This window comes from Burkholderia sp. BDU5, assembly GCF_001522845.1.
In the GTDB taxonomy this organism is placed as follows: domain Bacteria; phylum Pseudomonadota; class Gammaproteobacteria; order Burkholderiales; family Burkholderiaceae; genus Burkholderia; species Burkholderia mayonis.
On record NZ_LOWC01000045.1, the window covers coordinates 55,840 to 113,510 of the forward strand.

A 57,671-nucleotide genomic window follows, 5' to 3' on the forward strand; every position below is an offset into this window, starting at 1 on the left:
CGATTCCGTTCGAATTCCCGATTTATCAATGGGTCGTATCCTGGGTTTCGTGCTCTTTCGGGTTCGATCTGGAACGCGTTGGCCGTCTCGTCAGTTACGCATTTCTCGCGGCCTGCGTTTTTCCGATCGCGCGACTGTCCCGAACCCTCTTCTCGGGCCAGTGGCCAGTTTATTTTATTGCCGCAACGGCCCTATTCTTCTCGGCCCCACTACACATCTTCTTCAGTAATGCATTCTTGATGGAGAGCACGGCGCTCTTCTTCTCGCTCTACTTTGTCTCGTACTCGATCAGTATGATTCAGGGCGTTCGTTCCGTTCGAACAGGTATCTTGACCGGCACCTTCCTCACACTCGCCATTCTGCAAAAATCGACAACGGTGTTGCCGCTTGTGCCAGTGTTCGGCCTCTGGATGCTGTGCGCCGCGGCCCCCGAAATACGCGCTCAAGGCTTGAAGTCCAGAGCACTCTGGCTCGGCATCATCGCGATACTGATCCCCTTTATCATCGGCACCGCGTGGGCCAAATATTCCGACATTGTCAAGGAGTTAAACCTACTCGGTCATCACCTGACGTCGTCGGCGCTCATGAAATGGAATTTCGGCGGTGACAGGCTTGACTGGAAGCTCTGGCTTTGGGTTATCTGGCATCGAAATGTCGTCACGAATATCGGTGGCTGGCTCGGTATCGGGATAATGGTTGCCGGCGTCGTCACACTCGATCGGAAGCATCGCGGCTTGATTGTGCTGAGCGCAGTCTTGTTCCTGATGTACTTCATGATCTTCACGAATCTGCAGTACGTACACGAGTACTATCAGATATCGAACGAAGCATTCCTGCTGTTCGCCGTCGCGGTGGCACTTGCAGGAGCAATGCAGCACTCGAACAAACTGCTGTCTGCTGCTGGCGTTATTGCGCTGATAGCGGTCGTCGCATTGAATATCCAGACATTTCGCACGAGTCAAAATTTCAAGTGGCTCCAGGAAGTGCATGGCCTCAATGATCCTGTCTTGGCCTCCGCTCATTTTGTGCGTGACAATACCAATCGCTCGAAACCAATCATCGTGTTTGGCGACGACTGGAATAGCGAATTCCCGTTTTACAGTGAACGGAAAGCCTTTGTCGTTCCCAAATTCTTTCCCCAATACGACGATGTGTATCAAAACCCGGCCAAGTATGTCGGCATGCAACCTTCTGCCGTTATGGTATGCCGAGAAGACCGGTCGCCCGAATTTGAATCGCGCATAGCTGCCGCCATGAAGCCGAGATCAATCAAGCAGTTGGAGCTATGCGACATTTTTCTGAAATAATATATCGGCGTCCTATATTTTTGGCGCCTCCGGCTCGCGGATTCATTGCTGGCCGGAGGCGGCAACCAACAACTGATTGCGCCACGACAGGCCGCCCCGCCCGTTCTATAGCCAGCCCCTCTCGGTCAGCCTCATCTTCCACACTCCTTTCCAGAACTCCGGGCATCGCAAGCCAACCGTCCGCACTCGACACTCGGCATTCGAAATGCCGCGAGTGCTTGACTACCCCGGCGAGGTTGTGAAATAGGCAATGGGATAGTAAAGTAGCGCGGCTTTCCACACAGCTCGTGAGGCCTGAGTCACGCATGCGAACGTACTGCCGGGGTTCGACCACTCGCGAAACGCCCTCCTATTCGAAATCACGTAGACCCCTCTCGGGGGCTGAATGAATGCGCAGCAGACCACTCGTCGTTGATCTAGACGGCACCCTGATCCGTTCAGACATCCTGCTCGAATCAGGGTTCGCCTATCTGAAGTCGGCTCCACACCGGTTCTACAAGCCGGCCCTGTGGCTGATGCGCGGCGGGAAACCTGCATTGAAGGCCCATCTCGCCGACGCGACGAACCTAGACGTATCGGTTCTGCCTTATGACCCCGCCGTCATCGAATGGCTTATACGCGAACGAGCCGCCGGCCGTTCGCTCGTACTCGCCACGGCAAGTCACGAACGCTATGCGCAGGCGATTTCAACTCACCTCGGTCTGTTTGACAAAACATTCGCGACGGACGCAAACACCAATCTCTCCGCCGCCAATAAGCGTGATTGTCTCGTGGCCGAATACGGCGTAAAGGGATTCGACTATGCTGGCAACTCGCACGACGACCTTCCCGTCTGGAACGCCGCCGAACGTGCTTATGTGGTCAATCCGCAAAGCGGCGTCGAGCGCGCGGCACGCAAGATCGGCAACGTCGAACGCGTCATCGATTCCCGCCCCGTCATGCTCAGGACCTGGAGCAAATCGCTGCGGCTCCATCAATGGCTGAAGAATCTCCTGATCTTTCTGCCGTTGCTTGCCGGGCACATGCTGGATTCGCCGCAACAGGTGCTGGCGGCACTGCTGGCGTTCGTCGCGTTCGGCCTTTGCGCATCAAGCGTTTACCTGCTCAATGACCTGCTCGATCTCGACGACGACCGCCACCACCCCGTCAAATGCAAGCGTCCGCTTGCATCCGGCGCGTTATCGCTTACATGGGGCATTGGCCTCTTTCCGCTCCTGCTTTCAGTGGCGTTCGTCATGTCCTGGGCGCTATTGCCATGGCGCTTCTCGGCCGTGCTGCTCGCGTACTATGCACTGACGCTCGCGTATTCCACGTATCTGAAACGACGCGTCATGGTGGACGTCGTCGTGCTCGCGGCACTTTACACGATTCGCATCATCGCCGGCACCGCCGCCGTAGGCGCGCATCTGACGTTCTGGCTGCTCGCCTTTTCGATGTTCATTTTCCTGAGTCTTGCGCTCGTCAAGCGATACGCTGAACTGCACGCGATACAGGCGCGCGGCCTTGTCAAGACACGCGGCAGAGGCTACATCGCCAGCGATCTGCCAATGCTCTCGTCGCTCGGCACGTCCTCGGGCTACCTGGCAGTCCTGGTGCTCGCGCTTTACATCCAGGACGCCAGGACGACGAGCCTGTATCGTCATCCGCAGGTGATCTGGCTCGCCTGCCCACTCATGCTGTACTGGATCAGTCGAACGTGGATCATCACGCATCGGGGCAAGATGCACGATGACCCGATCGTTTTTGCTGCACGCGACCGTATCAGCCTGTTGATCGCCGCGTTGTGCGCCATCATCTTCTGGGCGGCTACCTGATCGATGGGTACGATGCTGTCATGGGGACGCTACCCAAATGCACCGCAAACACCACATGCCGTCACCTGGCGCGACACGGCCCATTCGGCCTGGCAAGCGGTCGCTCACGATCAAGGATCGTCGCTCGCGTTCGGAAACGGCCGAAGCTACGGTGATAGCTGTCTTGCAGCTTCCGGCCATGTTATGCACACGAGGTCGCTCGACAGGCTGATTGCCGCTGACTGGCAAACCGGCGTGCTTCGCGCGGAGTCGGGCGTGACGCTCGACGAAGTACTCGACGTCGCAATACCGCGCGGATGGATGCTGCCCGTCACCCCCGGCACAAAATACGTGACGCTCGGTGGCGCAATCGCAAACGACGTTCATGGCAAAAACCACCACGTCCGCGGCACGTTTGGCAATCACCTGCGCCGCTTCGCGTTGGCGCGCAGCGACGGATCGCTTATCGATTGCGCACCGGATACACAAGCCGAATTGTTCTCGGCCACCATCGGTGGACTCGGCCTGACCGGGCTCATCATGTGGGCCGAAATTCAGCTGATGCCAATCCACTCCAGCCTGATTGACGTGGCGAGCATCCGATTCCCGAATCTCGACGGATTTTTCGAACTATCCGAGCGGCTCGATCCCGAGCACGAGTACAGCGTTGCATGGGTCGACTGCCTGAGTCGCGGCGCATCGCTTGGGCGCGGCATTTTCATGGTTGGAGACCACGCCACCGAAGGGGCGCTGGAGGTCAACCGCCGCAAGAAGTACTCGGTGCCGTTTACGTCGCCCGTACCACTGTTCAACGGGGTCACACTACGCGCGCTCAACGAACTGTATTACCAGCGACAGCGTCACCCCGAAGTCCATACGAAAGTCGACTACGACGCGTATTTCTACCCGCTCGACAGTCTGCTTGAATGGAATCGAATCTACGGACGAGCGGGCTTCCAACAGTACCAATGTGTCGTGCCGCCACACACGGCTCGCGACGCAACGCGCGTGATTCTCGAAGCGATCTCATCCAGCGGAACCGGCTCGTTTCTTGCCGTGCTCAAGCGCTGCGGCAAGAATATTTCGCCCGGGCTCCTGTCCTTCCCGATGGAGGGGACATCTCTGGCGCTTGACTTCCCGCAACGAGACGCATCCATTACGCGACTTTTCACGCGGCTCGATGCAATTGTCCGGGAGGCCGGCGGGCGACTCTATCCGGCAAAAGATGCACATATGTCGGGAACTGACTTTCGCGCGGCTTATCCGCAATGGCAACAACTCGAAGCACTGCGCGATCCCGCCATGCTGTCGCGTTTCTGGGAACGAACGACTCGATCATGAAAAACATACTCATCGTAGGTGCGACATCCGCGATCGCAATCGCATGTGCACGCAAGTGGGCGTCCGAGGGTGCACGTCTTTTCCTCGTCGCGCGCAATGGCGAGCGCCTTGAACAGGTTGCCAATGATCTGCGTGCACGCGGCGCAGGTCTGACCGAGTGCCATCGTCTCGACATCGACGATCTGGGCTCTCACGCGGACATGCTCACCCATTGCGCTCAAGCGCTCGGCAAACTCGACATCGTACTCGTCGCGCCTGGCACGTTGCCGGACCAAAACACTTGCGAAGCCGATCCGGCAATCGCCGTACGTGAATTCAACACAAACGCCGTTTCGGTGATTGCACTCCTAACCCCCCTCGCCAACGTGCTTACGGCACAAGGAAGCGGCACCCTTGCCGTGATTTCTTCAGTGGCAGGCGATCGCGGACGTGGATCCAATTACTTGTATGGCAGTGCAAAGGCAGCGCTCTCGGCATTCTGCGAGGGATTGCGGGCTCGCCTGTTCAAGGTTGGCGTTCACGTGGTAACGATCAAACCCGGATTCGTCGCAACGCCGATGACCGAAGGCATGCCGCTTCCTGGCCCGCTCGTTGCGATGCCGGAGAAGGTCGCCACCGACATCGTGCGCGCGATCGATCGGCAAACGAATGTGCTCTATACCCCGTGGTTCTGGACGGGGATCATGCTCATCATCCGCTCGATTCCGCAGCAAATCTTCAAACGCCTTTCCCTGTAAGTCGCGCCATGAAACAACAGCAACTGGAGACCACTTGTGCGGTCTTCATGCTATGTCTAGGCATGCTTACGGTTGCCACGACAATCGTCGGCGTGGTTCGGCATTTTTCGCCCGTTCCGTTCTGGGATCAGTGGGATGGTGGACTTCAGTTCTACATCAATGCGCTGAACGATCCGGCGACGGCGTTCTTTCAGCAGCACAACGAACATCGTCTCGCATTCCCCAAACTGTTCTACTTCGTCGACATCCGCTACTTCGGCGGCCGCAATGTCCTGCTGTTGATCGTCAACCTGCTTTTCGCACTATTGGTCGGCATTGCGCTCTATCGCGTCATCTCGCGCGATCTTCCAGAGCGCCGGGCGCCTCGCGCAATCGTCGCAGGTACGCTATTGATTCTCGTCTTCTCGTTCGTGCAGCACGAGAACTTCAATTGGGGGTTCCAGAATCAGTGGTTCGCGATCTATCTGTTTGCATTTTGTGCATTCCGTTCTCTCGAACGCAGCGCGGAAAAGCTTACGGGGCACGCCCCCCTATGGAGTGCAACCGCACTCGCATGCGCTGCACTCGCGACAATATCGATGGCGAGCGGACTGCTTGTCTTTCCGACCTTAATTGCATTCTGTCTCTATCTCAGGCTACCCCGGACAACGCTCGTCACCTTGATTGTCGCGACCATCGTCGCATGGACGCTCTATTTCCATCACTGGACGTCGCCCGGCGGCGCCTCGCTCACCGCCTCGATGATTCAGCACCCGGGCGGCGTGCTAAAGTTCGTTCTCCTCTATCTCGGGGCACCGATTCATTACGCGTTGCCGGGCCGTCGGACACTCGTCCTGCTGTGCGGATGTTTGTTGCTCGGAGGTGCGCTGCTTGGCATATGGATTGCGCTGACCGCACCGAAGCGTCCTCGCGCCGTCACGCTATTGGCGATGGCCGTGTTTCTGATCGGCAATGCAGTCATCACGGCTGCCGGGCGCTATATATTTGGCCTTGATGCCGCGCTTTCGTCGCGCTACACGACGAGCGGATTGATTGCGTTCACATCCGTCGCTTTTTTCCTCTGGCTGAACCTGTCGCAGCGCATCCCACGCACCACCGTCGCAGTCGTGTTCATGCTGTATGTCACAGTTGTCGCTGGCGGCCAAAGAGCAGTGCGCGAATCGGCGCATGACGAGGTTTATCGCAAGTTGATCGGTGGACTCGCGCTGCGTTCGCACGTCTACGATGCCGATTACACATCGGCCCTGTACCCCGATCCGTTCGTATTGCGCTCGACCGCGCAAGCCGCCGAAAGGTCCAGACTGTCCATTTTCGCCACTGACAACGCGGACTATTCTCAACCGCCCGAGCACGTTCAATCCGACATCTGGTGCGAAGGCCAAATCGACGTCGTAAAGCCCACCCAAACACCCGGCGTGCTCGCCGCACACGGATGGGCTTTCGATCCCGGGTTGCGCCGTTACACCCTATCCGTCCTGCTGACAGACGCCGCCGGCCGTGTGCTCGGACAAGCACTCACTGGCGAACGACGTGAGGACGTCGCTGCCGCCCTGCAAACGCAGGACCCATACGGCGGCTGGCTCGGCTTTTTCAAGGCGCCCCCCGATCGACGCGTGAGGGCATTCGGCGTGCTTGCGCCCGATCGCTATTGCGCGCTGCGCGGCGTGATCGACGTGCCCGCGCCGGTGCCATCGACCTGAAATTTCTGGCTCCCCTTGCCAGCAGCGTATCATTCCACTTTTTAGCGGCACTCGAAACGTTCCGTTTCCCAACCTATGACCGACACTCGCATTGTCATTCCCGGCGGCGCCGGGCTCGTTGGACAGAACCTAGTCGCGCGGCTGAAGACCCGCGGCTTCAATAATCTCGTCGTACTCGACAAGCATCGCGCGAACCTCGAAGTCTTGAAGCGGGTCCACCCCGACATCGAGGCCGTCTATGCCGACCTGGCCGACCCCGGCCCGTGGGCAAGCCATTTCGAGAACGCCGAAGTCGTCGTGATGTTGCAGGCACAAATCGGTGCGCCGACGATCGAGCCGTTCATCCGAAACAACATCGATTCCACGCGAAACGTGCTGGACGTGATCAAAAAGCACCGCATCCCTTTCACGGTGCACATCAGTTCGTCTGTCGTCAATTCGGTTGCCAAAGACTTCTATACCGACACGAAACGCGAGCAGGAACAGATCGTCGTTGCGTCGGGCATTGACTGCGTGGTGCTGCGCCCGACATTGATGTTCGGCTGGTTCGACCGCAAACACCTGGGCTGGTTGTCACGCTTCATGCAGCAGGTACCAGTATTTCCGATTCCGGGTAGCGGTCGCTTCATGCGCCAACCGCTTTATGTCGGCGATTTCTGCAACGTCATTATCAGTTGCATCGAATCGCGGCCGCGCGGCTCAGCCTATAACATCAGTGGCCTGGAAAAGGTCGACTACATCGACATCATCCGCGAAATCAAGCGTAGCACCCGCGCGCGTTGCGCGATCCTGCGCATTCCCTACGGGTTATTCTATGTATTGCTCAAAATCTACGCAGTCTTCGATCGCAATCCCCCCTTCACGGCCGATCAGCTGAAGGCCTTGACCGCTGGCGATGAATTCGAGGTAATCGACTGGGAAAACACCTTCGGTGTTCGCGCGACGCCGTTCCACAAGGCCGTGGACGAAACGTTCAACGACCCGACCTACAGCCAGATCGCCCTTGAATTCTGAACTTATGAAAAACGAACGCGTCGCCGTGCTGGGCGCAGGTCCGATGGGACTTGGCGCCGCATACCAGCTCGTCAAGGACGGCTACAAACCTGTCATTTTCGAGGCTGACGACCGCGTCGGCGGAATGGCCGCCTGTTTCGACTTCGGTGGTCTCTCGATCGAGCGCTACTACCATTTCCACGCGATCTCTGACCACGCCTTCTTCGATGTACTCGACGAACTCGGCATCAAGGACAAGATGAAATGGGTCGAGACCAAGATGGGCTATTACTTCCGGGATGAAGTCCAGCCTTGGGGCAACCCGGTCGCATTGCTTAAATTCCGCGGTCTCAGTCTCGCCGCAAAAATTCGCTACGGATTGCACGCGTTTCTGTCCACAAAGCGCAACGACTGGAAGCCGCTCGACGGTATCGAGGCAACCGGATGGATTCGCCGTTGGGTAGGTGAAGAAGCGTGGGAAGTGCTGTGGCGTCGCCTGTTCGATTACAAATTCTACGATTACTCGCAGAATCTGTCGGCGGCCTGGATCTGGAGTCGCATCCGACGCATCGGCCGTTCGCGCTATGACCTTTTCCGCGAGAAGCTCGGTTACCTCGAAGGCGGTTCGGATACGCTGCTGAATGCGATGCGTGACGCGATCGTCGCAGGCGGCGGCGAATTCCGGTTTCGCACTCCGGTTCGTAAGGTCGTTATCGAGAACGGAGAAGTGAAAGGCATCGAGGCCAACGGCGAATTTACGCCGTTCGACCGAGTGATCAGCACAGTCCCGCTGCCGTATGTGGCGCAGATGATGCCCGACCTGCCCGGCGAGTTCCTGGAAGCCTACAAGCGACCGAAGTACGTTGCAGTCGTGTGTGTTATCGCCAAGCTCAAGCGCGCGGTCACAAACAATTTCTGGCTCAACACGAACGATCCGGACATGGACATTCCCGGTATTGTCGAATACACGAATCTCCGTCCGCTGGACCAGCACATCGTCTATGTGCCGTTCTACGTGCCGGGCGAGCATCCGAAGTATCAAGAGGCTGACGAAGTCTTCATCGACAAGGTCAAACGATATCTGATGAAGGTCAACCCGGCCATCCGGCCGGACGACTTCCTCGATGTCCGCGCGAGCCGCTATCGCTATGCTCAGCCGGTGTGCGATCCCGGTTACCTCGACAAGCTCCCCCCCATCCAGTTGCCGGTGAAGGGGCTCGTCGTGGCCGACACGTCCTACTATTACCCCGAAGATCGCGGCATTTCGGAGAGTATCGGCCTCGCGCGGAAAATGGCGAGGATGGCATGAGCGCCGCGCAAGCCACGACGACGCGCACCGAGGAGTCGAAGCGCTTCCTGATGTTCCTGCTGACCGGTGGCTTGGCCGCCGCGGTCAACTGGAGCAGCCGGATCGTCTACAACCTGTGGGTGCCATTCTCTATGGCGATCGTGCTCGCCTATCTTACCGGGATGGTCACCGCATTTGTGCTTGCGAGGCTTTTCGTATTCAAGCGAAGCACGCAATCGACTGGCAAGTCCGTATTCTTTTTCACGCTTGTCAACGTACTCGCCGTTGCACAGACATGGCTCGTCAGCATGGGGCTCTCTTACTACGCGCTTCCCCGCCTCGGCGTCGCCTGGCACGCGAAGGAGATCGCCCACTTGGTGGGCGTGGCCGTGCCGGTGTTTTCCAGTTATATCGGCCACAAGAAGTGGTCGTTCAGGGAAGACTGACGGCTCTGGCCACGCTGCCCGTCGCCGGCAATCTGGCGACGATATATCACACCAGCATGAGCTGCCACGTCGGATAACGATTTGCAGTGGTTCGAACTGCTGGATGACCAGCGATCGATACGGTTGAATCGCCCCCGTGCCGGTCACCGATAAAGCCCCCATCTTCCCGAAAAGGCGTGTCAAGTTGGTTGGCTCGCGACATTGCGATTGCGTCGACGCACATACCGACCGAAGTCACACCGCATGAAACGAGGCAGAGGGAATGCCCACGCACCTCGTCCCCTCCATCACGATTCCGTCACCGCCTCGACCACGCGCGAGTCGACCTCAAACTGCACGCAAAGCTGCCGCGCATATCGGTCGGCAATCTCGATGACGGAAGCGTCGACTGAATGATGTCGACGCACCCATAGCTGAACACTGCGAATCTCCTTGAGCAATGCCTCGGCATCACCGCCGATGGTTACGCTGGCTGCGTGCCTGCGATGCCGATTGAGCGACTTCGGAACGAATGCGATCATGCCTCGATCGGCCACCCGCAGGTAGACCATCCAGTCGCCCGCGACCCGAAACTGCCGGATATCGTCGAAGTGACGCTTCAGGACATCCTCGAGAATCGCTCGCTTGAACACGACCGCGCTGACGTTCGGTATCGTGTTCTTGACCGCAAGCGCGCCGGATATTTCCTGCTTGCCGTCGGCGATATAGGACTGCGTCCACTTGTCGACCGAGATATCGGCCACGTAGTCGCGATAATGCTCGCAGATGAGCTCGCCTGTTTCGGCCATCTGCTTCGATTCGCAGTAGCTCAAGACTGTCCTTTCGTCGTCGAATCCCTGCATGACGGCATCAAGGAATTCCGGATCCGACAGATCGTCCGCTTCAGCTATCCAGACGTATTCGCCCTTTGCCAGCTCGACGCCGCGCTTCCACTGTGCGAAAACCGAACCTGAATTCGCGCTATTGACGACGAGACGATTGTCGACTCCCTGATTCGCCAGCCGTTCGCGAATGGCGTGAACGCTCCCATCCGTCGAGTTGTCGTCCAGCACGATCAATTCGTAGATCGGATAGGTTTGCTTGAGAATCGAACCCAGCCGCTCTTCGACGAAGCGCTCGTAGTTGTAGTTGGGAACCACGACGGAGACGCGCTTGAAGCCGCAATCCAGCATGTCGAGCAGATCGAATACATAGTGGCGGAACGAAAATTCCTCGGCCACGATCCGGGCACCCTTGGCACCCAGATCCTGCGCATGCCCGAAATGCTCGACGACTTCGCGCAACGCGCCGGCGAAAGCCGCAACGTCCTCGAAAGGAACCACGATGCCACCGCCCCGCTTCAGCAGTTCGCAACTGCCGGTCGCGCCATCAAAAGCGACGACCGGCACACCGACTTCCAGCGCCTCGAGTACGACGGACGGGAACGGGTCTTCTCGGGACGTCAACGCAAGAACATCGGCGCCTGCATAGTAGAGATCCGTATCGGCATCGAGACCCGTGAACAAGACTTTGCGCTGCAGGCCGTGTTGCGCGACGATTGCGTCGACCTTCGCCTTGGCCTCGCTCTCCCAATGGCCTACCCAGACGAAATACACGTCATCTCGATCGGCAAGTTCGGCAGCGGCTTGCGCGAACATATCGACGCCCTTGCGAAAGTCGGCGTAGCCCACGCCCAGCACGATCTTCGCATCTCTCGGAAAATGCAGGCGTTCGCGCAACGCGGAACGCGCACGCTCGACGTCACCACGCATATGGTTGCGCTTGTACAACCCTTGGGGCCGTACGCGAACCTGCTGCTCGTTCAGCCCGGCGAACTGCGTGAACGAGCTTCTCACCATTTCAGCCGGGAAAACGACCGACTTCGCGTGAGCCGAAATCTCGGACGCATGGCGCTCGAGGCCATATTTGGTCAGCATGCCCTGCAGTTCGTGAACCAGCGCGATGCATTTGACGCCAGCCCGAGCCAAGGTGCCGGTAAACAGGCCCGACACCGTCGTGTTGCAAATCGCGGCGCCGAAGCCCTGTTGAACGAGCTTGTTGACGAGTGTCTGAGCTTCTTCACCCACGTGATCGAAGCCTGACAGATCGTGGACGGCGCCCCAGCGCTCGAACTCTGCCTTGAGCGGCCCTTCGCCCAGCAATACGGTCGCGACGTCGATGCCGAAATCCGTAGCCAGGGTCTTGACGAGGTTGAGTGCAAGGAACTGCGCGCCATGCGCATACGCATCATGCGAAACGACCAGAATTCGACGCGCGCTACCCGCCGCAGCGGCGCGCGAAAGCGCATCGTTAGTGGCTTGCAGCCATGCGTATCCGTAGCGACGGTCGGGCTCGAGATGCGCACCTTCCGCCCATTCGTTCCACGCGTTGATGAAGACGAGACGTTCGTCCGGATTCTCGATCCGGCGGACAGTATCGACCGAGGCATTGAACAGCCACTCTTCATACAGCTTCGGCGTCGACCCCACGAAGACGGTACCGCGCCCTGGCTTGCGCGCCTCGTTGTCCCACGAGGGCGTCACACCGCGGAACAGACGGTACTCGGCATCCTGATATGAACGGCTGCGCTCCAGATAGTGCGTCCAATCAAGGATATGGCCGGAATATCCGGTGTTGAGCAGCGTTACGCTATCGGCTTTCGACGGCGGATGGCTGTTGTTCGGCGGAAATTCAATGGCTGCATCGAACCCGTATTCGCGCGGATCCACCTTTTCGAACGACTGTGTATAGGCAAGATACAACTCGCCGAGACCGTTGGCGCGAGCCCATTTACGCCATCGCGCGGCGGTCACGCGCGCATCCGGAAGGAGATTCGGGCGATAGACCAGCAGCAGCGGGCGGCCGTCGATACGAATATAGCGCTCATCCCGCATGTACTGAGCGACATGGGTGATGAACGCCAGATCGTCGTCGGGCGAATGATGTTGCGAAATCAGCAGTTCCTGATCCAGGCCATCCCAGCGTCGGGTCCAGTTTTCATTCGCCCAGCACAGGCAGAAGGGCAAATCGAACTCACGGTGCTCGAGATACTGGCGGATCGGCGTTTCCATCAGCCGCTTGCCGCCGAACCAATAGAAGTAGAAGCAGAATCCGCCGAGACCCGCCGCCTTCGCAAGTTCCACCTGACGGCGCTGCACGTCGGGGATCCGCAAGTCATAGAAGCCCAGTTCACCAGGCAAATGCGGTTGATAGTGACCCGCGAACTGAGGCACGGCGCGCGTCACATTCGTCCATTCGGTAAACCCGCGGCCCCACCATTCGTCGTTTTCCGGGAACGGATGGAATTGCGGCAAATAGAACGCAATGGTCTTGACCGGCACTTCGCGCGGCGGCGCAGGCGGGAACGATTGATAATCGAGCGACGGGTTAACCGCCGACACCGGCAAGCGCTGCGACGCGAGATTGACCTCGTCAGCCTTCGGTTCGGGTGTATCGACAGAAGTGGTTTGCACAAGCTCGGCGACCGGGCGCTTCGCAGCATGTTCGCCTAGCGCTTCCGCATGTAAGCGACGTCGGAACATCATCCACTCCTGGTAGGCTCGCGTATGCGCGAACAAACCTGGGAAAAGCCTGAAGAAAAGCCCCTTCACCTTGCGCTTGAGCGGCCCGGGAACCGGCAATCGTCGGTACAGCAACTTGCCCGCCGAATGAATCGCCACGGTTCGCGTCTCGCCACCTTGAATCAGCCGTTTCGCAAAACGCAATGGTCTTGTGATGCGCCATGATGTACTTGCCAACAGTGTGCCGATCTGCTCGTCGCGCCGTTGGACGCTCGACGCCATCCGGTCGATCTCCGCCGCATGGCGCCCGTCTCGCCGGGCCAACTCGGCGACCGTTCGATGGTAGTCGTTCGCAATCCGTTCACGTTCGCGCTCGAGGCCCTGCGCCTTCTCGATGAGAGACTTGTTCTCGTCCGAAAGACTCCGCGTCTGCTCTGCGAAATGCCCGTCCAGAAACGCCAGGCGCACGTTCGCCTCCGCCAACTGCTCGCTGACCTCGGCCAGACGATCGCTCTTCTCGTCGAGCGTCCTCGAAAGATGCTCCCGGAATGCCCGCTGGAGCTCGACGATTTCCCTCAAACTCATCGGCGTCTGCAGTGCAGGTTCGTCGTGGACCTCGACGCCTTCAACGTGTTCCCGTACCGCGGCATGGTCAGCCGGCTCGCTCCTGCGCTCCGCCTCGAGCGCTTGCACTTTCCGTTGCTTGAGCTGTCCTTCCAACTGCATCGCAAATTCCGCGATCGCTCCGACATCCGCACGCGCGGACAAGCGGAGCAACAGCTCACAACCGTTGGTAATTTTGCCCAATATATGGCCGGGGACCGGCAACTCGAACCATGGGTCATCCCCGGGAACAACAAGTTTGATCGGCCAGCCGTCGTCCAGCACATACGCGCCGAACACCTCCGGCTTCGCCACGAAATCGGTGCGCCACGACCAGAATACCTTTCCATCAGCATCAACAAGGTCGACGTCGATCAATTCGACAATGCCCGGACGGTCGATCACATCGACACGTAGCCTCCGCACCTTGAGTTCCGTAGCAGGCTCGCGCAATTCAAGCCGCGCAACACGTTCACTCCCGTCGCCCGGCACGTAACAGCCCATCGCATGACGCTCGGACCACGCGTCGTCCACATCGGTCTGCCAATACACCTTGCATTCGATCCGACCACCCTGCGTCTTGGAGATCGCCTCTCCGGCAACAGCGGATACTTCGTATACCGTCACATCGAGACTCGGCAGTTCGCCGTCCGACGCCAGTGCGACAAAGTAGAGCGGACGTGCAATGCTGACTTGCTCATCGTCGCTCTGGGCGTTTTCCGGCAGCAAGGTACGCATCTGCGCATCTCTCGCGTCAAGCGCCGCAAGCACCGACCCCGTCATGACGCGCTGGCCGTAAAGCGCGACGCGCGAAAATTGCATGCGCAACAGCGCCTCGAACTCGTCGAGATACAGCTCCTTGACGTGCCACGGATTGGCATAGCCCGTCACATCCGAGTACTCGTATTTGTTCGGGCTGGAAATGATGACGAGCCCGCCCGGGCGAAGCACGCGCCTGATCTCCCGTATCATCGCCTCGTGCTGATCGTGGTGCTCGATCGTTTCGAAACTCACGACGAGATCGACGCTCGCGTCGCCAAGCGGAATATTCGCAGCGGACCCGACGACGTACTCGAGATTGGCCGCACGCTGTCCGTACTCCGCTTGTGCGTGACGAATCGCGTCCTCGCTGATGTCTACGCCGACAACTGTCGCAGCCTCGCGAGCAAGCGCGAACGATCCGTAGCCTTCACCACAGGCAATATCAAGCACACGCAGCCCCTTCGCCAGCTTGCGTGCAACGAGATACCGGTGCATGTGCTCGACCTCGATCTGGGCGGACATCCCGGGAATGTAGCGCTCACCATCCCAAACCAGATCGTCGGCCTGATCGCTTGTCGTCGCAGTATTCTCTTCGGACGAGGTCAAGGTACTCTCGGTAATCTTCAAATATTCGTTAGACATAAAAGCTCTGTTACTACGCGGCCGACGATGCCGTCACCCCTACACGCAGCATCGGTACGGCAAGAAGGTGATTCGCGACGCTTGACGAATGCACTCGAACCGGCAACGCATCGTGAATCCAGTGCAACTGGACATGGTTTTGCTGGGTGCCGTCGGCAATCGCCACGTTGATCATGTACTCGCCCACCGGCAGTAGCGGCATCGCAAACGAAAAATGGGCGGCCAGCGTGTCACTGGCGCCACAAGTCGCATCCTGACCTTTGCACGTCAGATACGTGTTCTCTCCGAACAGGTGCTGACCGAGATGGTCGTTAAAGAAAAAGCCGATGATGGGCGCGCGGACATCGTCATGAATGGATGCGGTCACGCGAAGCGTCACCCGCTCTCCTCCGACGATCCATCCCAACGGCACATTCGAGTCGTCGACAAATTCCACATTCAAGATGCGCGCGGCCCCGCTGCCAAACGACGCCGCATGGGGATCAAACTGCATTATCTCAATGTCGTTGCGATAAGGCGTCGCATTGATGATCGACAACCGCGTATCGGCCTCGCTCGCCGATATCCGCTTGGGTTTGGGAGACTGGCGTTCATCTATGCCAACGGTACTCGCCGTGGAGTCAAAGTACGCCTCGAGATAGGCTTCACATACTTCTTCGGGATCACCGACACGCATGACTTCGCCTTTATCGATCCAGATGACGCGCGAGCACAGCTTCTTCACGGTCGACGTATCGTGGCTGACGAACAGAATCGTGCCGTTCTCCCTGAACTGGTCCATAAACCGCAGGCACTTCTGATTGAAGAAGGCGTCACCGACCGCCAGCGCTTCGTCCACCACCAATATGTCGGCGTCGACGTGAGCGATGACCGCGAACGCGAGCCGCACGAACATCCCGCTCGAGTACGACTTGACCGGCTGGTCAATGAATTCGCAGATATCGGCAAACTCGACAATCCGGTCGAGACGTTCGTCGATCTGGCTGCGCGAAAGACCGTGCAGTTGCGCGTTCAGGTAGATGTTCTCGCGGCCGGTGTATTCAAGATCAAATCCGGAACCCAGTTCGAGCAGCGCGGCGACCCTGCCTACCGTTTCCACCGTGCCTCGGGTCGGGCTTAGCGTCTGACAGACGATCTGCAGCAGCGTGCTCTTTCCGGAGCCGTTCCGTCCGATGATGCCGATGGTTTCACCCTTTGCGACCTCGAAGCTGACGTCGGTCAACGCCCAGAACGCGTCTGCGTACGACTCCGATTTCTTCCGCGCGAATTCGCGCCATCTCCGGCTCGTCAGCGCCCGGCTCGCGAGCCCGAACGCGGCTTGCTTGAGATGGTTTGCCGGATGGTCATACGAACGAAACCCTTTTGCCACTCCGGATGCTCGAATGACAATTTGCTTGGACATTGAAGCCATTCCATGGAAAGCGCGATCCATGCGCGACCGCAAAAGTAACCGGCCTGCTCGGTCCGGACGTAACTGATCATTTTAGCAAACCCGCCCGCTCGTGACAGACGCGGGCACCGCGTATCCATTGCACCCCGAAACGGCGTCAGGCATTGGCGCAAACCGTAACCATACGTAACATGAAGTCCCTTGCTACTCTGCAATAATTGGCGCCAGCCTGACGGCTGTCCACCGCACATCAAGCATCAGTAAAGGTCACACATATGTTCATCGTCTTCGGTTCACCCCGCTCAGGTACCACACTGCTCAAGGAAACGCTCAACCTGCACCCGGATCTGTTCATCCCGATGCAGACGACCCTGATCAGCACCAGCGCCCACCTCGCGGGCAGCATCTCGAACTGGAGCAAGGCGGCTGACGTCATTGCCCGAGCCCTGATCGCATCCGACGACTTCCCGGTCGTCTTCGGGCCATACTTCAACGAGAACGACATATACGACATCGTCAGATCAGCGGAACCCTCGCTCGCCGGCGTGCTTCAGTCCCTCTATGGTGAATTGGCCAAGCAGCTGGGCAAGCGGGAGTGCGGCGACAAGTCGCCGGACGACCTGCTTTCGATTCGAAAGCTCGAAGAGGTGAGGCTGCTCAATTCCCAGATGAAATTCATCCACATCGTTCGCGACGTTCGGGGATCGGTCGCCTCGCTGTTGAACGTCGACTGGGCGCCGACAGGCATCGAAGAGTACTTTCCACGCATCTGGAATTACACAAACTTGCATCTGTATCACGTACTCAAGGATCGACCCAATTACCTGCTCGTCCGCTACGAGGATCTCATCACGACCCCCTCGACAACGGTCGAGCACATCACGCGACTTCTCGGCGTTCCATTTCGCGCGTCCATGCTGGAGTCGAGTAGGCGCGGCCCTGAACTCCGCACCAACCCAAGTCACCTTAACCTCGCGCGACCGTTCCTGCCCGAACGCATCAGCGCGTGGCGCAACCAACTCCCGCCCGAGACGATCGAGCATTGCGAATACAGTGCACGAGAAGCAATGCGAACATTTGGTTACATGTGATGCATTTGCCGCATTCGAGTCCCGAATGCGGCAAATGCATCCCCAAACGCTATGAGATAATCGTTCGTTTTCCTCCCGAAGGCAGAACGAACCACCGTTGTCGCGCATCGCCTGCCCGAACGGGAGTTCGTCCCTACCCCGTGTTACGCCGCTTCCGCTCGCAGACCATGCAAAGCTCCAGTACCTCTCCGATGTACCTCCTGACATCGCTGGTAAAGAATCGCCGACTCATGTTTGACCTCGCGCGACGAGACGCGGTCGGTCGATACAAGGGATCGGCGCTCGGGATTTTCTGGTCGTTGCTGACGCCACTACTGATGTTGAGCGTCTACACGTTCGTGTTCAGCGGCGTGTTCAAGTCGAGGTGGGGCAACCAGTCGACCCCGGGATCGCACGGCGAGTTCGCGATCGTGCTGTTCGCCGGCATGCTGACGTTCAATATATTTTCCGAATGCGTGAATCGTGCGCCGTCCATCGTGCTGGCGAATACCAACTTCGTGAAAAAGATCATCTTCCCGCTCGAGATCCTGCCTTGCGTCACCCTGCTGTCGGCACTCTTTCATGCGTTCGTGAGCGTGACGATTCTCCTGGTTGCAGAATTCCTGATACAGGGGCACATCCCTGCGACGGCGCTACTGTTGCCCGTGGTGCTGGTGCCGCTCTGCCTGCTGATACTGGGAATCTCCTGGCTGCTGTCCGCGACTGGCGTGTATCTGCGCGACATCGGGCAGACGATCGGCATTTTCGTCACGGCGTTGATGTTCCTGTCCCCGATATTTTTCCCTGCATCGTCACTCCCCGCGAACTTTCAGCGGTTCATTTACTGGAATCCGTTGACCTTTCCGATTGAACAAAGCCGGAACGTCCTGATCTGGGGGAAACCCATCGATTGGTCGATGTGGGCCATCTATCTGGCGATCGGCCTGATCGTGTCGTGGATCGGTTTTGCCTGGTTCCAGAAAACGCGCAAAGGATTTGCGGATGTCATCTGAACACGTCATTCAGGTTACGTCGCTGAGCAAAGGCTTCAAAACGTATAGTCGGCCTTCGGATCGCCTGCGCCAGTCGCTGTACGGTTTCGCCGCCCGCCTGTCGCCGGTCCGCTCGCTCAGGACATGGTTACGCCACCGCGCCGATTCTGCCGGACGGACCTTTTGGGCCCTCCGCGACATTGACCTGACCATCTCTCGCGGCGAAACGGTCGGCATCATCGGCAGAAACGGGTCCGGCAAGAGCACGCTGCTGCAAATCATTTGCGGAACACTGTCGCCGACCGGCGGCGCTGTTCATGCAACGGGGCGAATCGCTGCGCTGCTCGAGTTGGGATCTGGCTTCGATCCCGAATACACTGGGCGCGAAAACGTCTACATGAACGGACAACTGCATGGCCTTTCGAAGGAACAGATTGACGAGCGGTTTGCGGCCATCGAAGCGTTCGCGGATATCGGTCATTTCATCGATCAGCCTGTCAAGACCTATTCGAGCGGGATGTTTGTGCGACTGGCCTTCGCCGTCATCGCGCACGTCGACGCCGATATCCTCGTGGTCGACGAGGCACTTGCCGTCGGAGACGCATTCTTCACGCAAAAATGCATGCGCTTCCTGCGTAAGTTCATGCAGACCGGGACGATCCTGTTCGTCAGTCACGACACGTCGGCCATACGAAGCCTGTGCACACGCGCCGTCTGGATCGATCGCGGAGCCATTGTCGACGAAGGTGACCCGAAAGACGTAAGCAACCGCTACCTTCAAGCCTTCTACGAATCACAGCAAGGCAGGAGCAGGATCGCCGCCGCACCATTGATCGCACGCCCCGACAGCGATGCCGAAACACGGCTGGACCAGCGCGCGCGGTTCCCGTTCCGTGATCTTGCCGTGCGCAATTTCACCTTTGATCCTTCGGGAGCCGATTCGCCCCCCGATGGCGCGGCAACCCTGCACACCGTAGAGCTTCTCAGGGAAGACGGCAGCCGGATGTTGTGGACCACCGGCGGAGAGATCGCGACGCTGTGCATCGAAGCATCCGCAGCGTGTCACATATCCGCCGCAGTCATCGGATTCACCGTCAAAGACAAGCTTGGGCGCCAGTTGTTCGGCGATCATACGTACTGGGCATCGTTCGATCAACCGCTCGACCTCTTGACGAATGAGCAGATCAGGGCGCAATTCACGTTCGTCATGCCGATCCTGACGCCCGGCGAATATGCTATCGACATCATCGTCGCAGACGCGACGTTATCGGGCAACCAGGTTCTGCTGCATCGGCACGATGCGTACATTTTCAAGTCCGAAGCCCCGTCCTCGTCGACCGGGCTGGTCGGGATTCCGATGCAGATTTCGATGTCTGTCGACGTTGCTGCTACGCCGCGGACCTAACACCCCCTGCCATGATTGACACTCCCCAACCGCCGACGCAATCCGGCACCGGGAACACTCCCGACAGCGACCTCGAACGTCAACTTGCCGACGCCGTCAAGCGAAACGAACTTCTGAACGAGCAGATGAAACAGTTGCACGCTCAAGTCAAGGACGGCGCCCTCGTACGAGCAGAGGCCGCAAGATTAAGAACCGATATCGACAAGATACGCAACTCGACGTCGTGGCGCGTCACCGCGCCCCTCCGACGCATCGGCCGGATCGCGCTTTCGATCAAGCTCGTCTTTCAGATCGCCTCCCGTCAGGTTGCGTTGCGCGGCGGCTATCTGAACGTCTTCCGCCACGGTCTCGCGACCTTTCGGCGCGAAGGCGTCCACGGCCTGCGCGCACGCCTGTCGCGACTGAGCAGCATTAGCGGTTTTGCGGACAGCTCATCATTGGACGAGCTCTATCACGCATGGATTGACCGATACGATACGCTTACCGAGCAGACACGGAATCAGGCCCTCGCCGAAATGGAGCACTTTCAAAGAGCTCCCCTGATCTCGATCGTCGTACCGACTTACAACAGCGACGCGCGTTTCCTGCAAGAGATGATCGAGTCGGTTCGATGTCAGCTATATCCACACTGGGAACTGTGCATCGCCGACGACGCTTCCACGTCAGAATCGGTGAAACAGATCCTTGAGGCGGCGAGCGACCAGGACGAACGAATCAAGGTCGTGTATCGAACCGAAAACGGACACATTTCCGCAGCAAGCAATAGCGCCCTTGCAATCGCGAACGGGGAGTTTGTCGCCCTGCTCGATCACGACGACATCCTGCCGGCCCACGCTTTGTTCATGGCGGTGAAATACATGAACAGATACCCGCGAGCCCGGATGTTCTATAGCGACGAGGACAAGCTCTCCGTCGACGGCAAGCGCTCCTCGCCGTACTTCAAGAGCGACTGGAATCCGCAGTTGTTTCTCGCTCAGAACATGTTCTCTCATTTCGGCATATATGAAACCGCGCTGGTACGTGAGGCGGGCGGATTCAGAAAGGGCCTCGAAGGCAGTCAGGACTACGATCTCGCACTTCGCTGCGTTGAATTGGCCGGGCACGACAGAGTCGTTCACATTCCGCACGTGCTTTACCACTGGCGAGTCGCCCCCGGCAGTACCGCGAACAGCGGAAGCGAGAAGCCTTATGCGCTGCTCGCCGCAATTCGCGCGCTTGAGGAGCACTTGGCGCGAACCCATACCCGAGCAACTGTCGAGCACCCGTGCGATCAGCATTCGACACTCCGGGTTCGGTACGCACTGCCTCAACCCGCGCCGAAAATTTCAATCATCATTCCGACCCGGGACGGGCTATCGCTGATCAAGCAATGCATCGACAGCATTCTCGCCAAAACAATCTATCCCGATTACGAAATCATCGTCATCGATAACGGCAGCGTAAAAACAGAAACACTGGTGTATTTTGAGTCGCTGAAGTCCGAACCGCGCATCCGCGTTATGCGCGACGACTCGCCATTCAATTACTCGGCACTGAACAATAGAGCCGCGGCCATCACGACAGGCGACTATCTCTGTCTCTTGAATAACGACATCGAGATCATATCGGCCGAGTGGCTGAATGAGCTTGTCGGCATTGCGTCTCAACCTGGAAACGGCGCCGTTGGGGCCGCGCTTTGGTACCCGAACGACACGCTACAGCACGGTGGCGTAGTCATTGGACTGGGTGGCGTGGCGGGCCACATGCACACGAAGCTTCCGCGCGGCAGCTTCGGCTATTTCTGCCGCGCTGCCGCCACCCAGAATCTGTCAGCGGTGACCGCTGCATGTCTGGTCATTCGAAAATCCATCTATATGGAAGTCGGTGGACTGGACGAGGAACTCTCGGTCGCATTCAACGATGTCGACTTTTGCTTGCGCGTTCGTGAAGCCGGCTATAGGAATGTCTGGACACCCTATGCCGAGCTGTATCATCACGAGTCGGCCACACGTGGCTCCGACATGGATCCGGATAAGTATCTGCGTTTCGTCGGCGAGGTGAGATGGATGGAGAAACGCTGGGGCGCTCACCTCGAGCTTGATCCAGCCTACAACCCCAATCTGACGTTAAGCGGACACGATGCGCCGTTCGCTTTCGCCGATCCGCCTCGAATCGGTATGCTGGACTGAAGGGCAGGCGCGGCGCTCGCCGTTTCACGCTTGCGTCTCGGCATTCCCCATCCACTCTCGGTTGCGAAAATCGAGCAGGATGCGCCCTTAGCGGCAACGCGGTGCCCCGAACGACTCCTGCCGGAGGATCACAAAAACGTTCGGGCCGTCTGCAGGTCGATACGGATACATACGAACGCCAGGTAGCCTGGGTGCAAGCGGACCCGGTTCCCGACCGGTCTGGCCGGAAAAGCCCGGCTGTATAATCAATCGACATCGCCAACCTGCGGAAACGCCGCATTCCGGAATTTCCGCGCGTCGCTAACACACTCACTCAGGCAACTCGATCTTGTCGCTTCGCTCCGACGCAATCGTCGTTACTTACGAACCCGATGTCACTGCGCTATCGAGCCTCATCTCGACCCTCTCGCCGCAGGTCAACAGGATAGTGATCGTCGATAACGGCTCGACCAATCTGAACGACTGGCATCACATTCTGCCGGCCACCAACATCCATGTGCTCGACCAAGGCGTCAACACCGGTATTGCCGCAGCCCTGAACACCGGGTTCCGGACGGTACGCGAGTTCGGCACGGCCGAATTCGCGGTGCTATTCGATCAGGATAGCTCGCCATCCAACACAATGGTTGACCAGCTCGAGCAACACCATGACGAGCTCGCACGGCAACATCGGCCGGTTGCGCAGATAGGTCCGTACTTTTTCGAACAGAACCGCGGTCATTACCTGCCATTTATCGAATTTGTGTATGGCATTCCGCGGCGCAAACATGCGCATGACGATGTGCGCTGGACCACTGCCGATTATCTGATCACGTCCGGCGCGCTTGTTCCGCTCCCGGCCTTTGATCAGGTCGGCATGCTCGACGAATCGCTCTTCATCGACTACGTCGATATCGAATGGGGATTGCGCGCGAAGGCGGCCGGCTTCCAGAGCTACGGCGTGTATGACGTTCGCATGCATCATGCAATCGGAGAAAAAGCCCTGAAGCTCGCCTCGCTTCGACTTGCGATGCACAAGCCGATTCGTCGGTACTACTATTATCGCAACGCGCTGTTGCTATGCCGCCGCCGGTACATCCCGATCGCCTGGAAGATTCACGAGATTGCCCGGCTTTCCGTCAAGTTCTGGATCTTCGCCCTGTTCTCCCGACATCGAGCTGCCGATGTCGGGATGATGATCAAGGGAATGCTCGACGGACTGCGCGGCCGTGGCGGCAAATACGATAACCGCCGCCGCGCAAACGCCCGCTGACAGCCGCTAATCAGCGCCCTGCCAAGCAGAGACCGAGCGCTTCTTTCCAATCGGGAGCACGCAAGCCGAACGCTTCTTGAAGCTTGTCCCCGGACATTCGCGAATTTGCCGGACGCGTCGCCGGCACCGGATACTCTGCCGTCGAAATCGGCAGCACGATCGGCCGCGTTTCTCCGCCCGCCAGTTCGAATATTGCCGACGCAAAACCGTGCCAAGACGTTGCCCCGCTCGCACTCAGGTGATAAACGCCGGATCGCTCGCTCCACCATTGCGTCACGTCTTGCGCCGAGTTCGCCTGAGCGACAACGTGCGAAGTCAATGTCGCGATCGTGTTGCTCCAGGTCGGGGCGCCAATCTGGTCGGACACCACCTTCAGCTCGCTTCGCTCCGTGCCGAGACGAAGCATTGTCAGCATGAAATTGCGTCCGCGCGCGCCATAGACCCAACTCGTGCGGAAAATCAGATGCGCCGCGCCGGACGCAGCGATTGCCGCTTCGCCCGCGAGTTTCGACTCGCCGTAGACATTCGCCGGACAAGCCGGATCAGTCTCGACGTACTCGCCGTTCTTGGTACCGTCGAATACGTAGTCGGTGGAGTAGTGAATCAAGGCCGCGCCCAATTTGCGTGCTTCCTCGGCCATTACACCCGGCGCCACGCCATTGATTGCCATCGCAAGATCGCGTTCTTGCTCCGCCTTGTCCACGGCTGTGTACGCAGCCGGATTGACAATCAGGGTCGGCCGTATCTCACGGATCACAGCGCGTATCGAATCAGGCAGTGAAAGATCGAGTGCGCTGCGATCGACGGCGAAAACCGTACCTAGCCCCTGAAGTGTACGCACGAGTTCAAATCCGACCTGGCCGTTGACGCCGGTCACCATGATGCGTTGCGGAATGCGGCCAGCGCCCATGTTGCGTGCTCCGCTCATGCGAAGACTTCCGCTTCGGTGAGACGCTTGCCCGCCGCATCCTTCGCGGCCAGCAGCGGCTCGAAGTCGATCGGCCATTCGATCCCGACTTCCGGATCGTTCCAGACGATGCTGCGCTCGTGCTCCGGGAACCAGTAGTCGGTCGTCTTGTAGAGGAATTGCGCGGCATCCGACAACACGACGAATCCATGCGCGAAGCCCGGCGGCACCCACAGCTGACGATGATTGTCGTTCGAAAGCACGACACCGACCCATTTGCCGAAATTCGGCGAACTCTTGCGAATATCAACCGCGACGTCGAAGACCTCCCCTTCCACGACGCGAACCAGCTTGCCCTGCGCATGTTGAATTTGGTAATGCAGCCCGCGCAGCACACCCTTCGAGGAGCGCGAATGGTTGTCCTGAACGAACTCGATACCGGGTTCCACCTGCTCGGCGAATTCACACGCATTGAAGCTCTCGTAGAAGAATCCGCGTGCATCACCGAATACTTTCGGCTCGATGAGCTTGACTTCGGGCAACGCCGTTGCCGTTACTTGGATGGCCATGCGACTTGATCCGTGAGAATGTTCTTGAGGTATTGTCCGTAGGCGTTCTTCGCGAGCGGCTGTGCCAGCTTGAGGACTTGCTCGGCATCGATCCAGTGTTTGCGGTACGCAATTTCCTCGGGACAGGCAACCACAAGCCCCTGCCGCTTCTGCAGCGTCGCGATGAAACTCGCGGCTTCGATAAGCGAATCGTGCGTGCCAGTGTCGAGCCATGCATAGCCGCGGCCCATGATTTCGACGTTGAGCGCACCTTCGTCGAGATAGCGCGAATTGACGTCGGTAATTTCCAGCTCGCCGCGCGGCGACGGCTTGATGTCCGCCGCGATGTCGCACACACGGTTGTCGTAGAAATACAGGCCCGTCACTGCGTAGTTCGAACGCGGCTTCGCAGGCTTCTCCTCGATCGACAGTGCGCGGAATCCCTTGTCGAACTCGACGACGCCGTAACGCTCCGGGTCGTGCACGTGATAAGCGAACACCGTTGCACCGGCCTCCTGCGCATGCGCCCGTTCGAGCTGCTTGGCGAGATCATGGCCGTAGAAGATGTTGTCGCCGAGAATCAGCGCCGACGAATCGTTGCCGACGAACTCCTTCCCGATGATGAACGCCTGCGCGAGGCCGTCTGGAGACGGCTGCACCGCATACTGGATGTTCATCCCCCACTGGCTGCCGTCACCGAGCATCGTTTCGAAGCGCGGCGTGTCCTGCGGGGTTGAGATGATCAGGACGTCGCGGATACCTGCCACCATCAGCGTCGACAGCGGATAGTAGATCATCGGCTTGTCGTACACGGGCAAAAGCTGCTTCGACACGACGTGCGTGATCGGGTACAACCGCGTGCCGGAACCACCGGCGAGAATGATGCCTTTACGTGCCATCGCGTCAATCCTCAAGCGCGCTGCGTGTAGTTGGTCTCGACCCAATTGCGGTACTCGCCCGACGCCACTTCGTCGGCCCAAACCTGATTGTCGAGATACCAATTGACCGTCTTTGCAAGGCCCGTTTCGAATGTCTCCGCCGGCTTCCAGCCCAGTTCGCGCTCGAGCTTGCGCGCGTCGATCGCATAACGGCGGTCGTGACCGGGACGATCCTTCACATAGGTGATCTGGTCGCGATATGAGCCAGCCGCCTTCGGCCGCGCTTCGTCGAGCAGATCGCACAGCGTATGCACGACGTCCAGGTTCTTCTTCTCGTTCCAGCCGCCGACGTTGTACGTCTCGCCCGGCGCGCCGCGCGCGAGCACCTCGCGAATCGCGCTGCAGTGATCGCCGACATACAACCAGTCGCGTACGTTCTGGCCGTCGCCGTAGACGGGCAGCGGCTTGCCGGCGAGCGCGTTCGCGATCATCAGCGGAATCAGCTTCTCGGGAAATTGATACGGACCGTAGTTGTTCGAACAGTTCGTCGTCAGCGTCGGCAAGCCGTACGTATGGTGATACGCGCGCACGAGATGATCGGAGCCCGCCTTCGTCGCCGAGTACGGGCTATTCGGCGCGTACGGCGTCGTCTCGGAGAACTGCGGATCGGTCGCCGACAGCGAGCCGAACACTTCGTCCGTCGATACGTGCAGGAAGCGGAACGCGGCCTTCGCGTCGGCATCGAGCCCGCTCCAGTACTGGCGCGCGGCCTCGAGCAGCGTGAAGGTGCCGACCACGTTCGTCTGCACGAAATCGGCCGGACCGTGAATCGAGCGATCGACGTGGCTTTCGGCTGCGAAGTGCAGGATCGCGCGCGGCTTGTGCTGCGCCAACAGCGCGTCGATTGCGGCGCGATCGCAGATGTCGACGCGCGCGAACACGTGCTTCGGATTCCCCTGCAACGACTTCAGCGTGCCGAGGTTGCCCGCGTACGTCAGTTTGTCGACGTTCAGCACCGCCTCGCCGGATTGCGCCAGCCAGTCAAGCACGAAGTTGGCGCCGATGAAACCGGCGCCGCCCGTTACCAAAATCATGGGATTCCTTTGCTGAAATTGGGAGTCGGTCAAACAACCGGCGTGATGTCAGCATGGCCGGCATGTTCGGGAGAATGCCGTTGGTCGCTCGAGTCTCGCCGCCGGTTGTGGCCGCGTGGCTCGATCGAACCATGCGCCCAAGTCGGCAGCGCACAGCTGCTGCCCCACAAGGCGGCAATTATACGGGCAAGGAAGTGAAAAAACATCCCTCTAACATCTTGAAACAGCTCGGGAAGTTTACTCGCAACGCAATATTTTCGAGAACGTTTCTACCGCAGCGATCGCCGGCGGCTTGAATTTTCTCCGTCGCCAATCGACTCGGATCGATGTGGTTTCTTGTGATACCGTGGACCCGATTTCGTCACGAATGCAAAGGAATGACAAATTTATCCAGCAGCCCGCCCCTCGCCTTCGGCGACCTCCAAGGCTGCCACGCCGCCTACCGGCAGCTCTTCGACAAGCTCTCTCCAGCGGCCGACACCCCACTCTGGTTTGCAGGCGACCTCGTCAACCGAGGCCCAGCGTCGCTCGCGACGCTGCGCGAGGTAGCCGCGCTCGGCGAACGCGCGATCACCGTGCTCGGCAATCACGATCTGCACCTGCTTTCGGTCGCGGCCGGCATCCGCACGCTGAAGCCGAGCGACACGATCGGCGAGATCCTCGACGCGCCCGACGCCGACGACCTGGTCGAATGGATGCGCCACCGGCCGTTCGCGCACTTCGAGCGCGGCATGCTGATGGTGCATGCAGGCGTGCTGCCGCAATGGGACGCGACGCTCGCGCTCGAGCTCGCCGACGAGCTGCAGCGCGCGCTGCGCGCGCCGAACTGGCACGACACGCTGCGCAATCTATACGGCAACGACCCCAATTGCTGGAGTCCGAATCTGAAGAAGGCGGACCGGCTGCGGGTCGCCTTCAATGCGTTCACGCGCATCCGCTTCTGCACGCCCGACGGCGCGATGGAGTTTCGGGCGAACGGCGGTCCCGCGTCCGCGCCCGCCGGCTATCTGCCGTGGTTCGACGTGCCGGGACGAAAAACCGCCGACGTCACGATCGTATTCGGCCACTGGGCCGCATTGGGACTGATGCTGCGCGACAACCTGGTCGCGCTGGATTCGGGATGCGTATGGGGCAATCGGCTGTCGGCCGTGCGGCTCGCCGACGACCCGGCCGCGCGCCAAGTCACGCAAGTCGCGTGCGAGCGCTGCGGCGCAGCGGACGAATAGCCGGACTGGCAGCGCCGCCGCGCGACCGCGGTCGCCGCGCTTACCCTTCGCGGCGCGGCACCGCGTCGACGCCGATCTCCGGGTCGGCCATGCCTTCGGATTCGCCGGCCGGCTCGGCGGGCGCCGGGTACGCGGCCGCCGCGAGCCGCGCGAGATCCGCGTCGAACGGCCGCTCGACGGCGCGCTGCATCTGCGCGAGCGCGTCCGCGACCGCGGCGCGCGCGAGTGCGGCCATCTCGCGCCGGTCGCCCGTCGCAACGATCGGCGCGCATACGAATAGATGCGCGGTGAGCGGCCCGCTGTTCAACACCCTATCGAGCGACTGGCCGAGCGACAGATCGCCGACGTACGCAGGCGCGACCGACTGGCGGCCGCGCGCGTCCTCGTACATCAGGCAGATCGGCTGCACCGCGCAGCCCGCCGACACCACCGCCTGGAACATGTTCGAATGGAACGGCAGCAGCCCGAGACCATCCGATGTCGTGCCTTCCGGAAACACGCACATCAGCTCGCCCTGGCCGAGGCGATCGGACAGCTCGTGCATGATCCGCTTCGCCTCGCTGCGCTTCTCGCGCTGGATGAACACGGTTCCCAGGCGCTCGGCGAGCCAGCCGACAACGGGCCATGCACGCACCTCGGCCTTCGACACGAACGGCGTCGGACGCCATGCGTTGATCACGTAGATGTCGAGCCACGACACGTGGTTGCCGACGACAAGCACGCTCGCATCGAGTCGCGCCGCGTCGTTGTGCACGACGAGCCGCATCCCGCAAAGCTGCAGCATCTTCACGGTCCAGCGCCGCGTGATCTCCTGGCGGCGCTCCGGGGTCGCGCGCTTGAATCGCAGCGCGATGATCGCCATCCCGCGCAGCAGATGCAGGACGAGGCGCGCCTTGCGTAGGGGTCTCATGATGTGGCTCGCGTCAGCGGCGCTCGAACGCGACCTGGCCCGCGACGAGCGTCGCGCCTACCTGTGCGGGCAGCTCGTAGCCGAGGAACGGCGTATTGTGGCCCTGGCTTTTCAGCGCACGCGGCTCGACGCGCCAGTGCGCATTCGGATCGAACACGCACAGGTCGGCCGGCGCGCCTTCGTCGACGCGGCCGGCGGGCAGCTTCAGCACGCCTGCGGGTGCCGAGCTGATTTTCGCGAGTGCGCGCACAAGCGGCACGCCCGCCTCCTGCGCCCACTTCACGGTCAGCGACAGCAACAGCTCGAGCCCCGTCGAGCCCGGCGTCGCCTCGGCGAACGGCAGCAGCTTCTCGTCGTCGTCGACGGGCGTGTGATCCGAACAGATCGCGTCGATCGTGCCGTCGGCGAGCGCGGCGCGGATCGCTTCGCGGTCGCGCTCGGTGCGCAGCGGCGGATCGAGGCGGAACTGCGCGTCGAAGTAGCCGATGTCGACGTCGATCAGATGCAGGTGGTTCGCGCCGACGTCGCAGGTCACGGGCAGGCCCTCGGCCTTCGCCGCGCGCACGAGCGCGACGCCCGCCGCCGATGACAGCCGCGCGATGTGCACGCGCGAGCCCGTCACGCGCATCAGCTCGAAGAGCGTGTGCAGCGCGATCGTCTCGGCCGCGACCGGCACGCCCGACAGGCCGAGCCGCGACGCAACGGGCCCGCTCGCCGCGACGCCGCCCTTCGCGAGAAACGCGTCGACGGGCCGAAGCCACACGGTGTAGCCGTAGGTGCTCGCGTACTGCAGCGCGCGCAGCAGCACCTGCGTGTCGGAGACAGGTACGTCCGCCTGCGTGAAGCCGATGCAGCCCGCCTCGGTCAGCTCGACCATCTCGGTGATGATCTGCCCTTTCAGCCCGACCGTCAACGCGCCGAGCGGATACACGTGCGCCTGATGCAGATTGTGCGCGCGGAACTTCAGCATCTCGACGAGGCCCGGCTCGTCGAGCACGGGATCGGTGTCGGGCGGGCAGACGAGGCTCGTCACGCCGCCCGCGACCGCCGCGGCCATTTCCGATTCGAGCGTCGCCTTGTGCTCGTAGCCCGGCTCGCGCAGCCGCGCCGACAAGTCGACGAAGCCCGGTGCGACGATCATTCCGGTCGCGTCGATCGTCTTCGCCGCGTTGAAATCGGCCGGCATCGCGCCGATCGCGGCCACCTTGCCGGCGGCGACGAACACGTCGGCCTGCCGTTCCGTGCCGGCCGCCGGATCGATGAGCGTGCCGCCTTTGATATGAATCTTCATGCGCTGTCTGTTGATGCGTTGAATGCGTTGATTTCGTCGAGTTCGATGCGCGCGCGGGTGTCCCGCGGCGCCGCGCACGTCAGTCGTTCGTGCCGGCGACGATCCCCATCACGGCCATCCGCACCGCGATGCCGAACGTCACCTGGTTCAGGATCACCGATTGCGGGCCGTCGGCCACCTGCGAGTCGATCTCGACGCCGCGGTTCATCGGCCCCGGATGCATCACGATCGCGTCGGGCGCGGCGAGCGCGAGGCGCTCGGGCGTCAAGCCCCAGCTCTTGAAGTATTCCTGCGCGGACGGCAGGAGCGCGCCGCTCATCCGCTCGTTCTGCAAACGCAGCATGATGATCACGTCGACGTCCTTGAGGCCCTCGTCGAGGTTGTGGAACACGCGCACGCCCATCTGCTCGAGACCGCCCGGCAGCAGCGTGCGCGGGCCGATCGCGCGCACTTCCGGCACGCCGAGCGTCGTCAGCGCATGGATGTCCGAACGCGCGACGCGCGAATGCAGGATGTCGCCGACGATCGCGACGCGCAGCTTCGTGAAGTCGCGCTTGTAGTGGCGGATCGTGTACATGTCGAGGAGGCCCTGCGTCGGGTGCGCATGACGGCCGTCGCCCGCGTTGATCACGTGCACGTGCGGCGCGCAGTGCTCGGCGATCAGGTACGGCGCGCCGCTCGACGCGTGACGCACGACGAAGAGGTCGGCATGCATCGCCGACAGGTTGTTGATCGTGTCGAGCAGCGACTCGCCCTTGCTCGTCGACGATGCGTTGATGTTCAAGTTGATCACGTCGGCGGACAGCCGCTTCGCGGCGATCTCGAACGTCGTGCGCGTGCGCGTCGAGTTCTCGAAGAACAGATTGAACACCGACTTGCCGCGCAGAAGCGGCACCTTCTTCACTTCGCGGTCGGTCACGCTGACGAACTGCTCGGCGGTGTCGAGAATCTGGTTGACGATCGCGCGGGGCAAGCCCTCGATCGACAGCAGATGCTTGAGCTCGCCGTTCTTCGTGAGCTGCGGATTGCCCTTCAGGAAGCCGTAGCGAAAGCGCTCGGCGGGCGCGGCCGCGGCGGGATTGCCGGTGCGGCCGGAGGTGTCGGTCGTCATGATGTGCGTGATTCCAACGTGTTGCCAAACGGCGCCCGGAGCGCGATGCGCGCGGGCGGCCGGAATGCGTCGCGCGCGTCAGCCGGCGCGCGCCTCGGTGCGAAGCGTGAATTGTCCCGCGTCGGTGCGCTCGAGCACGAGCGTCGCGTCGGCGTCGACGTCGAACGCGCCGCCGACGAAGCGCGCCGCGATTGGCAGCTCGCGCCCGCCTCGATCGGCGAGCACCGCGAGCTCGACGGCGGCGGGCCGCCCGTAGTCGTACAGCTCGTTGAGTGCTGCGCGCACCGTGCGTCCGGTGTACAGCACGTCGTCGACGAGGACGATGTGCCGCCCTTCGACTTCGAACGGCAGCGACGTCGGGCTCGCCTGGCTGTGCAGCCCCTTCTTCGCGTAATCGTCGCGATGCAGCGCAACGTTGACGACGCCGAAGTCCGGCGCGTTCAGGTCGCGCGCGAGGCGCTCGGCGAGCCATGCGCCGCCGCTGCGGATGCCGGCCAGCACGGGGCCGCCGGATTCGGCGAACGCGGTTTCGCCATAGGCGCCGCGAATCTGGTCGAGCAGGACGCGGTAAAGCGCCTCGGCGTCAATTGAACTCATGATGATCGGGCAGTTCGTCGAGGTATTGTTGAAGGATGATGCGGGCGGCTTCGGCATCGACACGATCCGCGCCGCTGCCGTGCGCGCGCAGATCCGCGCGTGCTTCGACCGACGAGTAGCGTTCGTCGACCCAGCTCACCGGCAGGTTGAAGCGGCCGTTCAGCTGATTGCCGAAGCGCTTCGCCTGCTGCGTCATTTCGTGCGGCGCGCCGTCCGGATGAAGCGGCAGGCCGACGACGAGCGCATCCGGCTTCCATTCGGCGATCAGCTCGCCGACTGCCTTGAAGCGGTGCTCGCGATTCAGATTGGGAACGATGACGAGCGCGCGGGCCGTGCGGGTCAGCAGATTGCCGACGGCCACGCCGATGCGCTTCTCGCCGTAGTCGAACGCCAGGAGCGTCGCGTCGCGCGAAAGCGCTGCGCTCATGCGTGCCCTGCCTCGCCCGATAGCATCGACGAGCTCACGCCGAGCAGCCCGAGCGCCGCTTCGAAGCGCTCTTCGGCGGGCGTGTCGAACACGATCCGCGGATCGGCGGCAACCGTGAGCCAGCCGTTCTTCGAAATCTCTTCCTCGAGCTGCCCCGCGCCCCAGCCGGCATGGCCGAGCGTCAGCAGGAAACGCTTCGGGCCCGCGCCCGTCGCGACCGCCTCGAGCACGTCCTTCGACGTCGTCATCTCGAGCCCGCCTTCGACCGTCATCGACGAGTTGTACGAACTGCCCTCGACGGGCTCGTGCAACACGAAGCCGCGCTCGGTCTGCACCGGGCCGCCGAAGTAAACGGGGATGTGCAGGAGCGGCTCGATCTCGAGCTTCAGATCGATGCGGTTGAACAGCGACTCGAGATCAATGTCGGTCGGGCGATTGATGACGAGGCCGAGCGCGCCGCGCTCGCTGTGATCGCAAAGATAGACCACCGTTCCTGAAAACGTCGGATCCGCCATGTTCGGCATGGCGATCAGGAACTGGTTGGTAAGGTTGATGCGATCGGAACTCTTTGGCATGGTTTGAATTTTAGCAAAGACCTCGCGACGTGACGGACGCCGCTTGTCGCGGCCTCGCACGCCGCGCGGTCGACACGACATACACTCACTCTATCACGCGTTCGGGGCCAATCGGCACGCGCGCCGCGCGCGATTGCGCCGCATCGGCCAAAAGCAAGAAGCCGGCCTTGCCTGCCGCCCCGCCGCGCGTCGCATCATGCCCTCCGGACCGCGCCCGACAACGCATCCGCGAGCGCCGCACACGCGTCCGACAAGTCGGGCGGCGCCATACCCGCTGCAATCTTGTGCAACGTCGCGCGCAACGCTTCGGTGGCCTGCCGGCATGCCGACGCGCCCGCTTCGCCCGTCGCGCCGAGATGCGCACGGCGGCGCCATGCGAGCCCGAGTGCGTCGGCAAGCAGCGCCGTGTGTCCGAGCCCGAGCGCACACGCGACCGAGCCAACGCGATACGCAGCCTCCGCCGCCTGCAACGCGGCACCCGCGTCAGCCGTGCGCACGTCGAGCGCCAGCTCGGTCATCGACGCATCGGCCGTCTGAAGAAAATCCTCATACGCGTGACCGTTGACGGTGACGACGCCAAGTTCGCGCGTCGGCGCGGCCCGTACTGCGTCAGCCTCGGCGCGCGCGGCGTCGGCTTCCCACAATGCCTCGGACGCCTGCGTGCCCGCGACGTGCCACGCGACGGTCAGCCCGTAGTCATGCAGCAGCTCGACGTCGGTCACGTCCTCGGCCGCCGCGCCGTACAGCGCGTAGTCGCGCCAAAAGAGCGCGAGCGCCTCACGAACGAGCGCGGCAGGCGCGATGCGCAATCCGCGAACCTGCTCGCCGAGCAGCAGGTTGCAGCGCGCAAGAAAACGCTTGAGCTCGACGCCGCCGCGCACGCGCAGCACCCGCATGCACGCGCCAGCGAGCCGCCAATAGTCATACGGAAACGGGCCGGCGAGTTCGGCCGCGCAGTCGGCAAGTCCGTCGAGCGCCGTGTCGGTCGCCGCCTCCGACGCACGCAGCGCGCCGAGAAGCGCTTGCTCGTAGCGCGCGCGCAGATGCGCGAGCGCATCTGGCGACAGCGCATACAGCGTGGCGGGCGGCACCGGCCGGCCAGCGAGCGCGAGCGCATCGTGCGGCGTGTTCGCGCGCAAATCGCTCGCGGCCTGTACGCACAGCGCACGATAATGCTCGAACAGGAGCGGCGAGCAGGCGAGCTCGCGCAGATTGTGACGCTCCAGCGCGGCGCGGAAATCCCGCAGCGCGGCCTCGAACGCAATCGGCTGCAATTCCGTCGCCGCAAGCGGCGCGGCGTGAGCAAGCGCGACGACAAAGCGTTGCGCGGCGAGCCAGCCCGCCTCCTGCAACGCTGCCGCAGCGCGGGTAAGCGGCTCGGCCGGATCGGCTCGCCGCTCGAACGCCTGCTGCGCGGCGCGCAGCGCCGCCTCGGCCGCAGGCACTGCACCGCCTCGCGGATTGGGCAAAGCGTCGAGGACCGGGACCGTCGCGATTTCAGAGATAATAGGCACGAGCGTCAGCACCAGAAACGAAGCCGCGCCGCAAGCGGCGCCTCAACCCGTCGATGCTGCCGCGCCGACGCCGCCGGTTCGCTCGATGCCAAACCGCCGACGCGAGACGGTCAGATCTGGACCATCTCGAAATCTTCCTTGCGCGCGCCGCACTCGGGGCATGTCCAGTTGATGGGAACGTCTTCCCAGCGTGTGCCCGGGGCGATGCCCTCCTCCGGCAACCCAGCTTCTTCGTCGTAAATCCAACCGCAGATCAGGCACATCCAGCTTTTATATTCCATCTTAAGCCGCGTAAAGGAAAGTCCGTTGATTTGAGAGCCATGATGGTACCGTGTCGGCGCCGGACTGCCTAGCAATCGGCCTCTAGTTGCGTTTGCTCGCTGCGGCGCGATAAAAAAACGCTTCGGACAGACGGAATCCGCCGCATAATTGACTGCGCGGGCGCACCCGGCTGGTGCATCCTGCCAACTGGCTTCACCGTTTTTCCTCTTTCCCCATTTCCATGTCCAGCAACACCCCTCCGATCGTCCTCACTTTCGGCCTGTCCGATCCGACAGGCGGCTCCGGCCTGCAAGCCGACCTGATGACTCTGGCGAGCATGGGCTGCCACGGCGTGTCCGTGCTGACGGGCTACACCGTGCGCGACTCCGCCGCCTGCGACGAAGTCACCGGCCTCGATCCGGATACCGTCGCCGCACAGGCGCGCATGCTGCTCGAAGACATGCCCGTCGCCGCGTTCAAGATCGGCGCCGCGACGCGGGCGGAAGTCGTGAGCGCGATCGCCGAAGTGGTCGCCGATTACGACGGCGTGCCGCTCGTCCTCGCGCCGGACTTCACGCTCGACGACGAGCATGTGCTCGCCGCCGACGACCTGCGCGAATCGGTCGCCGATCTGCTCGCGCCGCAGACGACACTCCTCGTCGCCGACCACGCGACGCTCATCGCGCTCGCGCAGCCGGACGGCGACGCCGAAGCGCCGAACCTCGACGCCGCACTGTCGCACCTGCTCAGCCAGGGCTGCGAATACATCCTGGCGACCGAGACCGGCTCGCACCGCCTCGTCAATTCGCTGTACAGCGAGGAAGGCCAGATCCGGCAAGATCTATGGGAACGCACGCCGCATCGGTTGATGGGCATCACCGACACGCTCGGCGCGGCGATCGCCGCTCTGCTCGCGAACGGCCAGGAACCGCCCGAGGCGGTGCGCGAAGCGCAGGAATATCTGTATCAGGCAGCCCGCGATGCGTTTCGGCCCGGAATGGGCGCGTATCTGCCGGATCGTTTCTTCTGGGCCCGCAGCAATGAAGACGACGCGCCTCCGCCGACGCTGCCGCAGTCGGGCTCGCCCGTCCGGCGGTAAGCCGCTTCATTGCCGCCCGCACCAGCGCGATCGAGCTGCCCGCCAACGTTCCAGACGGATTCCAGTCGTCATCGCCGATTCGTCCGGAACGTTCAACTCAACAATAGCGGCGACTAGCAACATGACTTGCGTCGCGCAGCCGCCTGATGCCGATGACAGCGGCCAATGACGGCGGCCGATGCCGCGTTCGATCGCCGTTCGGCTTTCCTCGGCCCCAAACGAAAACACCCGCATTGCTGCGGGTGTTTTCGTTTGGGAGAACGCGCGTTGCCGCGCGTCCTTCGATGCAATCGGCGCTACGCCAATTACATGTCCATGCCCATGCCACCCATGCCGCCCGGCATGCCGCCCGGCATCGGAGCGTCTTCCTTCGGCAGTTCGGCAACGGCTGCGTCCGTCGTCAGCAGCAGGCCGGCGACCGACGCTGCGTTCTGCAGCGCGGTGCGCGTGACCTTGGTCGGGTCGACCACGCCGGCTTCCACCAGGTCGCCGTACTCGCCCGTTGCGGCGTTGTAGCCGTAGTTGCCCGAACCCGCAGCAACTGCCGCCACCACGACGCTTGCTTCTTCGCCGCCGTTCGTGACGATCTGACGCAGCGGCTCTTCCATCGCGCGCAGCACGATCTTGATACCGGCGTTCTGATCGGCGTTGATGCCCGTCAGGCCAGCGATCGCGGTGCGTGCGCGGATCAGCGCGACGCCGCCGCCTGCCACGATGCCTTCTTCAACGGCAGCGCGCGTAGCGTGCAGCGCATCTTCGACGCGCGCCTTCTTTTCCTTCATTTCGACTTCGGTCGCAGCACCGACCTTGATCACTGCCACACCGCCCGCCAGCTTGGCCACGCGCTCTTGCAGCTTCTCGCGGTCGTAGTCCGACGTCGCTTCTTCGATCTGCGCACGAACCTGCTTCACGCGCGCTTCGATGCTGACGGCTTCGCCTGCACCGTCGATGATCGTCGTGTTTTCCTTGCCCACTTCGATGCGCTTCGCCTGGCCCAGCTCGGCCAGCGTTGCCTTCTCGAGCGTCAGGCCCGTTTCTTCGGCGATCACCTGGCCGCCCGTCAGGATCGCGATGTCTTCCAGCATCGCCTTGCGACGATCGCCGAAGCCAGGCGCCTTGACCGCAACGGTCTTCAGGATGCCGCGGATGTTGTTCACGACCAGCGTGGCGAGCGCTTCGCCTTCGACGTCTTCGGCAATGATCAGCAACGGACGGCCAGCCTTCGCGACTTGCTCGAGCACCGGCAGCAGATCACGGATGTTCGACACCTTCTTGTCGTGCAGCAGCACGAACGGGTTGTCGAGGACGGCGACTTGCTTGTCCGGGTTGTTGATGAAGTACGGCGACAGGTAGCCGCGGTCGAATTGCATGCCTTCGACGACGTCCAGTTCGTCGGCAAGCGACTTGCCGTCTTCGACGGTGATCACGCCTTCCTTGCCGACCTTGTCCATCGCTTCGGCGATGCGATCGCCGATCGACGAGTCGCTGTTCGCCGAGATCGAGCCGACCTGTGCAATTTCTTTGTTCGTCGTGCAGGGCTTGCTGATCTTCTTCAGCTCTTCCACTGCGGCAGCCACGGCCTTGTCGATGCCGCGCTTCAGGTCCATCGGGTTCATGCCCGACGCGACGTACTTCATGCCTTCGCGCACGATCGATTGCGCGAGCACGGTTGCCGTCGTCGTGCCGTCGCCGGCGTTGTCGCTGGTCTTGGAAGCCACTTCCTTGACCATTTGCGCGCCCATGTTCTGGAGCTTGTCCTTCAGCTCGATTTCCTTCGCGACCGACACACCGTCCTTCGTGACCGTCGGGCCGCCGAAGCTGCGTTCAAGCACCACGTTGCGGCCCTTCGGACCCAGCGTGACCTTCACTGCGTTGGCGAGAATGTTCACGCCTTCGACCATCTTCGCGCGTGCGGAATCGCCGAATACGACGTCTTTAGCTGCCATCTTCTAACTCCTTGAAATCTTTGAGAATGTGATCCGTTGGCGAACGCTTACTGAGCGTTGACCACGGCCATGATGTCTTCTTCGCGCATCACGAGCAGTTCCTGGCCGTCGACCTTGACGGTTTGGCCAGCGTATTTGCCGAACAGAACACGATCGCCGACCTTCACGTCGAGGGCGATCGGAGCGCCCTTGTCATCGCGCTTGCCCGGGCCGATGGCCAGAACTTCGCCTTGATCCGGCTTCTCAGCGGCTGCGTCGGGAATGACGATGCCCGAGGCGGTCTTGGTTTCCTGATCCAGGCGCTTGACGATCACGCGATCATGCAACGGACGAAGGTTCATATTCACTCCTCTCTTGATTGAGACTGAAGAACGCTGAGGGAAACTGCCGGGCGGCTCGCCGACCGGCAGGAATTGTTAGCACTCTCGTGCAGCGAGTGCTAATTATATGGACGGGTTTTGACAAATTCAAGAAGAGGAATCGCCGGCGATTCAGCAAAATTTCGGCGCGGCGAAATCCGGGGGAAACGCGGCCGGGATGCGTTGTCGGATTGCGCAACAATCTCAATCGAAACAATCGCTTGAGGCGGAATCGGCCGATGCGGCGGAATGCGGCGCGAGCCGCCGCGCGCATTGTCGGAGCGGATCTGAGGCGGGGTTGCCTCGTTGACTCGATCGGCGGCGAAGGTACGATCATCGCATACATATTCCTTACATCCAAGCCAATCCGCCTGCCCGCCCGCGGTCCCACGGATGCCGGCGCACCGCCGCCCTCGCCTAGCCCGTGGCTCGGACGACAAGTCCGGCACCGGAACGACAAGGCGACATGACGTCGCCGCCATGCCGCCCTGGTTCGACTTCCGGCCAATTTTCCGGCGAGACATCATGTATGGACCTGCCGCACCTCAAGGTACGCGGATTAAGCTTGAGGTCGGTTACACCTCGGCTCAGAGCCGCATTGAGGGGGCAGGTCCATACATGATGTCTAGTGACTAGAGTAGGCGCGTCCCGTAGCATCGTCGGGACGCGCCGCGCCGCATTACTTCGGCAGCGCGCCGGCGAGCGTCGCAACCGCCGATGTGACCGGAGCGAGCGGGTTCGACGCCGGAGCAGCCGACTTCGACGACGAGACCGTCAGGTCCGGCAGCGACGCCACCACTGCACCGGCCGACGAGCCTACCGAGTTGACAACCGTGCTCGCGGCGACAGCGCCCGTCGACAGCAACGAACCGGTTGCGGCCGCCGTGCTGCCGAACGCGTTGCTGCCCAACGTCAACATCTTGCCGGCCGAGGTCGCGCCCGAACCCATCAGCGCGGAGCCGACGCTTCCGAGCTGCGAGCCCGCTGCGACGCCGGTGCCGGCCGCCCCCGTCAGCATACCTGCGACGCTGCCGATCGTGCCGCCGACGGCTGCAGCCGGATTGCTGCCCGCGACGGTCGCAATCGTACCTGCCGTAGTGTTCGCTGCGCTCGTCAGCGCGCCAGCCGGATTGCTGACGGGCAACGCGCCCACGAGACCGCTGACCGCGCCCGTTACCGGATTGCCGTTCGCCACGCGCACGAGCGCGCCTGCGATGTTGTTCACGGCACCCGTCAATGCGCCCGTGGGGTTGGCGACAGGCAGCGCGTTCGTCAGGCCCCTCACGACGCTCGTGATCGGCGCGATCGGATTGCCGCCGATCGCGTTCGCGAGCGTGCCGGCCACGTTGTTCACGACGCCCGGCAGCGGATTGTTGCTCGCGGCGCCCGCAAGCGTGCCGGCCGCGTTGCTGCCCGCGCCCGCCAGCGCGCTCGTCACGTTGCTGGCGGCACCCACCAATGCGCCAGCCGAGTTGCTGAGAGCGGCAGGCAGCGTGTTGCTCAGGCCGCCGACAGCGCCTGCGAGCGGGTTGTTGCTCGCGAGACCCGTCAGCGTACCCACGGCGTTGTTTGCAACGCCGGATAGCGGGCTGTTCGTCACCGCGTTTTGCAGCGGACCCACCCCGTTATTCAGCGCGCCCGGCAACGGGTTGTTGTTCGCCAGATTCGTCAGCGTGCCTACGGCGCTGTTCGCGATGCCGGACAGCGGGTTGTTGGTCACCGCGTTTTGCAGCGGACCCACCCCGTTATTCAGCGCGCCCGGCAACGGGTTGTTGTTCGCCAGATTCGTCAGCGTGCCTACGGCGCTGTTCGCGATGCCGGACAGCGGGTTGTTGGTCACCGCGTTTTGCAGCGGACCCACCCCGTTATTCAGCGCGCCCGGCAACGGGTTGTTGTTCGCCAGATTCGTCAGCGTGCCTACGGCGCTGTTCGCGATGCCGGACAGCGGGTTGTTGGTCACCGCGTTTTGCAGCGGACCCACTGCGTTATTCAGCGCGCCCGGCAACGGGTTGTTGCTCGCCAGATTCGTCAGCGTACCGACCGCATTGTTCACAACACCCTGAACGGGGTTATGACTCACCGCGTTCGCGAACGTGCCTGCCAAGTTGGCGAGTGCGCCGGCGCCGACCGACGCGTCGGCCGAGCCGAGCACGCTGGCGTGGATCGCCCCCTGCTGCGCACCGCCGGCAAGCCCCGATACAGCGCTACCCGAGCCAACGCCGCCCAGATCGCCGACCGAAGCAGAGATCGGAAGGGTATTCAGCCCACCTGCGACGGCCGGCATCGCCGCCGCCCCCCCGAACGCGACTGCTGCCGACAGTGCAATGCTCGTCAACTTGAAGTTTTGTTTCATATGTGACCTCGTTTGGATAGGTACTGCCGTCATTACGGCGCGAAGGTCATCGCACGGAGCATGCCAGCGTGCGCGCCGGATCGATCGCGCACCGTTCCTTCAAGAAAACAAATCCACACCGAATTTAATTGCTCGATACGTCGCGCGAGCAGCACAGTTGACGCCTCTTCTTTCCCTCGTTACGCGTGCCGTAACGTAACATCACACTCCATACCGTTACATTTTCATCAAAAACATATACTTATTCATCACATAAATAAATTCCATAAAAATCTCATGAAAATTCAATAGAAAATTCAATCGATAGACCTGTGAAAACCTGCACTCCGCTTGTCCATGCGAGCCGAGGGTAGGCAAGCCGAAGCGGCCGACAATCATCGACTCGCCGCGCAGGTCGCCTAAAGACAGTCCGGTACAGCGGACGACGAAAACTTATTCATGCACCGTCCTGCAAGGATAACCACGCATCCACGTGCGTGAGCGTCTTTCCATCTTTCCCGTACAACCCCCGCTCTCCCTTGCGGATCCTGATGTCGACGGGCATGTCTGCAAGCATGGTGGCGTCCACGTGCGTGTATATCCTCTGGCATCCGATCGACGACAGCCTTCATTGTCTTTCATATTTAAATGACAAATTCACATTACAGACAAAATATTTCTCTCATATTTCATTTAAATTCATATAAAAATTGATTAAAAATGACTATGTGATATTTCTCTTCATCGTGAGCCAACGCATGAAAGATCGAACGAATTCGATGCCGTTCACGAAACGGACATCTTCATCGAAGCCGAGCATCGCGCATCACCCGGCGATCCAACGACGCGGTTGAAAATGACGAAGAAGGAGAAGGCGCGCATTGCGGGCCGCGAGGAAGCACGCGCGACATGCCAGGCGAGCATCGCTCGTCTCGCGTGTATTTGAAGAGGAAGGATTTCCTGACAAGAAGCAGCGCTGCACATGTCGGCCGTCACGACAGCGAACAGGCAAACATCGCGCGAACATCACCGGCCATGCGATGCAGACGGAACCAGCGATTTGCGAATCGACCGCGGCGCATTCACGCTCAACCGATCCGTCGGCATCGATGCGCTACGCGGCCTTTCTCGCGGCGGCTGCGCGTTTCTTCGACTGCGTCGATGCTTCGCACGCCGACGCGTCGCAAGTCGTCTCGGCGGAGTTGACACCTGATTGATGCGTTCGATACGCATCGCCCCATTCCCGCAAGCTGATCAGCACGGGAGCGAGCGTCTTGCCGAACGGCGTCAATTCGTACTCGACCTTCGGCGGCACCTGCGGATAGACGTGGCGCGCGACGATCCCGTCCGCCTCGAGTTCGCGCAACTGCAGCGTCAGCATCCGCTGCGTCGTGTTCGGCATCAGCCGCGTGAGCTCCATGAAACGCTTCTTCTCCCGCAACAAATGAAACAGGATCACCGGCTTCCACAATCCGCCGATGACGGAAAGCGTCACCTCGACGGAGCACCCGCTTTTGCTGTCGAAACGTTTCGGTCGCATCGTCACATACCTACATAATTGATAGTACCGGCCTTAATTGTACGTTCTTGCATCGAACGAAGTACGCCCGGACAATTCGTCCATCCGCCGTCTGCTCGTCGGCCGGACGCGGGCCAGCTTCGCTCAGCGCGATCCACGTGCGCTCGCGTGCGACACGCGCAACGACGCAACGCGCGCCGGTCCTTGATCGGCCACTCTCGAACGCATCGATCGCGCGCCGCGCTTCGTGCGCTCGCCATTTACAGGAGTCGAATCAATGAAAGCCATCATGCTTCGCCAGCCCGCAGGCCTCGAACAGCTCGAACGCGTGACGCTCGCCGATCCCGGCGCACCCGCCGCGGGCGAGATCCGCGTACGCGTTCATGCAAGCTCGCTCAACTATCACGATCTCGGCGTCGTCACGGGCAGGATGGGCGCCGCCGACAAACGCATTCCGATGTCGGACGGCGCGGGCGTCGTCGAAGCGATCGGCAAAGGCGTCACGGAATACGCGGTCGGCGACGCGGTCGTGTCGACCTTCTTCCCGCAATGGCTCGACGGCGGCCCGACCGCCGCGGACTTCGCGACGGTGCCAGGCGACGGCGTCGACGGCTACGCGCGCGAATCGGTCGTGCGGCCCGCGCATTGGTTCACGCACGCGCCGAAGGGCTACACGCATGCGGAAGCCGCGACGCTGACGACGGCCGGCCTCACCGCGTGGCGCGCGCTCGTCGTCGACGGCAATCTCAAGGCCGGCGACAGCGTGCTCGTGCTCGGCACGGGCGGCGTGTCGATCTTCGCGCTGCAGTTCGCAAAACGAATGGGCGCGGCCGTGATCGTCACGTCGTCGTCGGACGAGAAGCTGGAGCGCGCTCGCGCGCTCGGCGCCGACCACGTCGTCAACTATCGCCGCGACGCGAATTGGGCCGCGAAGGTCCTCGAGCAGACGAACGGACGCGGCGTCGATCACGTGATCGAAGTGGGCGGCCCCGATACATTGCCGCAATCGATTCAGGCGTGCCGGATCGGCGGCCATATTGCGCTGATCGGCGTGCTGACGGGCATCGCCGGGCCGGTGCCGACCGTCACGCTGATGACGCGCCAACAGAATCTGCAAGGCCTCATCGTCGGCAGCCGCCGGCACCAGATCGACATGGTGCGCGCGATCGATTCGACCGGCATCAAGCCGGTGATCGATCGCACGTTCGCGCTCGACGAGATCGCAGACGCGTTCCGCCATCAGGCTGCGGCCAAGCACTTCGGCAAGATCTGCCTGTCGATCTGAGCCGATCGGCGCGAGCCGGCTGCCGAGCCGGCCCGGCGCTCAACGCATCGGCCTGCGCTTCGTGTGAACGATCGGATTGCGCCGCGACGTGAAGCTCATCGACGCGGCCAGCCGTCCCAGCACGGCCTCGCCGGCGCCGCCGATCTCGGTGCGCGCGGGCGATGCAAGGATCATGTCGAGCCATGCATTCAACGCGCCTCCATGAAAGCGCCCGGCCATCGCGGCCACGACGTCGGGCGCCGCGATCATCACACCCGCGAGCAGGTAATACGGCCAGAAGCTTCCGGCGCCTGACAGCCGATCGAGCCGGCAGACGGCGAGCGCGGCGCACAGCCCTTCCGCAGATGCGAGATCCCGACGCTCATGCCGAATCGCGGCCGCGATGCCGTTGTGCTCGCCGCCGTATGCGGCGAGCGTGATCGGCGCATTCGTCGCGAGCGTCGCCGAAAACGCCGCGAGCGCGGCCATGGCGTCGATATGCTTTTCGTCCGCCCGCCACACGCATCCGATCGCCCGATCGATGACGCGGCCCGCCGCCGGTCCGTCGAAGCGAACCAAACCACGCATCGCGTCTTCCGCGACGCCGCTGTCCGCTGCGAGCGCGTGCCCGATGCCGAGCTCGATCGATTCGAGCGCGGCCCAGCCGACTTCCGGATCGTCGAAGCCGCATGCGTTCCCAACGCCGTACGCTCCATCGAACACGGCTTTCGAACCGGGTAGATAACGATCGACGATCGCGAGCAGCCGTTTCGTCGGCGTATGCGCAAACGCGCCGTATGTGGCGGCGCGCGCCGTGTCGGCGGATGCGCCGTCGCCTTGCAGCGCCACGAGCAGTTCGCTCAGGAGATCGGCGTCCGCCGTCGGGCCGCGCCGGGCGCTTGCATTCGATCGCGCGAGCGAGGTGTACGCGGCGGTCGCGATGTGCGCTTCGCGGCTCGCCGCCGCCGCGGACGTAAGACGCTCCGCGTGATCGAGGAGATGCCGAAGCCATGCTGCCGTGCGCAAGCTGCCGAGCGACGGGCCTTGGGCGTCGACACGATGATTATGATTGTCAGGCATGGGCCATCCGAGAAATAGCGATGCGGATCGTGTCCGCAGTTGGGCGACGGCAACTGTCGCTGCACGTCGCACGCGAGCCGCCCTCGCCCATGCGTCGAAGGCCCGACTCCGCGCGGCGCACCGATGCGCGAACGCGTCGCCCCTTTTATTTTTGACGACGACCGGCCCATGTTCGCCCCGCTGTCGATCGGGCTCCGAAACGTTTGCACGATGGCCGCCCTGCCTTCGCGCTCGTCTCGCGCGCCTGCGCGCAACCTTCGCACGCATCGCACAGCGCGCACCGCGGCCCCACGCGCTTGCCCCTCAGCGCGATCGCAATGCTCGCCGGGCCGCGCATCCCGGCACAATGGCATGCGCGGCTGCCCTGACGTCAGGCGAACTTCCTGTCGTTCGTCGTCTTGCGAACGCGGCGGCTCCTGGCGGCCGCGTTCACGCTATACACGCGCAGCGGCTCATGATCGACGAGCCGCCGCACGGCAAAACCGTGACGAACGCAAATTACTGGACGCGGAACTTCGGCGACGTCACGACCGTCCCCGTCACCTTGCAGTCCGGCGCCAGCACGGCGTTGCTGAAGGTAATCGACGAATTCGCGTCGTTCCACGACGTCACCACCTTGCTCGGACCACACTGGCCGAGCAGCGTCACGTTGACCTGCGCGTTGTTGATCGTCAACTGAGTCGCGCTGTCGGCCTGGCCGGTCCACGGATTCAGGCCGCTCGCGCTGCCCTTGATGAGGCCGCACAGGCTGTTGCTGCCGGTAAACGTCGTCGACGTGATGTTGACGACACCCGCCGACGTGATCGTGCCGTTGAACGTCGCGACGCAGTTCGCGGTGATCGATCCTTTCGACAGCAGGGTCTCGTTGGGAGACGACGTCGCCGAGAACGGCTCGCCGTTCGGATTCATCGGCTGGCCGTCGACGCGGGTTATGGTGACGGCGAGCGCTGGCGTAGCTGCTGCCGCTGCGAATGCCAACGCGACAATGAACGGAACAAATTTACGGTTACGCATGAGTCTGCCTCACTTGACGAATGGCGGCTTGCCGCCGGTAACGTGACGTCGCAGCCGATCGATCTCGCCCGCTCGGTCACAGGAAGCCCGGGCGCCGACGCCGCGCGCCCGTGGCTCAGAACTTGTAAGAGATCCCGACGAACGTGATGAGCGGATCGGCCTTCAGCTTCGTGCGCGTCGTCGCGAGCGTCGTGCCGTCGGCAGCCTTGATGACGAGCGACGAGTACGTCTTGAGCGGCATGTACGACAGCGTCGCCGTCAGCGCCCAGCGCTTGGCGAACGCATAGCTCGCACCGATGTTGTAGACCGGCGTGAACGACGACGACGCCTTCCCCTCGACCGACGTCGGCCCCGGCTTGCCGGCGCCCGCTGCGAGCACGCTGCCGAGGTTGTCGTTGACGTCCTTTGCGAAATTGCCGTTGAGCTCGATGTTAGAAAACCAGCTATATGCGACGCCGATGCCGACGAACGGCCGGAACTTCGCCGTCGGCGAATTGAAGTAGTAGTTCAGGATGATCGTCGGACTCCACTGCCGCGCGTTTTTCACGGCAGGCTGATTCGCCGGATTGCCGAGATCGACGCTGCCGAGCGAGCCCGACGGACCAGGCGGCTTGATGACGCCGTGGCCCGTCAGCGCGAACTCCGGCGGAATCCCAAGCACGGACGTCACCGCGATGTGGTCGGTGAAGAAGTACGTGAACGTGAGGCCCACCGTGTCCGCGTTGTTGACCGTCAGGCTCGTGCCCGGCGACGTGAACGAGCCGGGCAGCCGCAGCGGGCCGTTGATCGGCGAATTGACGACGTTGGTGGTAAGGCCGTTGCTCGAGTCCTGCGGCATCACGTGGAGCCAGCCGAGCGTCGCGACCGTGTCGCCCGCCTGCTGCGCGAAAGCGCCCGTCGATGCACCTGCAACGACGCACGCTGCAATCAGCTTCTTCATGAAGTCTCCTGATACTCCGATCGGGCGACGCGGGCCCGCGGGCCACGCGTCGCCGTATGTCTCCTGTTTCGCGCGACGCTCACTGCACGAACGCGCCCACCGTGAAGTACGGGTTGTTGACGTCGCTCATGTCGAGGAAACCGAATACGCCGCCCGTGAAGATGAACTTGCCGGTGGACGGTCCCGACGCCGCATTCGTCTGGACCGTCGTGACGACGCCCGGCACGGCCTGCGTGTAGTCGAGATTGAGCGCGCGCGTGAGCGCGACCTGCGACGCATGGAACGGATCGAGCAGCGTCGCCTGCGTGCCGACGAGTGCGGTCGCGCGATAATCGAACAGGCTGTCGACGCCCGTGTATTCGCCGTCCTGCGAACCCAAGGCGATCGCCTGCTGCGGACTCAGCATCGAGATCCCGGATTCGTCGTCCGCAACGGGCGCGCCTTGCGTCAGATCGGAATTCGCCGCGCCGGTGCGAATGAAGATGGGCACCAGCTGGTTGCGCAGCTTGCCGACGATCAGGATGCCCTTGCCCGCCTTCGTTGGATCGAGCGACGCCAGCGTCGCCGGGATCTGCGGCTGATAGTTGAGCGACTCGAACACCGGTGCATCGGCGCGCAGCGTCAGCTTCTGATTGACGGTCGCGCTCGACGCGAGCGGCTGCCCGCCGTTCTTCTTGCCGAAGTTGTCGGTCTCGACGTACGTACCGTCCGCATTGATCGTGACCTTCGCGTCGATCGCCGCTTGCATGAAATTCTGCGACGGCACCTGGTGATAGCCGAGCTGGTTGTAGTTGCCCGCGATCTTCGAAAGATCGGTCTCCTGATCGGAGAAGCTGATGAACGGATAGTACGGGAACGTCGTCTTCGGAATCCGGCCGACGCCGATCACGCCGTCGAACTCGATCGTCGCGCCGGGAATCGCGCCGCCCAGCACGCCCTCGCCGAGAAACACGCGCGCCGGACGGTTCGGATCGAGGCTCGCGTCGTTCAGCCGGAACGTGCACTGGTTGAGCTTCTCGGTCGGAAGACCTGTCTCGTCCGTCAGCGTCCCGGTCACGACGTTGTTGGGCGGCGTATCGCGCGTCGGCTGCACGGTGCCCGCCGCCGGCACCGGCGACGCGAGATACGTGATCTGAAACGTCATCTTCGTCGTGTCGAGTTGCACACGAACGAGCTCACCGGAGCCGGAGCCGCCCGTAAACACGGTGTTGTAATCGATGGTCTTCGGACAGAGCCGGACGACGGGCGCGGGCGGCGGATCGTCACCGCCGCCGCAGGCGGTCAGGGCGGAAGCCAATACGGCGACGGCCAGCGATTTTCTCCAATGCATAGGAATCCTCGATATCTTGAAGTCTGCGGCGGCGCGCTGTGCGCCGCCGCGATGTCATCTGTTACTGAACGAACGCGCCGACCGTGAAGAACGGGTTGTACTGACTGTTGTTGACGACCATCCCGTACACGTTGCCGACCTTGATGAGCCAGCCGGAGTCGCCTTTCCTGAAGATCGCGACCGTACCCGCGCTGCCTTGCGCATTGAAGTCGCGCGTCGCCGTCACCTTGATCTTGCCGGGCGTCGTCTGCGTGTAGTCGAGCGAGAACTGCGAGCTCACTGACGACGTCATCGGATCCAGGAACGCCGCGGTCGCGCCCTGGAACAGCGTCGACGTATAGTTCGCCGCGAGCGTCGACACGGCCGAGCCGTCCGTGCAGTTGCCGGCGGACGGGTAGAAGAACCCGTCGTGATACGTGCCGGGCAGTTCCGGATGAGGCACCGTGTTGTCGAATGCCGAGCCGCTGTTGGCGGGTGCGTTCGAATTGCCGCCGAAGCTCACGACGCCGCACGCGACCGCGCTCGTCGCGCCGATGTAACCGCCTTGCAGCGAGTTCGCGGCTATCGCCGTAACGGGCGCGAGCACCGAGATGCCGATCTCCGCATCCGCTACCGATCCGAGCGGATTACTCGCGTCGACGTTCGCGTAGCCGACGCGAATGACGACGGGCACGAGTTGGCCGTTGAGCTTGCCGACGATCATCACGCCTTGCGCCTGGCTCGGCGTCAGGATCACGAGCGGCTGCCCCTGCCCCGCGGACGGATACGGCTGACTCGGTTGCGGGTGACTCACGAACACGTTGTCGGGCGTGCCGTCCGCGTTCGTCCGCAGCGTCCAGGGCGTGCCGGTCGTGCGGCACGAGTAGTCGCTGCCCGGCGTGATCGTGCACGAACCGTCCGCATTGAGCGTCTGTGTCCAGTTCACGACATCCGGCTGCCAGCCTTGCGGCGCGGCCATCTGGAACGACGTGCCCGTCGGCTGCAGGTGCACGCCGACCTCGTTGTAGACACCGGCCACTTTCGCGAAGTCCGTTTCGGTGTCCGTAAAGCCGATGAACGGATAGAAATCGAAGGCGCGCGACGGCACCTTGCCGATCGTCAAGCCCGGAAACAGTTCCAGGCCGGAGAACGCGATCGTCGCACCGGGAATCCCGCCGCCCACAACGCCCATGCCGACGAACAGCATCGGCGGATCGGCTTGATTGATCGTCACCGAGTACGCACCATCGCTCGTCGCGCCGTTGTCCAGCACGAACGCGCAACGGTTCTGCTCGGCGGTGGGCAGACCAGTCGCGTTGTGGAATGTGCCGTTGATCGTGAGGCCGGTGCGCGTGTTGTTGATCTGCCCCGCGGACGTCGGCACCGACGACGCGATGAATTGCATCTGATAGGTCTTCTTCGTCGTGTCGAACTTGACCTTCACGTATTCGCCGCTGCCCGACCCGCCCGTGTACGTCGTCGAGTAATCGAGGGCATCGGGGCACAGCTTCGTCACCGTGGGCGGCGTCGTGCTCGGTCCGCTCGGCGGACACGAGCTGCCCGAGCATTGCCCGACCTGAATCGGGCCGGGATCGTCCCCGCCTCCGCAGCCGGCAAAGAACGGCATCGCAACGACCACACACGACAGCACGGTCGCACGAAGATTAGGAATACAAAACATCACCCCTCCTTTTTTGGTCCAACCCGGTCTCGTCCGACGTGGCTTCATCGCTCGCCGGCTGGTTGGTATCTCGGCGTCGCCGACAGGCGACGCGGCGATTCTGGGCGCTTGGCCGCGAGCATGCGGTCAATGCGCATTTGGCTCGCAGGATTCAATGCGCGCGCCGATTCGCGGCGCGGCATGATAATGCGGCGCCCTCAAGCGGAAATTGAATGAAAATCGACGGCTAATTAGCGATGCGATTGCGCAGGAAAGCAATGCGCGTGACGACTGCCCGTACGGGAATTTGAAAAAACGGCTGCTCCGCTGACCCCTCGTATGTGCGTATCATCTTCGGTCTCCGTAAGTACGCTCGTAGTTATCATGCTGCTTTATTTGCCATGACTATGATCCGATGAATGGGGTATGTAAACCGATACATGATTCCAAACATCCGAGCCCGATCAAACCTCGACCGTTCAGTGCTCCCGACGTTGTTTCAAACGTCATACCAGGCAATGTCAAATTCCGATCGAACAGCTTTCGCGTCGCTTTCTCTCAAGCATGATGAATGACGCGGCGCACCAAAGCAACCCTTTCCTTGCTTTTCGCTCGTTTCACACGGCAGAGGAAACAATGGCAATGATTCGATTCGCTTGAAAAAGCATCAGTCGAGAATAAAAATCACATCGCGCCGGCATTTATTTTCTCGATATTGCGCGATGCCGATTTCGCCCGATTGAGCGCTCGCGATCGTTCAGGCGCTCACGTTGCCCTGCCGGGCGTCATAAGCCGTCCGCGCATCGAGCACGGCATCGAAGTGCGTTTCCGCCCACACGATGATCGGCGAGATCGAACGCGCGAGCGTATGGCCGAGCGGCGTGAGCGCATATTCGACCGACACCGGCACTGTCGCGTAGACGGTGCGCGCAACGAGCCCGTCCCGCTCGAGCCGCTTGAGCGTTTGCGACAACACTTTCTGCGACAGGCCCTCGACATGCCGCAGCAGCGTATTGAAACGCAGCGGCTGATGTGACAGCAGCGCCAGGATCAGGACGGTCCATTTGTCCGCGATGCGATCGAGCACGAGCCGCGTCGGACATTCCGACGCATACACGTTGCCTTTGCGTGGCGCGTCGAGAAGCGAAGGTTTCCTCTCGGTAATCTGCTCACCTTTTGGTGCGTTCTTCCCCATCGTTGCCATCCAGTCTATAGTTTCTTCTGGTAACTACCTGTATTACAGATACTAGCACCGTTTGCACGGCGGTCCATTTCCATGTCGCCATGCGCGTCGACTCGCGACATCCATGCTTCGAGGAAACCGGCAACATCGCCGGCCGCGCGTCGATCCATCGATTCGTTTTGCTAACTTTCCAAGCGAGGTGACTCATCCAGATACCGATCCGACGATACCGTCCTGCCTCGGCGACGCCGCATCGCTTGCTCTGGCGTCGCATTCACAACACCAAGACTCTCAGGGAATCCTTCATGTCCTTACGCTCTCTCGTGGCGCTCGCTGCCGCAGCCGCCTCGATGTTCGGTGCGAGCCTCGCTCATGCCGCAGGCGCCGGCGCGCCGCTTCAGATCGATGTCTACAACCCCGGCGAAAAGAGCCTTTTTCCGGTCTCGTCCGAGATCGTCACCGGCAAGACCGGCACGATCCTCATCGACGCGCAGTTCCAGCGCAACGACGCCGAGGCGCTCGTCAACAAGATCAAGGCGACCGGCAAGCCGCTCAAGCTCGTCTACGTGAGCCACAGCGATCCGGACTATTACTTCGGACTCGACACGATCAAGGCTGCCTTCCCGGACGCGAAGATCGTCGCGACGCCGCAAACGGTCGCCGCGATCCAGGCGAACAAGGACGACAAGCTCGCGTACTGGGGGCCGATCCTGAAGGACAATGCGCCGCGTTCGCTCGTCGTGCCGCAGCCGCTCAAAGGCGACAAGCTGACGCTCGACGGCCACGAGCTGCGCATCGTCGGCCTCGACGGTCCATCGCCCGATCGCACGTTCGTGTCGATCCCGTCCGCGCACGCGATCGTCGGCGGCATTCCGGTCGCAGCGAACATCCATGTGTGGATCGCCGATACGCAGACGCCGGAATCGCGCCGCAACTGGATCAAGACACTCGACCGGATCGCAGCGCTTCATCCGAAGCTCATCGTGCCCGGCCACTACCTCGCGAATCCGGACGGCAGCGAGCCATACACGCCCGCATCGGTGAAGTTCACGCGCGACTACCTGGTCGCGTTCGAAACGGAAGCTGCGAAAGCGAGAAATTCCGCAGAACTGATCGCCGCGATGAAGGCGCGTTATCCGAACCTCGCCGACGCGTCGTCGCTCGAGATGAGTGCGAAGGTCATCAAGGGCGAGATGCAGTGGCCCGTCGTCGGCACGGCGTCCGCATTTCCGGCCGCGGGCAAGAAGGCGCTCGTGCAGTTTGGCGACATCGGCTTTCGCCTCGACTTCAAGGACGACCACACGATGACGTTCACCGGCACGTCCGGCCAGTACCAAGGCTCGACCGATACCGTCGAATACAAGGCGACGCAGATCCGGCCGCAGGTGTTCATGGTCTATTGGCACGAGCCGAAGAGCGGCGACAACGTCGTGCACGTCGAGGATTTCGAGAACGGCGTCGTCCATACGAACATCGCGCATCGCAACGGCGAGTTCCAGCACCTGAAGGGAACGATCCGCATCGAAGACGTGAAGTAACGCAGTGCGGCAAATGCGCCGCTCCGGTTCGCCGCCGCGCCGGAGCGGCGCTTCGTCGTGCCGGCGGATCGCATTGGACGGGCAAGGCGCGCACCCAAGCCGTCGAGCGCGCCGCCATCGCGTACACACCGTGCATCGCTCGGATGCAAATCTAGTATTCTGGATTTTATTCCAATATACTGGATCGCATGGACGTCAATCAACTGATCGCGCGCCGCGTGCGCGCACTCCGCGATCTGCGCGGCTATTCGCTCGACGCGCTCGCCGAGCGCAGCAAGGTCAGCCGCTCGAACATCTCGCTCATCGAACGCGCGCAGAGCAGCCCGACGGCCGTCGTGCTCGAGCGGCTCGCCAACGCGCTCGGCGTGTCGCTCGCGTCGCTGTTCGAGGACGATCGCGCTGCGCAGGCGGCGTCGCCGCTGTCCCGCGCCACCGAACAGCCGGTCTGGAAGGATCCGGCGTCGGGCTACGTGCGCCGCAGCCTGTCGCCCGCGGCGCCGTCGCCGCTGCAACTCGTCGAGGTGAAGTTCCCGCCCGGCGGGCGCGTCGCGTACGACACCGGCGAGCGCCACGCGGACTTTCATCAGCAAGTCTGGATGCTCGAAGGAGAAATGGACATCACGAACGGCGACGACACGTGGCGCATCACCGCCGGCGACTGTCTCGCGATGCGTCTCGATCGTCCGACCGTCTTCTTCAATCCGGGCCGCAGGGCCGCGCGCTACGTCGTCGCGCTCGCCGCGGCGCCCGCGATTCGCACGGGGAGAATCGAATGAACGACTCGATCGACGTGCGGTGCGTCGGGCCGAATGAAGCGATCGCATGCGTCGACGCGCTGTCCGACGTGCTGATCGATTGCGTCGAAGGCGGCGCGTCGGTGAGCTTCATGGCGCCGCTCGCGCGAGACAAGGCGCGCGCGTTCTGGCGCGACGTCGCCGACGGCGTTGCGTGCGGCGATCGCACGCTGCTCGTCGCCGAAGACGCCGACGGCCGCATCGTCGGCACCGTGCAGATGATCACGCGCTTGCCGGAAAACCAGCCACATCGCGCGGACGTCGCGAAGATGCTCGTGCATCGCGATGCGCGGCGACGCGGTGTCGCGCAGCGCTTGCTCGCCGCGCTCGACGATGTCGCACGCGCAGCCGGCAAGACCGTCCTCGTGCTCGACACCGTGACGGGCAGCGACGCGGAACGGCTTTACCGGCGCGCGGGATGGCAGCGCGTCGGCGTCGTCCCGCAGTACGCGCTGATGCCGGACGGCGCGCCGTGCGCGACGACGTTCTTCTACAAGCAGGTCTGAGCCTCGGCGCGCGCCGTCTCTTCGGCGCACGGGCCGCGCATACCGCGCCGGCCCCCGCATGCCGGCGCTCGGCCGCTATCTTTCGCTTGCCCAGCGGCTCCGCCGTGCCTTAAGCTCGCCGTTTCGGCCGTTTCGTCTGCAGATTGAGCCACATGCTGCGCATGCCGCATGCCGAAATGCGCGCGACGTCGGCGCAACGCCATCGAAACGCGCGCCGCCCGATTCGCCCTTGGACGCATCGCCGACGAGCCGATCTGGCGTTCCCACGACGAGCGACATTCCATGACGGTCAGCCCCACTCTCGCCTTCATCGTCACCTGCCTCGGCTTCGGCTTCATCCCGGGCCCGGCGCTGTTGCAAACGGTCTCGCTGACGCTGCAGCACGGCCGACGCGCGGGCGTGCTGTCGGCGCTCGGCATCCATCTCGGCGCGTTCTTCCAGATCTGCGCCGTGGCGATCGGCGCGGTCGTCGTGCTCGGTACGTCGCCGTGGCTCTATCACGCGCTGCGCGTCGCGGGCGGCGCGTACCTGATCTGGCTCGGCATCCAGCGCATCCGCACGCGGCCCGGCGAAGACCACGCACCGTCCGCCGTGCCGAAGAACGTGATCTCGTCGAGCGCGCTCATCGAGGCGTCGAACCCGAAGTCGGCGCTGTTCTATCTGTCGTTCCTGCTGCAGTTCGTCGATCCGTCCGCATCGCTCGACGTCGGCTGGCAGCTCTTCCTGCTCGGCGCATGCGCAAACCTGCTGTTCTCGCTCGCCGACCTGACCTGCATCGCGCTCGCGCATCCGCTACGCAAGAACGCGGCGCCGGGTGGCGCGGCGATGACCGTCGGGCGCTATCTCGCAGGCGCGCTCTTCGTCGCGCTCGGCGTCGTCGCGATCGTCGAGCGTTGACGCGGGGTCGAGCGAGCGATCGACGCGTCGCGTCTCTTCGCGCATCGTCGCGGACATCGGGACGCCGCGCCTTGGGTTCTCCACGCATGCGCCCGCCTCGGCGATTTCTTCATGACGTCGGGCAGCCGCGCCTTCCGCCTGCATGACCGGCGACGAGCGTGCGGCACCCGACAGTGTCGCCACCGCGCGACGTACAAAAATAGACAGCAACAAGTAATACATATGCAATTATTCGCTGCGACGATCGCATCCCGGCCGGCATCCGCCGCGCGGCGCGCGTCACCTGCTCGGGCGCGCGGGCGCGAACCGCCCGCCGCCGACACATCCCTTTCCCTTGGCTTGGTTTCGTTTCACAGGATCGACGACATGTCCTTCAAGCGCTCGTTCGCTTTCCCCCTCGTCGCATTCGCGAGCGCCGCGGCGCTCGCGCTTGCCGCCTGCGGCGACGACGACCCCGACTACACGCCGCCGATCTCGGCGAAGGTGCAGGTGGTCGGCCATCGCGGCGCGAGCGCGCTGCGTCCCGAACACACGCTCGCGTCGTACCGGAAGGCGATCGAGGACGGCGCGGACGTGATCGAGCCCGACCTCGTGTCGACGCGCGACGGCGTGCTCGTCGCGCGCCACGAGAACGAGATCTCGGGCACGACGAACGTGTCGGCGCTGCCGCAGTTCGCAAGCCGCAAGACGACGAAGACGATCGACGGCGCTCAGCTCACCGGCTGGTTCACCGAGGACTTTACGCTCGTCGAGCTGAAGACGCTGCGCGCGCGCGAGCGCATCCCGCAGTACCGTTCGGCGAACACCGCGTACGACGATCAGTTCGAGATCCCGACGTTCGACGAGATCGTCGCGCTCGCGAAGCAGATGTCCACGCAGGTCGGCCGCACGATCCACATCTATCCGGAGACGAAGCATCCGACCTACTTCCAGTCGATCGGCCTGCCGCTCGAGGACCGCCTCGTCGACGCGCTGCGCAAGGACGCATATACCGCGCGCGACGCGACCATCTACATCCAGTCGTTCGAAGTCGCGAACCTGAAGGCGATCCGCAACCGGATCGGATCGAGCCAGCCGAATTGGAAGCTCGTCCAACTGATGGACGAGCCGAAGCAGCGTCCGTACGACTTCGTGAAGGCGGGCGACACGCGCACGTACGGCGACCTGTCGACGCAGCGCGGCATGCGCCAGATCGCGGCATATGCGAACGCGGTCGGGCCGTACAAGACGTCGATCATTCCGGTCGGCAGCGACGGCGCGCTGCAGCAGCCGACTCAATACGTGCGCCATGCGCACGAAGCGGGGCTGCTCGTGCATCCGTACACGTTCCGGCCAGAGAACAACTTCCTGCCGGCATCGCTGAAAGACGGCGGCGCGCCGAGCGCGCGCAACACGGCGGGTTCGGTGCGCGAGATCCAGGCGTACCTGCGCGCGGGCATTGACGGCTTCTTCACCGACGATCCCGCAGTCGGCCGCACGGCCGTCGATACGTTCCGCCGGTAAGCATCCGCGTGCGGGCCGCGCGAGCCGCCGCGGCCCGCACGTGAACGAGAAGCCGCCTGTCAGCAACCGGCAGGAAGACGCCTCACAGCGCGCTTACAATGCTGCCTCCCACCCTTCGGAGGCATCGCCCATGACTCATGGCCTGCACGGCCCGAAGCGCTGGTATGCGCTCGTCGTTCTCTGCCTGGGCGTGCTGATGATCGTGCTCGACTCGACGATCGTCAACGTCGCGCTGCCGTCGATCGGCGCGGACCTGCACTTCTCCGAAACCGCGCTCGTCTGGATCGTGAACGCCTACATGCTGACGTTCGGCGGCTGCCTGCTGTTGGGCGGCCGGCTCGGCGACCTGTACGGCCATCGCCGGATGTTCCTCGCCGGCTTGACGCTCTTCACGCTCGCGTCGCTCGCGTGCGGGCTCGCGCAGACGCAGGTCGTGCTGATCGCCGCGCGCGCGGTGCAGGGACTCGGCGGCGCGGTCGTGTCGGCCGTCGCGCTGTCGCTCATCATGAATCTCTTCACCGAGCCGGGCGAACGCGCGAAGGCGATGGGCGTCTACGGCTTCGTCTGCGCGGGCGGCGGCAGCCTCGGCGTGCTGCTCGGCGGCTTCCTCACGAGCACGCTCGGCTGGCACTGGATCTTCCTCGTCAATCTGCCGATCGGCGTCGCCGTCCATGCGCTGTCCGCCGCGCTGCTGCCGAAGGTGCGCGCGCAGGCGGCCGTCGCGCGGCTCGACGTCGCCGGCGCCGCCACCGTCACGGCTTCGCTGATGCTTGCCGTCTACGGCGTCGTCAACGGCAACGAGGCCGGCTGGCTGTCGACGCAGACGATCGCGCTCCTTGGCGGCGCGGCCGCGCTCTTCGCGGCGTTCGTCGCAATCGAGGCGCGCGTCGCGCATCCATTGATGCCGCTTGCGCTCGTCGCGAAGCGCAATGTCGCGGTCGCGAACGCGATCGGCGTGCTGTGGGCGGCCGCGATGTTCGCGTGGTTCTTCCTGTCCGCGCTCTACATGCAGCGCGTGCTCGGCTACGGACCGCTCGAGGTCGGCCTCGCGTTCCTGCCCGCGAACCTCATCATGGCCGCGTTCTCGCTTGGCCTGTCCGCAAAGATCGTGATGCGCTTCGGCATCCGCGGCCCGATCGCCGCCGGGCTCCTCGTCGCCGCGCTCGGCCTCGCGCTCTTCGCGCGCGCGCCCGCCGGCGGCGGCTTCGTCGCACACGTGCTGCCCGGCATGGCGCTGTTGGGCGTCGGTGCGGGCGTCGCGTTCAATCCGATGCTGCTCGCCGCGATGAGCGACGTCGCGCCGAGCGATTCGGGGCTCGCGTCGGGCATCGTCAATACGTCGTTCATGATGGGCGGCGCGCTCGGCCTCGCGGTGCTCGCAAGCCTTGCATCCGCACGCACCGGCACGCTCGTCGCCGCGCACGCGCCGCTGCCGATCGCGCTCAACGGCGGCTATCACGTCGCGTTCGCATGCGGCGCGGTGTTCGCCGCGGCGGCCGCGGGCTTCGGCGTCGCGCTGCGCATCCGTGCGCAGCCAAACGCCGGAGCCGAACCGCGGGGCGCTGTGCATTGAGCGGCGCAGACGCGCGACCGGCACCGCCGGCGCACGTCGTTCTCGACAGCCCGCGCAGCCGCGCGTTGCGCCGCGCACGTTCGCCGGCGACCGCGAGCAACCGCGCAATACCGTCGCGTCGCTCGCGGCTCACGATCCGGCGCCGGCCGCATCACCCGGCGGCGGCGCGCGTCCGCCGCCCCTCTTCCCACCCGTTCGCGCATCGCGCGCTTGGCCGTTGCAGCCGCTCTCGGTTGCCCGACGCCCCGCTTCGAATCCTTCCCGGTCCTTTTGTGCTTTTCCGCATCGATCCGCGAGTTTTGCGACAATAGCAAACTTACTTCGCGCCGTTACTTTCAAACGCCTAACACCCTCCGCCGATGCCGTTGCTTCATATCGATCCGCTGTATTCCCTGTCCGGCCTCTTCGTCGGTTTTCTCGTCGGCTT

Annotated in this window: 47 protein-coding genes (2 of these 47 only partly in view); 23 read left to right on the plus strand and 24 right to left on the minus strand. The window is 62.4% G+C overall.

The genetic code is table 11. The features are described from left to right. The 8 genes from WS69_RS08590 to WS69_RS08625 all read left to right on the plus strand — a co-directional run. Nucleotides 1-1,307: the 3' portion of a hypothetical protein gene (locus WS69_RS08590; protein ID WP_059470360.1), read on the plus strand. 247 nt of this gene lie to the left of the window's left edge; 1,307 of the gene's 1,554 nt are visible here — the last part of the coding sequence; its start codon lies beyond the left edge, outside the window; its stop codon occupies nucleotides 1,305-1,307. A 389-nt stretch (nucleotides 1,308-1,696) separates the two neighbouring features. Further along, nucleotides 1,697-3,121 (plus strand): UbiA family prenyltransferase, encoded by a 1,425-nt coding sequence (locus WS69_RS08595; RefSeq protein WP_059470361.1) that lies wholly within the window; start codon nucleotides 1,697-1,699, stop codon nucleotides 3,119-3,121. A 3-nt stretch (nucleotides 3,122-3,124) separates the two neighbouring features. After that, nucleotides 3,125-4,441: an FAD-binding oxidoreductase gene (locus WS69_RS08600; RefSeq protein ID WP_059470362.1), complete on the plus strand. Its 1,317-nt coding sequence runs from the start codon at nucleotides 3,125-3,127 to the stop codon at nucleotides 4,439-4,441. Further along, nucleotides 4,438-5,178 (plus strand): SDR family oxidoreductase, encoded by a 741-nt coding sequence (locus WS69_RS08605; RefSeq protein ID WP_059470363.1) that lies wholly within the window; start codon nucleotides 4,438-4,440, stop codon nucleotides 5,176-5,178. Before WS69_RS08600 ends, WS69_RS08605 begins: the two co-directional genes overlap by 4 nt. A gap of 8 nt (nucleotides 5,179-5,186) precedes the next feature. After that, entirely contained in the window at nucleotides 5,187-6,878 is a 1,692-nt protein-coding gene (locus tag WS69_RS08610; RefSeq protein ID WP_059470364.1) for a hypothetical protein, read from the plus strand. 75 nt (nucleotides 6,879-6,953) lie between these two features. Continuing rightward, nucleotides 6,954-7,892 carry an NAD-dependent epimerase/dehydratase family protein gene (locus WS69_RS08615; protein ID WP_059470365.1) on the plus strand — a complete coding sequence of 313 codons (939 nt, stop codon included), beginning with the start codon at nucleotides 6,954-6,956 and terminating at the stop codon, nucleotides 7,890-7,892. Nucleotides 7,893-7,896: 4 nt separating this feature from the next. Further along, nucleotides 7,897-9,180 carry an NAD(P)/FAD-dependent oxidoreductase gene (locus WS69_RS08620; RefSeq protein WP_059470366.1) on the plus strand — a complete coding sequence of 428 codons (1,284 nt, stop codon included), beginning with the start codon at nucleotides 7,897-7,899 and terminating at the stop codon, nucleotides 9,178-9,180. Further along, the gene (locus WS69_RS08625) at nucleotides 9,177-9,605 is read left to right on the plus strand and encodes a GtrA family protein (RefSeq protein WP_059470367.1); all 429 of its coding nucleotides are present in this window, start codon (nucleotides 9,177-9,179) and stop codon (nucleotides 9,603-9,605) included. Before WS69_RS08620 ends, WS69_RS08625 begins: the two co-directional genes overlap by 4 nt. 287 nt (nucleotides 9,606-9,892) lie before the next feature. Here WS69_RS08625 and WS69_RS08630 read toward each other — a convergent pair whose 3' ends face one another. Further along, nucleotides 9,893-15,112 (minus strand): glycoside hydrolase family 99-like domain-containing protein, encoded by a 5,220-nt coding sequence (locus WS69_RS08630; RefSeq protein ID WP_442854894.1) that lies wholly within the window; start codon nucleotides 15,110-15,112, stop codon nucleotides 9,893-9,895. A gap of 13 nt (nucleotides 15,113-15,125) precedes the next feature. Continuing rightward, entirely contained in the window at nucleotides 15,126-16,514 is a 1,389-nt protein-coding gene (locus WS69_RS08635; RefSeq protein WP_059470368.1) for an ABC transporter ATP-binding protein, read from the minus strand. 263 nt (nucleotides 16,515-16,777) lie between these two features. On the opposite strand from WS69_RS08635, the gene WS69_RS08640 reads away from it, so the two are divergent. The 5 genes from WS69_RS08640 (at nucleotide 16,778) to WS69_RS08660 (ending at nucleotide 23,389) form a co-directional block, all read left to right on the plus strand. Then, complete coding sequence (locus tag WS69_RS08640; RefSeq protein WP_059470369.1) at nucleotides 16,778-17,593, plus strand: sulfotransferase family protein; 816 nt, start codon at nucleotides 16,778-16,780, stop codon at nucleotides 17,591-17,593. A 167-nt stretch (nucleotides 17,594-17,760) separates the two neighbouring features. Further along, the gene (locus WS69_RS08645; RefSeq protein WP_059470453.1) at nucleotides 17,761-18,585 is read left to right on the plus strand and encodes an ABC transporter permease; all 825 of its coding nucleotides are present in this window, start codon (nucleotides 17,761-17,763) and stop codon (nucleotides 18,583-18,585) included. Next, nucleotides 18,575-19,969 carry an ABC transporter ATP-binding protein gene (locus tag WS69_RS08650; RefSeq protein ID WP_059470370.1) on the plus strand — a complete coding sequence of 465 codons (1,395 nt, stop codon included), beginning with the start codon at nucleotides 18,575-18,577 and terminating at the stop codon, nucleotides 19,967-19,969. The genes WS69_RS08645 and WS69_RS08650 overlap by 11 nt, the downstream gene beginning before the upstream one ends. A gap of 11 nt (nucleotides 19,970-19,980) precedes the next feature. After that, on the plus strand, nucleotides 19,981-22,137 hold the full coding sequence (locus WS69_RS08655; RefSeq protein WP_197419231.1) for a glycosyltransferase family 2 protein: 2,157 nt from the start codon (nucleotides 19,981-19,983) through the stop codon (nucleotides 22,135-22,137). A 328-nt stretch (nucleotides 22,138-22,465) separates the two neighbouring features. Beyond that, complete coding sequence (locus WS69_RS08660) at nucleotides 22,466-23,389, plus strand: glycosyltransferase family 2 protein (RefSeq protein WP_082716050.1); 924 nt, start codon at nucleotides 22,466-22,468, stop codon at nucleotides 23,387-23,389. A 10-nt stretch (nucleotides 23,390-23,399) separates the two neighbouring features. Here WS69_RS08660 and rfbD read toward each other — a convergent pair whose 3' ends face one another. From rfbD to rfbB, 4 genes are read right to left on the minus strand one after another with little or no spacing between them, the layout of a single operon-like run. After that, on the minus strand, nucleotides 23,400-24,317 hold the full coding sequence (rfbD, locus tag WS69_RS08665) for a dTDP-4-dehydrorhamnose reductase (RefSeq protein WP_226382772.1): 918 nt from the start codon (nucleotides 24,315-24,317) through the stop codon (nucleotides 23,400-23,402). Continuing rightward, nucleotides 24,314-24,865, minus strand: a complete 552-nt coding sequence (gene rfbC / locus WS69_RS08670) for a dTDP-4-dehydrorhamnose 3,5-epimerase (RefSeq protein WP_059470373.1) — start codon at nucleotides 24,863-24,865, stop codon at nucleotides 24,314-24,316. Before rfbC ends, rfbD begins: the two co-directional genes overlap by 4 nt. Then, a complete protein-coding gene (gene rfbA / locus WS69_RS08675) occupies nucleotides 24,850-25,743 on the minus strand; it encodes a glucose-1-phosphate thymidylyltransferase RfbA (protein WP_059470374.1) in 894 nt (297 codons plus the stop codon). Before rfbA ends, rfbC begins: the two co-directional genes overlap by 16 nt. 11 nt (nucleotides 25,744-25,754) lie before the next feature. Further along, nucleotides 25,755-26,816 (minus strand): dTDP-glucose 4,6-dehydratase, encoded by a 1,062-nt coding sequence (gene rfbB / locus WS69_RS08680; protein WP_059470375.1) that lies wholly within the window; start codon nucleotides 26,814-26,816, stop codon nucleotides 25,755-25,757. A 377-nt stretch (nucleotides 26,817-27,193) separates the two neighbouring features. Between rfbB and WS69_RS08685 the strand changes: the two genes are divergently transcribed. After that, nucleotides 27,194-28,042, plus strand: a complete 849-nt coding sequence (locus tag WS69_RS08685; protein ID WP_059470376.1) for a symmetrical bis(5'-nucleosyl)-tetraphosphatase — start codon at nucleotides 27,194-27,196, stop codon at nucleotides 28,040-28,042. Nucleotides 28,043-28,082: 40 nt separating this feature from the next. Here the strand turns inward: WS69_RS08685 and WS69_RS08690 are convergent, their stop codons facing one another. From WS69_RS08690 to WS69_RS08725, 8 genes are all read right to left on the minus strand, one after another. Continuing rightward, entirely contained in the window at nucleotides 28,083-28,952 is an 870-nt protein-coding gene (locus WS69_RS08690) for a lysophospholipid acyltransferase family protein (RefSeq protein WP_059470377.1), read from the minus strand. Nucleotides 28,953-28,965: 13 nt separating this feature from the next. Continuing rightward, complete coding sequence (locus tag WS69_RS08695) at nucleotides 28,966-30,243, minus strand: dihydroorotase (protein WP_059470378.1); 1,278 nt, start codon at nucleotides 30,241-30,243, stop codon at nucleotides 28,966-28,968. Between the two features lie 79 nt (nucleotides 30,244-30,322). After that, nucleotides 30,323-31,354: an aspartate carbamoyltransferase catalytic subunit gene (locus tag WS69_RS08700; protein WP_010105896.1), complete on the minus strand. Its 1,032-nt coding sequence runs from the start codon at nucleotides 31,352-31,354 to the stop codon at nucleotides 30,323-30,325. Between the two features lie 78 nt (nucleotides 31,355-31,432). Beyond that, nucleotides 31,433-31,951, minus strand: coding sequence for a bifunctional pyr operon transcriptional regulator/uracil phosphoribosyltransferase PyrR (pyrR, locus tag WS69_RS08705; protein WP_059470379.1), 519 nt, complete (start codon nucleotides 31,949-31,951; stop codon nucleotides 31,433-31,435). Further along, entirely contained in the window at nucleotides 31,938-32,378 is a 441-nt protein-coding gene (ruvX, locus tag WS69_RS08710) for a Holliday junction resolvase RuvX (protein WP_059470380.1), read from the minus strand. Before ruvX ends, pyrR begins: the two co-directional genes overlap by 14 nt. Further along, the gene (locus WS69_RS08715; RefSeq protein ID WP_059470381.1) at nucleotides 32,375-32,953 is read right to left on the minus strand and encodes a YqgE/AlgH family protein; all 579 of its coding nucleotides are present in this window, start codon (nucleotides 32,951-32,953) and stop codon (nucleotides 32,375-32,377) included. The genes ruvX and WS69_RS08715 overlap by 4 nt, the downstream gene beginning before the upstream one ends. 194 nt (nucleotides 32,954-33,147) lie before the next feature. Continuing rightward, a complete protein-coding gene (locus tag WS69_RS08720; RefSeq protein ID WP_059470382.1) occupies nucleotides 33,148-34,398 on the minus strand; it encodes a hypothetical protein in 1,251 nt (416 codons plus the stop codon). A gap of 179 nt (nucleotides 34,399-34,577) precedes the next feature. Further along, entirely contained in the window at nucleotides 34,578-34,748 is a 171-nt protein-coding gene (locus WS69_RS08725; protein ID WP_004186709.1) for a rubredoxin, read from the minus strand. A 221-nt stretch (nucleotides 34,749-34,969) separates the two neighbouring features. On the opposite strand from WS69_RS08725, the gene WS69_RS08730 reads away from it, so the two are divergent. Further along, entirely contained in the window at nucleotides 34,970-35,827 is an 858-nt protein-coding gene (locus tag WS69_RS08730) for a hydroxymethylpyrimidine/phosphomethylpyrimidine kinase (protein WP_059470383.1), read from the plus strand. A 305-nt stretch (nucleotides 35,828-36,132) separates the two neighbouring features. Here the strand turns inward: WS69_RS08730 and groL are convergent, their stop codons facing one another. The 4 genes from groL to WS69_RS08750 all read right to left on the minus strand — a co-directional run bounded on the left by groL (nucleotide 36,133) and on the right by WS69_RS08750 (nucleotide 42,004). Further along, entirely contained in the window at nucleotides 36,133-37,773 is a 1,641-nt protein-coding gene (gene groL, locus WS69_RS08735; protein ID WP_059470384.1) for a chaperonin GroEL, read from the minus strand. A gap of 47 nt (nucleotides 37,774-37,820) precedes the next feature. Next, nucleotides 37,821-38,114, minus strand: a complete 294-nt coding sequence (groES, locus tag WS69_RS08740) for a co-chaperone GroES (protein ID WP_009889537.1) — start codon at nucleotides 38,112-38,114, stop codon at nucleotides 37,821-37,823. Nucleotides 38,115-38,811: 697 nt separating this feature from the next. Next, nucleotides 38,812-40,485, minus strand: coding sequence for a beta strand repeat-containing protein (locus tag WS69_RS08745; RefSeq protein WP_059470385.1), 1,674 nt, complete (start codon nucleotides 40,483-40,485; stop codon nucleotides 38,812-38,814). A 1,093-nt stretch (nucleotides 40,486-41,578) separates the two neighbouring features. After that, entirely contained in the window at nucleotides 41,579-42,004 is a 426-nt protein-coding gene (locus WS69_RS08750; protein ID WP_059470386.1) for a winged helix-turn-helix transcriptional regulator, read from the minus strand. A 256-nt stretch (nucleotides 42,005-42,260) separates the two neighbouring features. On the opposite strand from WS69_RS08750, the gene WS69_RS08755 reads away from it, so the two are divergent. Beyond that, the gene (locus WS69_RS08755) at nucleotides 42,261-43,268 is read left to right on the plus strand and encodes a zinc-dependent alcohol dehydrogenase family protein (protein WP_059470387.1); all 1,008 of its coding nucleotides are present in this window, start codon (nucleotides 42,261-42,263) and stop codon (nucleotides 43,266-43,268) included. Nucleotides 43,269-43,307: 39 nt separating this feature from the next. On the opposite strand, the gene WS69_RS08760 is transcribed toward WS69_RS08755, so the two are convergent. The 6 genes from WS69_RS08760 to WS69_RS08785 all read right to left on the minus strand — a co-directional run bounded on the left by WS69_RS08760 (nucleotide 43,308) and on the right by WS69_RS08785 (nucleotide 50,454). Then, the gene (locus WS69_RS08760; RefSeq protein ID WP_059470388.1) at nucleotides 43,308-44,327 is read right to left on the minus strand and encodes a hypothetical protein; all 1,020 of its coding nucleotides are present in this window, start codon (nucleotides 44,325-44,327) and stop codon (nucleotides 43,308-43,310) included. Between the two features lie 498 nt (nucleotides 44,328-44,825). After that, the gene (locus WS69_RS08765; protein ID WP_059470389.1) at nucleotides 44,826-45,341 is read right to left on the minus strand and encodes a hypothetical protein; all 516 of its coding nucleotides are present in this window, start codon (nucleotides 45,339-45,341) and stop codon (nucleotides 44,826-44,828) included. Between the two features lie 115 nt (nucleotides 45,342-45,456). Next, nucleotides 45,457-46,281, minus strand: coding sequence for an OmpW/AlkL family protein (locus tag WS69_RS08770; protein ID WP_059470390.1), 825 nt, complete (start codon nucleotides 46,279-46,281; stop codon nucleotides 45,457-45,459). Nucleotides 46,282-46,360: 79 nt separating this feature from the next. After that, nucleotides 46,361-47,611, minus strand: coding sequence for a DUF2957 domain-containing protein (locus WS69_RS08775; RefSeq protein WP_059470391.1), 1,251 nt, complete (start codon nucleotides 47,609-47,611; stop codon nucleotides 46,361-46,363). A gap of 61 nt (nucleotides 47,612-47,672) precedes the next feature. Further along, nucleotides 47,673-49,271 (minus strand): DUF2957 domain-containing protein, encoded by a 1,599-nt coding sequence (locus WS69_RS08780; protein ID WP_059470392.1) that lies wholly within the window; start codon nucleotides 49,269-49,271, stop codon nucleotides 47,673-47,675. Between the two features lie 736 nt (nucleotides 49,272-50,007). Continuing rightward, the gene (locus tag WS69_RS08785; RefSeq protein ID WP_082716052.1) at nucleotides 50,008-50,454 is read right to left on the minus strand and encodes a winged helix-turn-helix transcriptional regulator; all 447 of its coding nucleotides are present in this window, start codon (nucleotides 50,452-50,454) and stop codon (nucleotides 50,008-50,010) included. Between the two features lie 284 nt (nucleotides 50,455-50,738). On the opposite strand from WS69_RS08785, the gene WS69_RS08790 reads away from it, so the two are divergent. The 7 genes from WS69_RS08790 to WS69_RS08820 form a co-directional block, all read left to right on the plus strand. Next, on the plus strand, nucleotides 50,739-51,971 hold the full coding sequence (locus tag WS69_RS08790) for a MoaF-related domain-containing protein (protein WP_082716053.1): 1,233 nt from the start codon (nucleotides 50,739-50,741) through the stop codon (nucleotides 51,969-51,971). A gap of 188 nt (nucleotides 51,972-52,159) precedes the next feature. Beyond that, nucleotides 52,160-52,747: a helix-turn-helix domain-containing protein gene (locus WS69_RS08795; protein WP_059470395.1), complete on the plus strand. Its 588-nt coding sequence runs from the start codon at nucleotides 52,160-52,162 to the stop codon at nucleotides 52,745-52,747. Then, nucleotides 52,744-53,271: a GNAT family N-acetyltransferase gene (locus WS69_RS08800; RefSeq protein ID WP_059470396.1), complete on the plus strand. Its 528-nt coding sequence runs from the start codon at nucleotides 52,744-52,746 to the stop codon at nucleotides 53,269-53,271. The genes WS69_RS08795 and WS69_RS08800 overlap by 4 nt, the downstream gene beginning before the upstream one ends. Nucleotides 53,272-53,553: 282 nt before the next feature. Beyond that, nucleotides 53,554-54,168, plus strand: coding sequence for a LysE family translocator (locus tag WS69_RS08805; protein WP_059470455.1), 615 nt, complete (start codon nucleotides 53,554-53,556; stop codon nucleotides 54,166-54,168). Between the two features lie 366 nt (nucleotides 54,169-54,534). Further along, nucleotides 54,535-55,671, plus strand: a complete 1,137-nt coding sequence (locus tag WS69_RS08810; RefSeq protein WP_059470397.1) for a glycerophosphodiester phosphodiesterase — start codon at nucleotides 54,535-54,537, stop codon at nucleotides 55,669-55,671. Between the two features lie 130 nt (nucleotides 55,672-55,801). Beyond that, nucleotides 55,802-57,244, plus strand: a complete 1,443-nt coding sequence (locus WS69_RS08815; protein WP_059470398.1) for a DHA2 family efflux MFS transporter permease subunit — start codon at nucleotides 55,802-55,804, stop codon at nucleotides 57,242-57,244. 359 nt (nucleotides 57,245-57,603) lie between these two features. After that, a protein-coding gene (locus tag WS69_RS08820) for a sulfite exporter TauE/SafE family protein (RefSeq protein WP_059470399.1) crosses the window boundary here: on the plus strand, nucleotides 57,604-57,671 show its 5' end (the start). 727 nt of this gene lie beyond the right edge of the window; the window shows 68 of its 795 coding nt (coding positions 1-68); it begins with the start codon at nucleotides 57,604-57,606; its stop codon lies beyond the right edge, outside the window.

Coding starts and splice junctions, on each gene's coding strand:
- groES (WP_009889537.1), bottom strand. CDS start 38,114: ATGAACCTTCGTCCGTTGCATGATCGCGTGATCGTCAAGCGCCTGGAT.
- WS69_RS08760 (WP_059470388.1), bottom strand. CDS start 44,327: ATGCCTGACAATCATAATCATCGTGTCGACGCCCAAGGCCCGTCGCTC.
- rfbC (WP_059470373.1), bottom strand. CDS start 24,865: ATGGCCATCCAAGTAACGGCAACGGCGTTGCCCGAAGTCAAGCTCATC.
- WS69_RS08730 (WP_059470383.1), top strand. CDS start 34,970: ATGTCCAGCAACACCCCTCCGATCGTCCTCACTTTCGGCCTGTCCGAT.
- WS69_RS08615 (WP_059470365.1), top strand. CDS start 6,954: ATGACCGACACTCGCATTGTCATTCCCGGCGGCGCCGGGCTCGTTGGA.
- WS69_RS08605 (WP_059470363.1), top strand. CDS start 4,438: ATGAAAAACATACTCATCGTAGGTGCGACATCCGCGATCGCAATCGCA.
- WS69_RS08765 (WP_059470389.1), bottom strand. CDS start 45,341: ATGCGTAACCGTAAATTTGTTCCGTTCATTGTCGCGTTGGCATTCGCA.
- ruvX (WP_059470380.1), bottom strand. CDS start 32,378: ATGAGCGCAGCGCTTTCGCGCGACGCGACGCTCCTGGCGTTCGACTAC.
- WS69_RS08625 (WP_059470367.1), top strand. CDS start 9,177: ATGAGCGCCGCGCAAGCCACGACGACGCGCACCGAGGAGTCGAAGCGC.
- WS69_RS08645 (WP_059470453.1), top strand. CDS start 17,761: ATGCAAAGCTCCAGTACCTCTCCGATGTACCTCCTGACATCGCTGGTA.
- WS69_RS08700 (WP_010105896.1), bottom strand. CDS start 31,354: ATGACGACCGACACCTCCGGCCGCACCGGCAATCCCGCCGCGGCCGCG.
- WS69_RS08635 (WP_059470368.1), bottom strand. CDS start 16,514: ATGTCCAAGCAAATTGTCATTCGAGCATCCGGAGTGGCAAAAGGGTTT.
- WS69_RS08755 (WP_059470387.1), top strand. CDS start 42,261: ATGAAAGCCATCATGCTTCGCCAGCCCGCAGGCCTCGAACAGCTCGAA.
- WS69_RS08715 (WP_059470381.1), bottom strand. CDS start 32,953: ATGCCAAAGAGTTCCGATCGCATCAACCTTACCAACCAGTTCCTGATC.
- groL (WP_059470384.1), bottom strand. CDS start 37,773: ATGGCAGCTAAAGACGTCGTATTCGGCGATTCCGCACGCGCGAAGATG.
- WS69_RS08610 (WP_059470364.1), top strand. CDS start 5,187: ATGAAACAACAGCAACTGGAGACCACTTGTGCGGTCTTCATGCTATGT.
- WS69_RS08685 (WP_059470376.1), top strand. CDS start 27,194: ATGACAAATTTATCCAGCAGCCCGCCCCTCGCCTTCGGCGACCTCCAA.
- WS69_RS08775 (WP_059470391.1), bottom strand. CDS start 47,611: ATGCATTGGAGAAAATCGCTGGCCGTCGCCGTATTGGCTTCCGCCCTG.
- WS69_RS08815 (WP_059470398.1), top strand. CDS start 55,802: ATGACTCATGGCCTGCACGGCCCGAAGCGCTGGTATGCGCTCGTCGTT.
- WS69_RS08725 (WP_004186709.1), bottom strand. CDS start 34,748: ATGGAATATAAAAGCTGGATGTGCCTGATCTGCGGTTGGATTTACGAC.
- WS69_RS08595 (WP_059470361.1), top strand. CDS start 1,697: ATGCGCAGCAGACCACTCGTCGTTGATCTAGACGGCACCCTGATCCGT.
- WS69_RS08805 (WP_059470455.1), top strand. CDS start 53,554: ATGACGGTCAGCCCCACTCTCGCCTTCATCGTCACCTGCCTCGGCTTC.
- WS69_RS08655 (WP_197419231.1), top strand. CDS start 19,981: ATGATTGACACTCCCCAACCGCCGACGCAATCCGGCACCGGGAACACT.
- WS69_RS08690 (WP_059470377.1), bottom strand. CDS start 28,952: ATGAGACCCCTACGCAAGGCGCGCCTCGTCCTGCATCTGCTGCGCGGG.
- WS69_RS08795 (WP_059470395.1), top strand. CDS start 52,160: ATGGACGTCAATCAACTGATCGCGCGCCGCGTGCGCGCACTCCGCGAT.
- WS69_RS08790 (WP_082716053.1), top strand. CDS start 50,739: ATGTCCTTACGCTCTCTCGTGGCGCTCGCTGCCGCAGCCGCCTCGATG.
- WS69_RS08695 (WP_059470378.1), bottom strand. CDS start 30,243: ATGAAGATTCATATCAAAGGCGGCACGCTCATCGATCCGGCGGCCGGC.
- WS69_RS08810 (WP_059470397.1), top strand. CDS start 54,535: ATGTCCTTCAAGCGCTCGTTCGCTTTCCCCCTCGTCGCATTCGCGAGC.
- rfbA (WP_059470374.1), bottom strand. CDS start 25,743: ATGGCACGTAAAGGCATCATTCTCGCCGGTGGTTCCGGCACGCGGTTG.
- WS69_RS08800 (WP_059470396.1), top strand. CDS start 52,744: ATGAACGACTCGATCGACGTGCGGTGCGTCGGGCCGAATGAAGCGATC.
- WS69_RS08620 (WP_059470366.1), top strand. CDS start 7,897: ATGAAAAACGAACGCGTCGCCGTGCTGGGCGCAGGTCCGATGGGACTT.
- WS69_RS08785 (WP_082716052.1), bottom strand. CDS start 50,454: ATGGCAACGATGGGGAAGAACGCACCAAAAGGTGAGCAGATTACCGAG.
- WS69_RS08745 (WP_059470385.1), bottom strand. CDS start 40,485: ATGAAACAAAACTTCAAGTTGACGAGCATTGCACTGTCGGCAGCAGTC.
- WS69_RS08600 (WP_059470362.1), top strand. CDS start 3,125: ATGGGTACGATGCTGTCATGGGGACGCTACCCAAATGCACCGCAAACA.
- WS69_RS08640 (WP_059470369.1), top strand. CDS start 16,778: ATGTTCATCGTCTTCGGTTCACCCCGCTCAGGTACCACACTGCTCAAG.
- WS69_RS08780 (WP_059470392.1), bottom strand. CDS start 49,271: ATGTTTTGTATTCCTAATCTTCGTGCGACCGTGCTGTCGTGTGTGGTC.
- rfbB (WP_059470375.1), bottom strand. CDS start 26,816: ATGATTTTGGTAACGGGCGGCGCCGGTTTCATCGGCGCCAACTTCGTG.
- pyrR (WP_059470379.1), bottom strand. CDS start 31,951: ATGAGTTCAATTGACGCCGAGGCGCTTTACCGCGTCCTGCTCGACCAG.
- WS69_RS08650 (WP_059470370.1), top strand. CDS start 18,575: ATGTCATCTGAACACGTCATTCAGGTTACGTCGCTGAGCAAAGGCTTC.
- WS69_RS08630 (WP_442854894.1), bottom strand. CDS start 15,112: ATGTCTAACGAATATTTGAAGATTACCGAGAGTACCTTGACCTCGTCC.
- WS69_RS08750 (WP_059470386.1), bottom strand. CDS start 42,004: ATGCGACCGAAACGTTTCGACAGCAAAAGCGGGTGCTCCGTCGAGGTG.
- rfbD (WP_226382772.1), bottom strand. CDS start 24,317: ATGAGCGGAGCACGCAACATGGGCGCTGGCCGCATTCCGCAACGCATC.
- WS69_RS08770 (WP_059470390.1), bottom strand. CDS start 46,281: ATGAAGAAGCTGATTGCAGCGTGCGTCGTTGCAGGTGCATCGACGGGC.